The sequence below is a fragment of the Pseudomonas palmensis genome (assembly GCF_017848315.1).
Lineage (GTDB): Bacteria > Pseudomonadota > Gammaproteobacteria > Pseudomonadales > Pseudomonadaceae > Aquipseudomonas > Aquipseudomonas palmensis.
The window spans coordinates 1-55475 of sequence record NZ_JAFKEC010000018.1 but is presented as its reverse complement, the minus strand read 5'-3'; the positions used below and the strand labels follow the sequence as shown (position 1 = coordinate 55475).

Below are 55475 nucleotides of genomic sequence, written 5' to 3'. Positions count from 1 at the left end.
TACCGCCTCCTCGGTGCTCGGCACCCTGGAGCCGGAGCTCAACTTCGGCCTGCAGCACGAGAAGACCGACCGCCTGCTGGCGCTGTTCCCGGCGGCCATGTGCTACTGGTACCGCTTCAGCCACCATGGCGTGCGCATCGACTGCACCAGCGACGAAGACACCCTGGGCGGGCACTTCCTGCACCTGTTGCACGGCAAGAAGCCGAGCGAGCTGCACGTCAAGGTGATGAACGTTTCGCTGATCCTGTACGCCGAGCACGAATTCAACGCCTCGACCTTCACTGCCCGGGTGTGTGCCTCGACCCTGTCGGACCTGTACTCGTGCGTGACGGCGGCCATCGGCTCGCTGCGCGGGCCGCTGCACGGTGGTGCCAACGAGGCCGCGATGGAAATGATAGAGCGCTTCAAGACCCCGCAGGAAGCCGTTGCCGGCACCCTCGGCATGCTCGAGCGCAAGGACAAGATCATGGGCTTCGGGCATGCCATCTACAAGGAGTCCGACCCGCGCAACGAAGTGATCAAGGGCTGGGCGAAGAAGCTCGCCGACGAGGTGGGCGACACCGTGCTGTACCCGGTGTCCGAAGCCATCGACAAGACCATGTGGGAACAGAAGAAACTGTTCCCCAATGCCGACTTCTACCATGCCTCGGCCTACCACTTCATGGGTATCCCGACCAAGCTGTTCACCCCGATCTTCGTCTGCTCGCGCCTGACCGGCTGGGCGGCGCATGTGTTCGAGCAGCGTGCCAACAACCGCATCATCCGCCCGAGCGCCGAATACACCGGCGTCGAACAGCGCAAGTTCGTGCCAATCGAACAACGCTGAGACTGGCGTGCAGTACCGATGAAGGCGCTGGCCTTGCCTTTGGAGAGGCCGGCGTTGCTGTTGTAGGAGCCGGCCTTGCCGGCGAAGGAAGCACTGCGGTGTCTCTTCTACCGTTTCGCCGGCAAGGCCGGCTCCTACAGGTTTCCCATCGTTGCTGCGCACCGCCGACTTATCCGTGATTGAGTCCCGCGTCCATGAATACTGAATTTCGCAAGCACCTGCCGGGCACCACGCTCGACTACTTCGACGCCCGCGCCGCCATCGACGCCATCAGCCCCGGCGCCTACGACAAGCTGCCCTATACCTCCCGCGTACTGGCCGAAAACCTGGTGCGCCGCTGCGACCCGGCAACCCTCGATGCCTCGCTCGGCCAACTGATCGAGCGCAAGCGCGACCTCGACTTCCCCTGGTACCCGGCCCGCGTGGTGTGCCATGACATCCTTGGCCAGACCGCACTGGTTGACCTTGCCGGCCTGCGTGACGCCATCGCCGACAAGGGCGGCGACCCGGCCCAGGTCAACCCGGTGGTGCCGGTGCAACTGATCGTCGACCACTCGCTGGCCGTGGAGTGCGGCGGCTTCGACCCGCAGGCGTTCGAGAAGAACCGCGCCATCGAAGACCGTCGCAACGAAGACCGCTTCCACTTCATCAACTGGACCAAGAAGGCGTTCAAGAACGTCGATGTGATCCAGCCCGGCAACGGCATCATGCACCAGATCAACCTGGAGAAGATGTCGCCGGTGATCCACGCCGAGCAGGGCGTGGCCTATCCCGATACCTGCGTCGGTACCGACAGCCACACCCCCCACGTGGATGCCCTGGGCGTGATCGCCATCGGCGTCGGCGGCCTGGAGGCCGAGAACGTGATGCTGGGTCGTGCGTCCTGGATGCGCCTGCCGGAAATCGTCGGCGTGCAGCTCACCGGCAAGCCGCAGCCAGGCATCACCGCCACCGACGTGGTGCTGGCGCTCACCGAGTTCCTGCGCAAGGCCAAGGTGGTCGGCGCCTACCTCGAGTTCTACGGCGAGGGCGCTCGTGCGTTGACCCTGGGCGATCGCGCGACCATCTCCAACATGGCCCCCGAATACGGCGCGACGGCGGCGATGTTCTCCATCGACCAGCAGACCATCGATTACCTCAAGCTCACCGGTCGTGAAGACGCCCAGGTCAAGCTGGTGGAAACCTACGCCAAGGTCGCCGGCTTGTGGTCCGACAGCCTGGTCAATGCCGAATACGAGCGTGGCCTGCAGTTCGACCTGTCGAGCGTGGTACGCAACATGGCCGGCCCGTCCAACCCGCATGCGCGGGTGGCCACCAGCGAGCTGGCTGCCAGGGGCATTGCCGGGCAATGGGAAGAGGTGCCGGGGCAGATGCCTGACGGCGCGGTGATCATCGCTGCCATCACCAGTTGCACCAACACCAGCAACCCGCGCAACGTGATCGCTGCCGGGCTGCTGGCGCGCAATGCCAACAGGCTGGGGCTGACGCGCAAGCCGTGGGTCAAGTCGTCGCTGGCGCCAGGCTCCAAGACCGTGGCCCTGTACCTCAAAGAAGCGGGCCTGGAGGATGAGCTGGAGCAGCTGGGCTTCGGCATCGTGGCGTTTGCCTGCACCACCTGCAACGGCATGTCCGGCGCTCTGGACCCGGTGATCCAGCAGGAAATCATCGACCGCGACCTGTACGCCACCGCCGTGCTGTCGGGCAACCGCAACTTCGACGGGCGTATCCATCCGTATGCCAAGCAGGCCTTCCTGGCCTCGCCGCCGCTGGTGGTGGCCTACGCCATTGCCGGCACCATCCGTTTCGATATCGAGAAGGACGTGCTGGCCGTGGTGGACGGCAAGGAAATCCGCCTCAAGGACATCTGGCCCAGCGACGAAGAGATCGATGCAGTGGTCAAGGCTGCGGTCAAGCCGGAGCAGTTCCGCCAGGTGTACATCCCGATGTTCGCCGTGCACGAAGACACCGGACCCAAGGTCGACCCGCTGTACGACTGGCGCGCCATGAGCACCTACATCCGTCGCCCGCCGTACTGGGAAGGCGCGCTGGCAGGCGAGCGCTCGCTCAAGGGCATGCGCCCGCTGGCGGTGCTGCCGGACAACATCACCACCGACCACCTGTCGCCGTCCAACGCGATCATGCTCGACAGCGCCGCAGGCGAGTACCTGGCGAAGATGGGCCTGCCCGAAGAGGACTTCAACTCCTACGCCACCCACCGTGGCGACCACCTGACCGCGCAGCGCGCGACCTTCGCCAACCCCAAGCTGTTCAACGAGATGGTGCAGGAGAACGGCAAGGTCAAGCAGGGTTCGCTGGCGCGTATCGAGCCGGAGGGCAAGGTGACGCGCATGTGGGAGGCCATCGAGACCTACATGCAGCGCAAGCAGCCGCTGATCATCGTGGCCGGTGCCGACTATGGCCAGGGCTCGTCACGCGACTGGGCGGCCAAGGGCGTGCGCCTGGCCGGTGTCGAGGCCATCGTGGCCGAGGGCTTCGAGCGTATCCACCGTACCAACCTGGTGGGCATGGGCGTGTTGCCGCTGGAGTTCAAGCCGGGCACCGACCGCAAGACCCTGGGTATCGATGGCAGCGAGACCTATGACGTGGTGGGGCAGCGGACACCGCGGGCCACCTTGACCCTGGTGATCACGCGGCGTGACGGCGAGCGCCTGGAGGTGCCGGTGACCTGCCGTCTGGACACGGCGGAAGAGGTGTCGATCTACGAGGCGGGCGGTGTACTGCAGCGCTTTGCCCAGGACTTCCTCGAGTCGTCGGTGGCTTGACGTACACCTGACCTGTAGGAGCCGGCTTTGCCGGCGAAGGGAGCGACGCAGGGTGCATTGATGTACCAGCCCCTTCGCCGGCAAGGCCGGCTCCTACACAGGATTGTGTTGTATTCCAGAGGACACATGTTTCCATGCCACACGTACCCCAGATCAGAATCCCCGCCACCTACATCCGTGGCGGCACCAGCAAAGGCGTGTTCTTCAACCTCGAAGACCTGCCCGAAGCCGCCCAGCTCCCCGGCGCCGCGCGCGATGCGCTGCTGCTGCGGGTTATCGGCAGCCCCGACCCCTACGGCAAGCAGATCGACGGCATGGGCGGGGCCACCTCCAGCACCAGCAAGACGGTCATCCTGTCGCGCAGCATCAAGCCCGGGCACGACGTCGACTACCTGTTCGGCCAGGTCGCCATCGACAAGGCCTTCGTCGACTGGAGCGGCAACTGCGGCAACCTCTCGGCGGCAGTCGGCTCGTTCGCCATCAGCGCCGGCCTGGTCGACGCCAGTCGCATCCCGCGCAATGGTGTGGCTGTGGTGCGCATCTGGCAGGCCAACATCGGCAAGACCATCATCGCCCACGTACCGATCACCGAAGGCGAAGTGCAGGAAACCGGCGACTTCGAACTCGACGGCGTGACCTTTCCGGCCGCCGAGGTGCAGCTCGAATTCCTCGACCCGGCCGCCGACGAAGACGGCGCGGGCGGCTCGATGTTCCCCACCGGCAACCTGGTCGACGACCTGGTGGTGCCCGGTGTCGGCACCTTCAAGGCAACCCTGATCAACGCCGGCATCCCGACCATCTTCATCGACGCCCAGGCCCTGGGCTACACCGGCACCGAGCTGCAGGACGCAATCAACGGCGACCCCGAGGCCCTGGCGCGTTTCGAAACCATCCGTGCCCACGGCGCCGTGCACATGGGCCTGATCGAGCACGTCGAGCAGGCCGCGCAGCGCCAGCACACGCCCAAGGTGGCGTTCGTGGCAGCGCCGGCCGACTACCAGTCGTCCAGCGGCAAGACCGTGGCAGCGAGCGATATCGACCTGCTGGTGCGTGCGTTGTCGATGGGCAAGCTGCACCACGCCATGATGGGTACGGCAGCGGTGGCCATCGGCACCGCGGCGGCCATCCCCGGCACCCTGGTCAACCTTGCTGCCGGTGGCGGCGAGCGCAGCGCCGTGCGCTTCGGTCACCCCTCGGGCACCTTGCGCGTGGGCGCCGAGGCGCGCCAGGTGAATGGCGACTGGACCGTTACCAAAGCAATCATGAGCCGCAGCGCTCGCGTGCTGATGGAGGGTTGGGTACGCGTACCTGGCGATACCTTCTAGAGGCAGCGGTGCTCGGCTCTCCTTTCACCCCATGTGAACAGAGAGACGACAATGAGTGCCAATGTTGACCTGAACGACCGCCCCGACTACGACCGGGTCCTGCAGGACATTGCCGACTATGTCCTGCACTTCAGGGCCGAGCCGGGGGAGGCGCTGGACACGGCGCGCAACTGCCTGATGGACACCCTGGGTTGCGGCCTGCTGGCGCTGCGCTTTCCCGAGTGCACCAAGCACCTGGGGCCGCTGGTGGAGGGTACCGTGGTGCCCCATGGCGCGCGGGTGCCCGGCACCGCGTACCGCCTCGACCCGGTCAAGGCGGCCTGGGACATCGGCTGCATCGTGCGCTGGCTGGACTACAACGATACCTGGCTGGCCGCAGAATGGGGTCACCCCTCCGACAACCTCGGCGGCATCCTCGCGGTGGCCGACCACCTCTCGCAAAAGCGCGTGGCCAACGTCGACGCGCCGCTGACCCTGCACACGGTGCTCGAGGCCATGATCATGGCTCACGAGATCCAGGGCGTGCTCGCGCTGGAAAACGCTTTCAACCGGGTGGGCCTGGACCACGTGCTGCTGGTCAAGGTCGCATCCACGGCGGTGTGCGCCCGGCTCATGGGCGCCAATCGCGAGCAGTTGCTGGCGGCCCTGTCCCAGGCCTTTGTCGATGGCCAGGCGCTGCGCACCTACCGCCATGCCCCCAATGCCGGCTCGCGCAAGTCGTGGGCGGCCGGTGATGCGTCGAGTCGCGGGGTGCGCCTGGCGGACATCGCCCTGCGCGGCGAGATGGGCATCCCCGGCGTGCTCACCGCGCCGCAGTGGGGCTTCTATGACGTGCTGTTCAGCCATACCAACAAGGACCTGGCGCTCAAGCCCGAGGGCAAGCGCGAGTTCAGCCTGTCGCAGCCGTTCGGCAGCTACGTGATGGAGAACATACTGTTCAAGATCAGCTTTCCGGCCGAGTTCCATGCGCAGACCGCCTGCGAGGCGGCGGTGACCCTGCATCCGCAGGTGCGCAATCGCCTGCATGAAATCGAGCGCATCGTGATCACCACCCATGAGTCGGCGATTCGCATCATTTCCAAGGTCGGCACGCTGGCCAACGCGGCGGACCGGGACCACTGCCTGCAGTACATGACGGCGGTGCCGCTGATCTTCGGCAACCTGGTGGCCGAGCATTACGAAGATGATTTCCATGCGGCGCACCCGACCATCGACCGCTTGCGCGAGAAGATGGTGATCGTCGAAGACCCGCGTTTCAGTCGCGAGTACCTGGAGGCCGACAAGCGCTCGATCGCCAACGCGGTGCAGGTGTTCTTCACCGACGGCTCGAGCACCGAACAGGTGGTGGTGGAGTACCCCATCGGGCACCGGCGCCGGCGCGCCCAGGGCATCCCGCTGCTGGAGGACAAGTTCAAGGCCAACCTGGCGACGCGGTTTACTGCGCAGCGTTCGGCCGAGATCCTTGCGCTGTGCAAGGATCAGGCGAGGCTTGAGGCGACGGCGGTGCATCGGTTCATGGATCTGTTCGTGATCTGAGGGGCGCTTCGCCGGCAAGGCCGGCTCCTACACGCGTCGCTAACCTGCAGGAGCCGGCCTTGCCGGCGAAGCTTTTCGGAAGACAACAAAAAGCCCCGCCAATTGGCGGGGCTTCTTTTCACGCTAAGTCAGCTTACGCTTGAACGACCGGGATATTGGCGTTCGCAGCGGCTTCACGGAACTCGGCGATCTGGTCGAAGCTCAGGTAGCGGTAGATGTCGGCAGCCATGCTGTCGATATTCGCCGCGTACTCCATGTACTCCTCGACGGTTGGCAGCTTGCCCAGGATCGAGGCAACGGCAGCCAGTTCGGCGGAGGCCAGGAACACGTTGGCACCATCGCCCAGACGGTTAGGGAAGTTACGGGTCGACGTCGACACAACGGTCGAGTTCGGCTCTACGCGTGCCTGGTTACCCATGCACAGCGAGCAGCCCGGCATTTCCATGCGCGCGCCAGCCTTGCCGTAGATGCCGTAGTAGCCTTCCTCGGTCAGCTGGTGAGCGTCCATCTTGGTCGGCGGCGACAGCCACAGACGGGTTGGCAGCTGACCCTTGACCTTGTCCAGCAGCTTGCCGGCAGCGCGGAAGTGACCGATGTTGGTCATGCACGAACCGATGAACACTTCGTCGATCTTCTGGCCCTGGACGCTGGACAGCAGGCGAGCGTCGTCCGGGTCGTTAGGAGCGCAGAGAACCGGCTCCTTGATATCGGCCAGGTCGATCTCGATGACTTCGGCGTACTCGGCATCGGCGTCGGCCGACAGCAGCTCGGGCTTGGCCAGCCAGGCTTCCATCGCCTGTGCACGGCGCTCCATGGTGCGCGCATCGCCGTAGCCTTCGCTGATCATCCAGCGCAGCAGGGTGATGTTCGACTTCAGGTACTCGGCAATGGCTTTTTCAGGCAGCTTGATGGTGCAACCGGCAGCCGAACGTTCGGCCGAGGCGTCGGACAGTTCGAATGCCTGTTCCACGGTCAGGTCGTCCAGGCCTTCGATTTCCAGGATGCGGCCGGAGAAGGCGTTGATCTTGCCTTTCTTCTCGACGGTCAGCAGGCCTTTCTGGATGCCGTAGTAAGGGATGGCGTGAACCAGGTCACGCAGGGTGATGCCTGGGTTCAGCTTGCCCTTGAAGCGCACCAGTACCGACTCCGGCATGTCCAGTGGCATCACGCCAGTGGCAGCGGCGAAGGCGACCAGGCCGGAACCGGCCGGGAACGAGATGCCGATCGGGAAGCGGGTGTGCGAGTCACCACCGGTACCGACGGTGTCCGGCAGCAGCATGCGGTTCAGCCAGCTGTGGATGATGCCGTCGCCTGGACGCAGGGACACGCCGCCACGGGTGCGGATGAAATCCGGCAGGGTGTGGTGGGTGGTCACGTCGATCGGCTTCGGATAGGCCGCGGTGTGGCAGAACGACTGCATGACCAGGTCGGCCGAGAAGCCCAGGCACGCCAGGTCTTTCAGTTCGTCACGGGTCATCGGACCGGTGGTGTCCTGGGAGCCGACGGTGGTCATCTTCGGTTCGCAGTAGGTGCCAGGACGAACGCCCTTGCCCACTGGCAGGCCGCAGGCCTTGCCGACCATCTTCTGGGCCAGGGTGTAGCCCTTGCCGGTGTCGACAGGTGCTTCAGGCAGCTTGAACAGGTCGGTCGGGCCCAGGCCCAGCTCGGCGCGCGCCTTCTCGGTCAGGCCACGGCCGACGATCAGCGGGATACGACCACCGGCGCGGACTTCGTCCAGCAGCACGGGGGTTTTCATCTCGAAGGTGGTGATGACTTCGTCGGTACCGTGCTTGCACACCTTGCCGGCGTGCGGGTACAGGTCGATCACGTCGCCCATGTGGATGTTCGACACGTCGAATTCGATCGGCAGGGCGCCGGCGTCTTCCATGGTGTTGTAGAAGATCGGGGCGATCTTGGAGCCGAAGCAGAAACCGCCAGCGCGCTTGTTCGGCACGTAAGGGATGTCGTCGCCGAAGAACCACAGCACCGAGTTGGTCGCCGATTTACGCGAGGAACCGGTACCGACCACGTCACCGACGTAGGCGATCGGGAAGCCTTCGTTGCGCATCTGCTCGATCTGCTTCATCGGGCCGATGGCGCCTTGCACGTCCGGCACGATGCCGTCGCGGGCCATTTTCAGCATGGCCAGGGCGTGCAGCGGGATATCAGGGCGCGACCAGGCGTCCGGGGCAGGGGACAGGTCGTCGGTGTTGGTTTCGCCGGTGACCTTGAAGACGCGCAGGCTGATCTTGTCGGCCAGGGTCGGACGCTTCTTGAACCACTCGCCGTCAGCCCAGGACTGCAGTACCGCCTTGGCGTGAACGTTGCCGTTCTTGGCTTTTTCGGCCACGTCGTGGAAGGCGTCGAACATCAGCAGGGTGTGCTTGAGCTGTTCGGCGGCAACGGCGGCCAGTTCGGCGTCGTCCAGCAGCTCGACCAGGGTGGCGATGTTGTAGCCGCCCTGCATGGTGCCCAGCAGTTCAACGGCGCGCTGCTTGCTGATCAGCGGGGAGGTGGCTTCGCCCTTGGCGACCGCCGACAGGAAACCGGCCTTGACGTAGGCGGCTTCGTCCACTCCTGGTGGTACGCGGTTGGTGATCAGGTCGACGAGGACGGCTTCTTCGCCAGCGGGGGGATTCTTCAGCAGCTCGACCAGGCCTGCGGTTTGTTCGGCGTTAAGCGGCTGGGGCACGATACCCTGGGCGGCACGCTCTTCGATGTGTTTGCGGTAGGCTTCAAGCACAGTTATTACCCTCATCAGTGGTCCCAAATGGGTGTCCGGGACGCTCATCCAGAATGGCCGGCACCCATGCGCAATACGGCTTTTTGAGCCGCGTAGCCAGGGTTGCAGGACATCCTTACAGAAGCTGCTTTCAAAGTTTTACGCCTGTAGAACGGAGGCTGATGAGGGCTGGCGCGGTGCATTCGATGTTCGAATACCCCGAGCCAACGCCGTTCTACCGGATCAACTGTGCTCGTGACGCTTTGAAAACAGCTTCTAACGGACATTGCTGCCTTAAAAAGGCCGGATGATTCTACGGTAAAAACGCGCCAAAGGTAAGGCGATTGCAACGACTTTACGGCGTGACCCCCGTTAGACAAAGGGCTAACATGGCCGTCTGTTCCATCGCCATGCCGTTGAATCTTTCATGTCCAATCAGTCAATAAAAACGCCTTGTGTCGGCCTGTGTTCCACGGTTTACGGGGACCTGGTGTGTCGCGGGTGCAAGCGTTTTCACCATGAGGTGATCCACTGGAACGGCTACAACGACGATGAAAAGCGTGCGGTGTGGCTGCGCCTGGAACACCTGCTGGTGCAGGTGATGGCGGCCAAGCTGGAGGTGTTCGACGCCGACAAGCTGCGCGGCCAGCTGGAGCTGCGCAAGATTCGATTCGTGCCGCATCAGTCCGAGTATTGCTGGGCTTATCAGCTGATTGCGCGGGGCGCGCGGGTGATTCGCGAGCTGGAAGCGTACGGGATGGTGCTGCTGCCGGAGTTTCGCGACTGGGAGCTGCCCGAGCTGCGCGATGCCATCGATCGGGAATTCTTTCTGTTGTCCGAGGCGCATTATCAGCGCTACATCGCGCCGGGCTTTCTCAAGGATGCGCTGGGTTAAGCGGTGTTCCCATCGCGGGTCACGCCCGCGCCCACTGGATCACCGCTTACCCTGTGGGCGCGGGCTTGACCCGCGATGGGGTCTTCAGCCTCTGGCCAGCTCGTCCAGGTGCTTCACCTGGTCCTCGGTCTTGAGCACCAGCACATCGCATTCCAGCGAATCGAGCACCACCTCGGCGGTGTTGCCGATCAGCGCACCGGTAATCCCGCTACGCCCCACCGTACCCATCACCGTCACCACGGCTTCGTACTTTTTAGCCGTGTGCGGAATCAGCACGTCCGCCGGGCCTTCGGCCACATGCAGGCGATCGTCGGCGATATCGAATTCGGCCTGGAACGCAGCGCATTCGTCGCGGTACTTCTTCTCGATGGTGTCCTTGAGCTGGTACACCGGGTCCGCCGCCGAGAGCATGGGCGAGGGGTGGGCGCTGATCACGTGCAGGTTGCCCTTGGCCACGCTGGCAATGGCATAGCCGTGGTCGATGATGCTGGCGTGCAGCTTGCGATGCTCCTGATCGTCGTTGCCCACGTCCACCGCCGCCAGAATCACGCCACCGGTCCAGGGGCGCTCGGTCTTGACCATCAGCACCGCGCACGGGCACTGGCGCAGCAGTTTCCAGTCCGAAGGCGTCAGCAGGAACTTCTTCAGCGCGTTTTCCGGCCGGTGTTCCTTGATCACCAGCTCACAGCCTTCGGCTTTCTGCACGTCGATGATCGACTCGTGCAGGGTGTCGTGCCAGGCCTGCTCATAGGTGACATTGTCGTAGCCATCGTCGTGCAACTGGCTGGCGAGCAGGCTGAGCAGGGCACTGTGGTCCTGCTTCTTGTCGCACATCAGCAGGTGCAGGCGTGCCTTGGTGACGCCGGCGATCAGCTTGGCGCGGGTCAGGGCCTTGCTGTGGGCGTGGTCGGGGTCGAGCACCACCAGAATGCTGCGAACTTCTAAAAGCATGAGGGAGAACTCCTTCGACAATGGCATGCGATGCCTGACTATAGTCGGCGCCCCGGATGCGGTGGATGTTGATATGCATCAAGCATAGTCACTGGTGATCGCCACTGCCGCCGGTATAATCGCCGGTCTTGTCGACACCCCATGCCCGTTTGTGAGCCTATGTCCCTTATTCCCGAAATCGAAGCCTTCCTCGCCTGCCGCACCCCGGATGCCTGGGTCGATGCCGCCCTGGCCGACCAGGAGACGATGCTGATCGACCACAAGAACTGCGAGTTCAAGGCCGCCAGCACGGCGCTGAGCCTGATTGCCAAGTACAACACGCATGTCGACCTGATCAACATGATGTCGCGCCTGGCCCGCGAGGAGCTGGTGCATCACGAGCAGGTGCTGCGCCTGATGAAGAAGCGCAAGGTGGCCTTGCGCCCATTGTCGGCAGGGCGCTATGCCTCGGGGCTGCGAAAGGTGGTGCGCGCGCACGAGCCGGTGAAGCTGGTGGACACGCTGGTGGTCGGCGCGTTCATCGAGGCGCGCAGCTGCGAGCGCTTTGCTGCGGTGGTGCCGCACCTGGACGAGGAACTGGGCAAGTTCTACCACGGGCTGCTCAAGAGCGAGGCGCGCCATTACCAGGGGTACCTGAAGCTGGCGTATCAGTATGGCGAGGCGGCGGATGTGGAGCGCACCGTGGAGCGGGTGCGCGAGGTGGAAGCCGAACTGATCACCACGCCGGACGTGGAGTTTCGCTTCCATAGCGGCGTGCCGGCCTGAAGCATCGCGGGCCAAGCCCGCTCCCACGGCTAATGGACCCATCCTGTGGGAGCGGGCTCGACCCGCGATACGGGCGCCGCAATACCTCCTTTTGTCGACCAAATAGAAAGCAAGCTAATTAATGCTTGGCCATTCGCTGCCTGAGCAGTAATATCTGCGGCATCCACTGCCTAAGCAGGTATCTCCCTTCATGCAGCACTTCACCCCCGAAAACTTCCAGTCCTGCACCATCGGCATGCTCCTGGGGCGCGCCGCACTGGTGAAGGACCGCATTCTGGACAGCCACCTGCAGGACTTCGGCGTCACCGCCGCGCAGTTCAAGGTGCTGATCATCGTGTCCCAGTACGGGGTCGATACCCCCGCCGAACTGTGCCGTTTCCTCAGCCTGGACAGCGGGTCGATGACGCGCATGCTCGATCGCCTGGAGCAGAAGGGCCTGATCGCCCGCAGCCGCTGCCCGCAGGACCGCCGCCAGGTACGCCTGGAGCTCACCGCCGATGGCGATGTGCTGGCCGGCCAGTTGCCCCAGATCGGTGCCTCGGCGATGAACGAGCTGGTTGGCGTGCTGGCCCCGGACGAGCTCAAGACCCTGGAAAAGATCCTGACCAAGGTGCTGCTGGCGGCCGGCGATGCCGTCACCGCTCTGCGCGTGGAGGCCCAATGAAACCACGAGCCCTGCGTGCCGGTGCAAGCCTGCTGGTGCTTGCCCTGAGCCTGGCCGGTTGCGCCAACTACAGTGGCCTCGATACCCAGGGCCGGCGCCTCGGCGCCGCCGACCTGCAGGCTGGCAAGACCCTCGGCGGCGTTGCCCTGTCGCCTGCGGCCTGGCCCAAGGGCGACTGGTGGACCCGCCTTGGCGACCCGCAACTGGACAGCCTGATCGGCGAGGCCTTGCGCGACAGCCCCGACATGCAGGTTGCCAGCGCCCGTGCCCATCAGGCCAGCGCCGCAGCCTACGCTGCCGACGCCGAGCGCATGCCCACGCTGGATGCCAGCGCCGGGGTCAGCCGCTCGCGCCTGGCCCGTGACCAGGACCCGACGGGGCAGGGCGGCAGCTACTCCACCCTGCGCAGCCTGAGCGCGACCTTCAACTACACCTTCGATCTCTGGGGTGGGCAACGCGATGCCTGGGAAGCCGCCCTGGGCCAGGCCCGTGCCGCCGAGGTGGACCGCCAGGCTGCACAACTGACCCTGGCCGCCGACGTTGCCCGTGCCTACAGCCAGCTGGGCCAGGCGCACATCGTCAACGACCTGACCCAGGAAGACCTCAAGCGTACCCGCCAGATGCTCGAACTCAGCCAGCGCCGGCTGGCCTCGGGTATCGACAGCCAGTACCAGCTGCAGCAGACCGAAAGCCTGGAGGCCAGCTCCCAGGAGCAGGCCATCAATGCCCAGAAGCAGCTACGCAGCGCGCAGATCGCGCTGGCGGTGCTGCTGGGCAAGGGCCCCGACCGTGGCCAGCAGATCGCCCGCCCCAATGTGCTCAAGCCTGCTGCGGTGGCGCTGCCCTCGGTGCTGCCGGCCGAGTTGCTGGGCCGGCGTCCGGACCTGGTGGCCGCGCGCTGGCGGGTCGAGGCGGCGAGCAAGTCGATCGATGCGAGCAAGACACGCTTCTACCCCAACCTCAACCTGAGCGCCGCCGCCGGCACCCAGGCACTGCTGGGTGATGCGATTTTCGGCGCGCCGAGCCGCTTCTTCAACATCGCCCCGACCGTGTCGCTGCCGATTTTCGACGGCGGGCGCCTGCGCGCTGACCTCGATGCCCGTGATGCCGACTACGACCTGGCCGTGGCGCAATACAACAAGAGCCTGGTGCGTGCACTGGGCGAGGTCAGCGACAGCATCGACCAGCTGCATGCACTGGGCCAGCAGATTGCAGCCAAGCAACGTGCCACCGACATCGCCCAGCAGTCCTACGACACCGTGATGCAGCGCTATGGCTCCGGCATCGGCAACTACCTGGATGTGCTGAGCATCGAACAGCAGCTGCTGCAGTCGCAGCGTCAGCTGGCCGAACTGAACGCCGAACAGATCGACCTGTCGATCCAGTTGATGCAGGCGCTGGGGGGCGGCTACCAGGCCGACACCCAGGCCGCCGCATTGCCCTCGACTTCCCGCAATCAATAAAACGCCAAGGTATTTCTCATGGCCACTGCATCCTCCCCGGACACTGCCCCTACCGAGCAGGACCTCAACAATCAGCGCAAGCGCAAGACGCTGCTGCTCGGGCTGCTGGTGCTCGTACTCGTGCTTGGCGCCGGTGTGTGGGCCTGGCACGAGCTCTACGGGCGCTGGAGCGAAAACACCGACGACGCCTATGTGAACGGCAACGTGGTGGAAATCACCCCGCTGGTCACCGGCACCGTCACCAGCATCGGCGCCGACGATGGCGACCTGGTGCACGCCGGCCAGGTGCTGATCCAGTTCGACCCGAGCGACACCGAGGTCGGCCTGCAGAGCGCCGAGGCCAAGCTGGCCCGCGCCGTGCGCCAGGTGCGTGGGCTTTACAGCAACGTCGATGGGCAGAAGGCCCAGGTGGCGGCGCGCAAGGCCGAACTGCAGAAGGCCCAGGAAAACTACAACCGACGCAAGACCCTGGCCGCCGGCGGGGCGATCTCGCAGGAGGAGTTGTCCCACGCCCGTGACGACCTGGCATCGGCACAAAGCGCGCTGAGCAATGCCCAGCAGCAGCTCAACACCACCACCGCGCTGGTCGACGACACCGTGGTCTCCTCGCACCCCGAAGTGCAGGCTGCCGCCGCCGACCTGCGCCAGGCCTACCTGGACAATGCCCGCACCACCCTGGTGGCGCCGGTCACCGGCTATGTGGCCAAGCGTACGGTGCAACTGGGCCAGCGCCTGCAGCCGGGCACCGCGACCATGGCGGTGATTCCGCTGGACCAGCTGTGGATCGACGCCAACTTCAAGGAAACCCAGCTGCGCAACATGCGTATCGGTCAGCCGGTGGACATCGTTGCCGACCTGTACGGCAGCGACGTGAAGTACAGCGGCACCATCGACAGCCTGGGCGCCGGTACCGGCAGCGCCTTCGCCCTGCTGCCGGCGCAGAACGCCACCGGCAACTGGATCAAGATCGTCCAGCGCGTGCCGGTGCGGATCCACATCAACCCCGAGCAACTGGCCGAACACCCGCTGCGGATCGGCCTGTCGACCCAGGTCGACGTCGACCTGCACGACCAGAGCGGCCCGGTGCTGGCGCAACAGCCGCCGCAGAAAGCCTCGTTCGCCACCCAGGTGTACGACCGCCAGCTGGTGGAGGCCGATACCCTGATCGCGCGCCTGATCCATGACAACAGCGCCGCCAGCGGCAAGACTGCGCAGCGATGAGCGGGCAGGCTTCGTTCACCCCGCCAAGCCTGCTGCTGACCACCATCGGCCTGTCGCTGGCGACGTTCATGCAGGTGCTCGACACCACCATCGCCAACGTCGCCCTGCCTACCATCTCCGGCAACCTGGGGGTGAGTTCGGAGCAGGGCACCTGGGTCATCACCTCGTTCGCGGTGAGCAACGCGATAGCCTTGCCGCTGACCGGCTGGCTGAGCCGGCGCTTCGGCGAGGTGAAGCTGTTCATCTGGGCCACGCTGCTGTTCGTGCTGGCGTCGTTTCTGTGCGGTATCTCGCAATCGATGCCCGAGCTGGTCGGCTTTCGCGTGTTGCAGGGCGTGGTGGCCGGGCCGTTGTACCCCATGACCCAGACCCTGCTGATTGCGGTGTACCCCCCGGCCAAGCGGGGTATGGCCCTGGCGCTGCTGGCGATGGTCACGGTGGTGGCGCCGATTGCCGGGCCGATACTCGGTGGCTGGATCACCGACAGCTACAGCTGGCCGTGGATCTTCTTCATCAACGTGCCGATCGGCCTGTTCGCTGCCGCCGTGGTGCGTCAGCAGATGCGTACCCGGCCGGTGAGCACCAGCCGCCAGCCGATGGACTACATCGGGCTGTTGAGCCTGATCGTCGGGGTGGGGGCATTGCAGATCGTGCTCGACAAGGGCAATGACCTGGACTGGTTCGAGTCCAGTTTCATCGTCATCGGCAGCCTGATTTCGGTGGTGTTCCTGGCGGTGTTCATCATCTGGGAACTGACCGACAAGCACCCGGTGGTGAACCTGCGCCTGTTCGCCCACCGCAACTTTCGCATCGGCACCATCGTGCTGGTGGGCGGGTATGCGGGGTTCTTCGGCATCAACCTGATCCTGCCGCAATGGCTGCAGACCCAGATGGGCTACACCGCCACCTGGGCGGGGCTGGCGGTGGCGCCGATCGGCCTGCTGCCGGTGCTGATGTCGCCGTTCGTGGGCAAGTACGCGCACAAGTTCGACCTGCGTGTGCTGGCGGGGCTGGCGTTCGTGGCAATCGGTGCCAGCTGCTTCATGCGGGCAGGGTTCACCAACGAGGTGGACTTCCAGCACATCGCCCTGGTGCAGCTGTTCATGGGTATCGGCGTGGCGCTGTTCTTCATGCCCACCTTGAGCATCCTGCTTTCGGACCTGCCGCCGCAGCAGATCGCCGACGGCTCGGGGCTGGCGACCTTCCTGCGGACCCTGGGCGGCAGCTTTGCCGCGTCGCTGACCACCTGGATCTGGATTCGCCGGGCCGACCAGCACCATGCGTACCTGAGCGAAAGCATCAGTACCTATGAGCCGGCCACCCGTGACATGCTCGGCCACCTGGGCGGGGCGAACGGGCAGTCGTATGCGCAGCTGGAGCAGATGCTCAACAGCCAGGCGTACATGATGTCGACGGTGGATTACTTCACGTTGATGGGCTGGGTGTTCGTCGGGCTGGTGCTGCTGGTGTGGCTGGCCAAGCCGCCGTTCGCGGCCAAGGCCGGGCCGGCATCGGCGGGGCACTGAAAAAGGCTTCGCCGGCAAGGCCGGCTCCTACAGGGTTACGCAAAACCTGTAGGAGCCGGCCTTGCCGGCGAAGGGGTCAGGCAAAGTCGAAGGGGGCCAGCTGGAACCCTTGTTCATCCACCTGCAGCGCCCACCCCTGGCGATCCCAGTCGCCCAGCACGATACGCCGCGCCGGCGCATCGCCCACCATCAGCTTGTGGATCGCCGGGCGATGGGTGTGCCCATGCACCAGGGTGCGCACGCCATGCTGCCGCATCACCCGCGGTACTTCCTCGGGCGTCACATCGACAATGTCATTGGCCTTCATGCGCGTCTGCGCGCGGCTTTCGCTGCGCAGCTTGCGCGCAAGCTTGTGCCGCGTGCGCAACGGCAGGTGGCGCAGCGCCCACAGGCTCACGGGGTTGCGCAGGTAACGGCGCAGCTTCATGTAGCCTTCGTCACGGGTGCACAGGCTGTCGCCATGCATCAGCAGCACCGGCTCGCCGCCCAGCTCGACCACGCTGGGGTCGGGTAGCAGGGTGGCGCCTGCGGCCTTGCAGAACGCCTGGCCGATGAGGAAGTCGCGGTTGCCGTGCATCAGGAACACCTGGGTGCCCGTGTCGCTCAGCGCACGCAGGGCCTGGCAGATCGACGCCTGGTAGGGCGTCATGGCATCGTCGCCGATCCAGGCCTCGAAAAAGTCCCCGAGAATGTACAGCGCTTGCGCGCTGCGGGCACGGGTGGCCAGCAGATCAAGAAACGCCCGGGTAATGTCCGGGCGTTCTTCTTGCAGGTGCAGATCGGAGATCAGCAGTATCACCCAATGATCTCGGCTTTCTCGATGATCACGTCTTCGGCTGGCACGTCCTGGTGGCCGGCTTTGGAACCGGTGGCAACGGCCTTGATCTTGTCGACCACGTCGGTGCCTTCGGTGACTTTGCCGAACACTGCGTAACCCCAGCCCTGCACGTTCTTGCCGCTGTGGTTGAGGAAGCTGTTGTCGGCGACGTTGATGAAGAACTGCGCCGAGGCCGAATGCGGCTCCATGGTACGGGCCATGGCGATGGTGTACTTGTCGTTGCTCAGGCCGTTGTCGGCTTCGTTCTGGATGCTCGGGCGCTTGTCTTTCTTCTCTTTCATGCCCGGCTCGAAACCGCCGCCCTGGATCATGAAGTTGCCGATGACGCGGTGGAACACGGTGTTCTCGTAGTGACCGGCTTTGACGTACTCGATGAAGTTGGCCACGGTGATCGGGGCTTTCTCGGCGTTCAGCTCGATGACGATGTCACCGTGATTGGTGGTCAGTTTGACTTGGGTCATGCTCAAATTCTCGCTTTTCAGGCATTCAAGAAATGGGTGCGCAGGATCGCGTAGTAACCCTGACGCACAGTTTACAGGCCACGATACGCACGTCACGGCAGTTTTTTTGCCCGGCCAGCCGAATATAGCGCCAGTTTGTCGGCGCTGCCCTGTCGGCAGCTCGGGCGCTTGGGCTATGATAAGCGCTTTGATTCAGTCGGCCTACCCGGGCCGTGTACCGGTATTTCAAGGATCCTATGAGCAAGCCCACCGCTGACAACGCTCCCAACGCCGCTGCCAAAGGCGCGCCCGCCGTCCCTGTGAACTTCCTGCGTCCGATCGTGCAGGCCGACCTGGATTCGGGCAAGCACACCAGCATCGTCACCCGTTTCCCGCCGGAGCCCAACGGCTACCTGCACATTGGTCACGCCAAGTCGATCTGCGTGAACTTCGGCCTGGCCCAGGAATTCGGCGGTGCCTGTCACCTGCGCTTCGATGACACCAACCCGGCCAAAGAGGACCAGGAGTACATCGACGCCATCCAGCGTGACGTCAAGTGGCTGGGCTTCGAGTGGACCGGCCCGGTGCGCTATGCCTCCCAGTACTTCGAGCAGTTGCACGCGTGGGCGGTCGACCTGATCAAGTCGGGCAATGCCTATGTGTGCGACCTGACCCCGGAGCAGGCCCGCGAGTACCGCGGCAACCTGACCGAGCCGGGCAAGAACAGCCCGTTCCGCGAGCGCAGCGTCGAGGAAAACCTCGACCTGTTCGCGCGCATGAAGGCCGGCGAGTTCCAGGATGGCGAGCGCGTGCTGCGCGCCAAGATCGACATGGCCTCGCCGAACATGAACCTGCGCGACCCGATCCTGTACCGCATCCGCCATGCCCATCATCACCAGACCGGCGACACCTGGTGCATCTACCCGATCTACGACTTCACCCATGGCCAGTCGGACGCCATCGAGGGCATCACCCACTCGATCTGCACCCTGGAGTTCGAAAGCCATCGTCCGTTGTACGAGTGGTTCCTCGACCACCTGCCGGTGCCGTGCAAGCCGCGCCAGTACGAGTTCAGCCGCCTGAACCTGAACTACACCATCACCAGCAAGCGCAAGCTCAAGCAACTGGTGGACGAGCAGCACGTACAGGGCTGGGACGACCCGCGCATGTCCACGCTGTCGGGCTTCCGCCGTCGTGGCTACACCCCGGCGTCTATCCGCAATTTCTGCGAGATGGTCGGCACCAACCGTTCCGACGGCGTGGTCGACATGTCGATGCTCGAATTCAGCATCCGTGACGACCTGGACCGCACCGCGCCACGGGCCATGTGCGTACTGCGCCCGCTGAAGGTAGTCATCACCAACTACCCCGAAGGCCAGGTCGAGCAGCTCGAACTGCCGCGTCACCCCAAGGAAGACATGGGCGTGCGTGCACTGCCGTTCGCCCGCGAGATCTACATCGACCGCGACGACTTCATGGAAGAGCCGCCCAAGGGCTACAAGCGCCTGGAGCCGGCCGGTGAAGTGCGCCTGCGTGGCAGCTACGTGATCCGCGCCGACGAGGCGATCAAGGATGCCGAGGGCAACATCGTCGAGCTGCGCTGCTCGTACGACCCCGACACCCTGGGCAAGAACCCCGAGGGCCGCAAGGTCAAGGGTGTGATCCACTGGGTGCCGGCCGCGGCCAGCGTCGAGTGCGAAGTACGTCTGTATGACCGCCTGTTCCGTTCGGCCAACCCCGAGAAGACCGACGACGGCGGCAGCTTCCTTGACAACATCAATCCCGATTCGCTGCAGGTGCTGAGCGGTTGTCGTGCGGAACCTTCGCTGGGCCAGGCCCAGCCCGAAGACCGCTTCCAGTTCGAGCGCGAAGGCTACTTCTGCGTCGACCTGAAAGACTCCACGCCGGGTAAGCCGGTGTTCAACCGCACCGTGACCCTGCGCGATTCGTGGGGCAGCTAAGGAACTCTACGTGCTAAGCATCTACAACACCCTGAGCAAGACCAAGGAAGTTTTCGTTCCGCTCGATGGCAACAAGGTTCGCATGTACGTGTGCGGCATGACCGTGTACGACTTCTGCCACCTGGGCCATGGGCGCAGCATGGTCGCGTTCGACCTGGTCACGCGCTGGCTGCGCTACAGCGGCTACGACCTGACCTATGTGCGCAACATCACCGACATCGACGACAAGATCATCAACCGCGCCAACCAGAACGGCGAATCGTTCGAAGCGCTGACCGCGCGCATGATCGACGCGATGCACGAGGACGAGCGCCGTCTGAACATCCTGCCGCCGGACCAGGAGCCGCGTGCCACCGACCACATCGCCGGCATGCACGCGATGATCCAGACCCTGATCGACAAGGGTTACGCCTACGCGCCGGGCAATGGCGACGTGTACTACCGCGTCGGCAAGTTCGTCGGCTACGGCAAGCTGTCGCGCAAGAAGATCGAAGACCTGCGCATCGGTGCCCGCATCGAGGTCGACGAGGCCAAGCAGGACCCGCTCGACTTCGTGCTGTGGAAGGGCGTCAAGCCCGGCGAGCCGAGCTGGGAATCGCCATGGGGCCCGGGCCGTCCGGGCTGGCACATCGAGTGCTCGGTGATGTCGACCTGCTGCCTGGGCGAGAGCTTCGACATTCATGGTGGCGGCAACGACCTGGAGTTCCCGCACCACGAGAACGAGATTGCCCAGAGCGAGGCGGCCACCGGCAAGCAGTACGCCAAGGCGTGGATGCATTGCGGCATGATCCGTATCAATGGCGAGAAGATGTCCAAGTCGTTGAACAACTTCTTCACCATTCGCGACGTGCTCGACAAGTATCACCCGGAGGTGGTGCGCTACCTGCTGGTGTCGAGCCACTACCGCAGCTCGATCAACTACTCCGAGGACAGCCTGCGCGAAGCCAAGGGCGCGCTGGAGCGCTTCTACCATGCGCTGCGCGGCTTGCCGCGCGTGGCCGCGCAAGGTGGCGAGGCGTATGTCGAGCGTTTTGCCGCGGCCATGAACGACGACTTCGGCACGCCTGAAGCCTGTGCGGTGCTGTTCGACCTGGTGCGCGAGATCAACCGCGTGCGCGAGGCCGAGCCTGAGGTGGCCGCTGGCCTGGCGGGCCGCTTGCGCGAGCTGGCCGAACTGCTGGGCGTGTTGCAGCTGGAGGCCGACGACTTCCTGCAGGCGGGCGCCGAAGGCAAGGTCGATGCGGCTGAAGTGGAGGCGTTGATCCAGGCGCGTCTGCAGGCACGTACCGACAAGAACTGGGCCGAATCGGACCGCATCCGCGACCAGCTGACCGCCATGGGCGTGGTGCTGGAAGACGGCAAGGGCACGACGACCTGGCGCCTGGCTGACTGATCGCGCTGCCCTCATCGCGGGTCGAGCCCGCTCCCACAGGTTGATCACTGTGCTCTAGATCAGTGATCAACCTGTGGGAGCGGGCTCGACCCGCGATGAGGCCCTAACTGGCCACCTTCGGCCGACACTGCAACACCAGCCGCGCCCCGCCCAATTCGCTGTCTCCTACCTCCAGCTCAAACCCATGCAGGTCGACGATCGCTGCAACGATCGAAAGCCCCAGCCCGAACCCGTTGTGCCGATGACCTTCCTCGCTGCGGTAGAACCGCTTGAGCACGGCCTCGCGCTCGTCCGCCGGAATCCCCGGCCCGCTGTCCTCCACCTCGATCAGCACGCCCTGGGCGTCTTCACGGGCTCGCATCCGCACCTGACCACCGGCCGGGGTGAACTTGATGGCATTGCCCAGCAGGTTGGCCAGGGCCTCGAACAGCAGCTCGCGGTCGCCCTTGAGCGCCGGCAACTGGTCGGGCAGCACCAGGGTCAGGCGAATTTCGCCGTCCTCGGCCAGCGGCAGGTAGAAGTCATGCAGCTCTACCAGCAGGGCACGCGGGTCCAGCTCGACGAAGCCGGCACGGCGCTGGCGGTCTTCCAGTTCGCTGATGCGCAGCAACCCGCGAAAACGCGCCATCAGGGTGTCGGTTTCGCTGATGGCCTGGTCCATCTGGTCGGCCTGGATCGAGTCGTCGCCGACCTGCTGGCGGATCCGGTACAGCTGGGCCCGCAGGCGCGTCAGCGGGGTGCGCAGGTCGTGGGCAATGTTGTCGCACACGCCTTTGACCTCATGCATCAGCCGCTCGATGCGGTCGAGCATGGCGTTGACGATGGCTGCCAGCATGTCCAGTTCGTCACGGCGCGACGACAGCGGCAGACGGTGGGTGAGGTCGCCGGCCACGATCAGCTCGGCACTGGCCTGGATCGCCCTTATGCGCTTGAGCGGGCGGCGACGCAGCAGGTACCAGCCGGCGATGCCGGGAATGATGGTCAGCGACAGCCCCCACAGCAACGCATGCAGAATGATCCGCGTGACCACGAACAGCGAACCGTTGTCGCGTACCAGCACCAGCCAGCGGCCATCGCGCACCTTGAGCGCCACGGCATCACAGCTGTCTTTTGGCATGCGCGGGTCGTCGGCGTCCAGGCAGCGGCTGAGCTCGTGGATCCTTCCATCCAGGCCCAGCTCGGGCGGGATCTGGCGGATCTGCCCGCCCAGTGGGTTGAACTGCGCGTCGAACAGCCCGTAGGCATCGAAGCTGCGTTCGTCGAAGGCCTGGCTGGCGATCAGGGCGTCGTCGAGCTGCTTGCCGCTCATGTGTGCGAACAGATGCTGGCGCTGCAACAGGGAATGGCGGGTGAGCTTGTTCAGGTAGCCGGACACCTCGAAGTACAGCACCCCCATGAGGATGCTGCTCCAGGCCACGAACAGAAAGCTGTACAGCGCCAGCAGGCGGCTGGTGGACGAACTCCAGCCCTTAGACGGGTTCGGCAATGGCATAGCCGGAGCCCCGCACGGTGCGAATCAGCGGGGTTTGCCCGGCGGCGTCGATCTTCTTGCGCAGACGCCCGATGTGCACGTCGATCAGGTTGGTGCCGGGGTCGAAGTGGTACCCCCAGACTTCCTCGAAGATCATCATGCGGGTGATGACCTGGCCGGCGTGGCGCATCAGGAATTCCAGCAGCTTGTACTCGGTGGGCAGCAGGTTGAGGGTCTGCTCGCCGCGCCGGGCCTCGTGGCTTATCAGGTCCAGCTCCAGGTCGGCGACCTGCAGGCGGGTCTGGGCCATCGGCACGCTGTTGCGGCGCAGCAGCACTTCCACGCGCGCCGCCATCTCGTCGGAGGCAAACGGCTTGGTCAGGTAGTCGTCACCACCGGCGCGCAGGCCGCGCACGCGTTCGTCGACATCGGAGAGGGCGCTGATCATCAGGATCGGCGTGGCGATCTTGAGGTTGCGCAGGGTGGTGACGATGGTCAGGCCGTCGACTTCGGGCAGCATGCGGTCGAGGGTGATCAGGTCGTAGCCGCCGGCGATTGCCTTGGCCAGGCCTTCACGACCGTTGTCGGCCCAGTCGACCTCAAGGCCGTGGCTGGAGAGTTCGGCGACGATTTCCTGGCCGGTGACGGCATCGTCTTCGATAGTCAGTACGCGGGGCATGCTCTTACCTGGGCGGCGTGTGGAGACTCGATTGTGCCAAAGAATAGGCGGTGCCCGGGTTAAAGAAAAATTCATCTTGAAAAAGGGCTGCTGCGCAGCCAGTCACGGGTCGAGCCCGCTCCCACAAGGTTGCGATGAACCTGTGGGAGCGGGCTTGACCCGCGATGCATTCAGGCGACCTTGACGATCCAGCCCGCCGGCGCTTCGACATCACCGCTCTGGATACCGGTCAGCTCGGCGTAGAGCTTCTGGGTCACCGGACCGACTTCGGTCTCGCTGTGGAACACGTGCAGCTTGCCGTTGTACTGGATGCCGCCGATCGGGGTGATCACCGCAGCGGTGCCGCAGGCACCGGCTTCGATGAAGCGGTCCAGCTGGTTGATCAGCACGTCGCCCTCGATCACCTTCAGGCCCAGGCGCGATTCGGCCAGTTGCATCAGCGACAGGCGGGTGATGCCCGGCAGCACCGAGGCGGATTTCGGGGTCACGAACTCGTTGTTGGCGGTGATGCCGAAGAAGTTGGCCGAACCCACTTCCTCGATCTTGCTGTGGGTCAGCGGGTCGAGGTAGATGCAGTCGGCAAAGCCGGCCTTCTTGGCCTCATAGCCTGGTTGCAGGCTGGCTGCGTAGTTGCCACCGACCTTGGCGGCGCCGGTGCCCTGGGGCGCGGCACGGTCGAAATCGGAGATCAGGAACTTGTGCGGGGTCATGCCGCCCTTGAAGTACGAGCCAACCGGGATGGCGAAGATCGAGAAGATGAACTCCGGCGCGGTGCGTACGCCGATGTTGTCACCCACGCCGATCACGAACGGACGCAGGTACAGGGCACCCTTGCCGTGCGGCGGTACGAAGCGTTCGTTGGCCTGGACCACCTGCTTGCAGGCCTCGATGAACTGTTCGGTCGGCACCCGCGGCATCAGCAGGCGATCGCAGCTGCGCTGCATGCGCAGGGCGTTCTGGTCGGGGCGGAACAGGTTGATCGAGCCATCCTTGCAGCGGTAGGCCTTCATGCCTTCGAAGCATTGCTGGCCGTAGTGCAGCGCGGTGGAGCCTTCGCTGATGTGCAGTACGTTGTCTTCGGTCAGGGTGCCCTTGTCCCACTCGCCATCACGGAAGTAGGAAAGGTAGCGCTTGTCGGTCTTGATGTAGTCAAAGCCCAGCTTGTCCCAGTTAATGCTCTCGTTACTCATGGCACCCTCGATCGGTTGGCAAATGCCTGTATGGTCAGGCCACGCATATTGCGCAAGCAGCCACGATAATACATCCCGTGCAGATCGGAAACGGGCAGATGCCGATTGCGCCGGTGCCCGGCCGCCAGCGCTTCAGGTCCGGCGTGACGAGCGTGAGTGGTCGCGCCGCCATGGGCTTGACCGACGCAGGGCTCGTGGAGCATTGTGCGTGACATGAATATCGACCTGTTGACCTCGACCCGCACCACCACGACCGCCATCGGCGGGCGATGGGTGGCTGTGTAAAGCGAACGCAGCAGGTCACCCAAGGCCCCGCCAGTAATGGACGGGGCCTTTTGGTTGGCGCGTCCGGCTGGCATCTTAAGGAGAGACACCATGCCCGTACGGCGCGCGTTACTGATTCTGGATATGCAGGTCGGCCTGTTCCATGGCCCCGAACAGCCCTGGCAGGGCGATCGGATACTGGCCAACATCAACCGCCTGATCGGCACCGCACGGGCGGCCCGGGCGCCGATATTCGTCGCGCGCCACACCGGCCCGCAGGGTTCGCCGATCGAGGCCGGCAGCACACCCTGGCAACTGCTCCCGGCGCTGGAGGTAGACGAGCAATACGACCGTGTGTTCGACAAGTTCCGGCCCAGTGCCTTCTGGAACACGCCGCTGCGTGAGTGGCTGCAGCAGGCGGGCGTTGAAGAGCTGGTGGTGGTCGGCATGAAAACCCAGTACTGCGTCGATACCAATTGCCGCGTTGCTGCCGAGCTGGGCGTGCGCCCGGTACTGGTCAGCGACGCGCACACCTGCATGGATACCCCCGGCCTAGGCGCCGAGGCCATCGTCGCCCATCACAACCTCACCCTGGGCAGTGGTTTTGCCACCTTGTGCGTCACCGAAGCCGTGCAGTTCTGATTGCGGCATGAACAGCTGCCCCTGCAACTGCAGGTGTTGCAGGAACACCAGGTCATGGGACGCCACCAGCAGGGTCCCCTGATACTGGCAGAGCATCTGTTCCAGGGCCTGCAACGATGGCAGGTCGAGGTGGTTGCTGGGTTCGTCGAGCAACAGCAATTGCGCTGGCTGGTCGCTGTAGAGTACCGCGGCCAGCGCTGCCTTGAGCCGTTCGCCGCCACTGAGCAGGCCGCTGGGCAGGGTGATGCGGTCTGCATCCAGGCCCAGTTGCGCCAATCGGGTGCGCACGCTGCTCTGGTCGAGTTCACGGCACGCCTCGCGCACATGCTCCAGCACGCATACGCTCGGGTCGAGCAGGCTGCACTGCTGGTCCAGGTACGCCACGCTGGCGCGGGTCTCGCATTCACCCTTTCTAGGCGGCAGTTGCCCGGCCAGCACCTTGAGCAACGTGGATTTGCCGCTGCCGTTGGCGCCGGTGAGGGCAAGGCGCTGGCCGACGTACAGCACCAGGTCGAGCGCGTGCGGATGCTCGATGTGGGGTAGCTCAAGGTCACGCAGCCAGGCGATCTGGCTGCCTGGCGGCAACTGACGTGCCGGCGCGTGCAGTACCACCGGCTGCTGTGGGTCCAGGCGTTGAGCGGCTTCACGCACCTGGGCGTCCATGGCCTGGCGCGTGGCCAGGTGGTTGCGCTGCTGCCTGCCTGCGGTGGCCTCGCTGCGTTGCTGTTGACGGTCGAGCAGGATCTTCGCCTGGTTGCTGTGCCTGGCCTCGTGGCCGGCCCTGGCCTGGTGGCGTTCGAGGCGCTCGTGTTGACGCTGCAGGTCGCGGGCCTGGCGCTGGCGTTCGAGCTTCAGACGCTCGAGATTGCGCTCGGCCAGTTCGGTGTCGCGGGCCTTGCAAGCGGTGAATGCGCTGTAGTCGCCCCCGTAGCTGTGCAGGCCCGAGGGCGACAGCTCGACGATGCGCTGCATGCTGGCGAGCAGCATGCGGTCGTGGCTGATGACCAGCAGCCCCTTGTTCCAGCGTTCGAGCATGATCATCAGGGCGGCGCGGCTGGGGGCGTCCAGGTGGTTGGTGGGCTCGTCGAGAATCAGGTAGTCGGCGTCGCCGAGAAACGCACCCAGCAGTGCCACGCGCATGGCCTGGCCGCCGCTCAGCGTTTCGGCGGGGCGATCCCAGCGCAGCATGCCGAGCTGCTCGCGGGCCAGGTGGCTGTGCAGTTGCTCGCGTATGTTCCAGCGTTCGCCGACAGTCTCGAAGTCGCTCGCGGCGGTACTGCCAGCCTCGATGCGTTGGAGCGCTTCTATCACCTGGCGTACCTGGGCCAGGTCGGCGACCGTGGTGCGGGAGGTGATCGGCTGTTGAGCGAGGTAGTGCACGCGCCCCTGGCGCAGGCAGCGGCCATCGCTGGGCTCGAGCTGACCGGCCATCAGGCGTGCGAGTATGGATTTGCCCACGCCGTTGCGCCCCACCAGGCCGGTGCGGCGCTGGTCGAAACGTTCGGTGAGGTTGGAAAACAGCAGCCTGCCGTCTGGCAGTGCATAGGTGACGCTGTCCAGCGTCAGGGATGACGTGTTCGTCATGCGAACCTCCAAGGATGCCTGGTGCTTCCCCCGGTGAAGGGGCTGAAGACGGGCCGTCTGAAACGACGGTGGCATCAATGGCGCATTGGACGAATACCTCGGGATGCGGGAAAAGGCCTGTAGTCTAAGGGGGGATCTGGCGCAGGTAAAGAGGGCCATCTTTTCAGCACCGCTCGCGGCTGCGCAATTCGCGATGAGCATGGACACTGCCGATGACCGTTTGTCTGGCTGCTGCAGGTTTAACGCGGCTTGCCATACGCCTGGGTGATGCGGTCGATCACGATCGCCAGTGCAACGATGGCCAGCCCTGCTTCGACCCCCTTGCCCACGTTCAGTGTCTGGATGCCGGCCAGCACGTCCTCACCCAGGCCGCGCGCACCGATCATCGAGGCCACCACCACCATCGACAGCGCCATCATCACCGACTGGTTCAGGCCGGCCAGGATGCTCGGCAGCGCCAACGGCAACGCCACCCGGCGCAAGCGCTGCCAGCGGTTGGCGCCCAGCCCCTGGGCGGCCTGGGTCAGTGACGGGTCCACCTGCGACAGGCCCAGTTCGGTGAGGCGTACCAGCGGCGGCAGGGCATACACCAGGGTGGCGAAGATCGCCGGCACCTTGCCCAGCCCGAACAGCATCAGCACCGGGATCAGGTACACGAAACTGGGCAGGGTCTGCATCACGTCCAGCACCGGCATCAGCAACCGGCGTGCCAGTGGCCGGCTGGCCAGCAAGATGCCGAACGGAATGCCGATCAGGAGGCACAGGCCGGTACTCACCAGCACCAGCGCGCAGGTCTGCAGCAGCTTGTCCCACAGGCCGACCACCCCGATCAGAAACAGCAGGCCGCTCAGCAGCAGCGCCCGCCGCACACTGCGTGTGGCGTGCCAGGTCAGCAGTGCCACCAGCGCCAGCAGCAACCACCACGGCGTGGCGCGCAGCAGGTTTTCCAACCCTACCAGCAGTTGCAGCAGCCCGTCCGAGACCGCCCGAAGCTGGTCGCCGTAGGCCAGCACCAGCCAGTCGACGAAGCGATTGACGCTGTCTGCGAACGAAACGTGCAGCGCCTCGGGAAAGCCCGTACTCACAGGGCCGACTCGACCCTGGTCGCCACCTCGGCGGGCAGCCAGGCCTTCCAGATGCTCGGGTTCGCCTTCAGAAAGGCCTGCGCTGCAGCGTCCGGCGCCTGGCGCTGTTCGCTCATCGTTGCCAGGGCGCTGTTGAGGGTGGCGATCGGCAGATCGACCTTGGCGAAGAATGCCACCAGCTCCGGGTATTGCTCGCGAAACGGCGCCGATACGCCGATCGACAGCCTGGCCGGCAGCGAGCGGGTGCCTTTGGGCTCGGGGTTGCTGGGGTCGGTGAGGGTGGCCCAGGCCTGGGCGTCGAATGGCGGCTCTTCAAGGCGCACCAGCTCGTAGCGGCCCATCAGCGGGGTGGGCGACCAGTAGTAGAACAGCACCGGCTTGCCACGGCGGATGGCGGAGGTGATTTCGGCGTCCAGCGCCGCGCCCGAGCCGCTGCGAAAGTTCACGTACTGCCCGTCCAGCCCGTAGGCCTTGAGCTTCTGGCTGTTGACGGTCTCGGAGGTCCAGCCGCTGGGGCTGTTGAGAAAGCGGCCCTTGTCGGGTGACTCGGGGTCCTTGAACAGTGGGGCATGGCGCTTGAGGTCCTGGACGGAACGCAAGTCCGGGGCCAGTGCCTTGAGGCCGCGCTGTTCATCGCCCTTGATCACGTAGGCGGGCACGTACCAGCCTTCGTCGGCGCCCTTGACCGTGTCCCCGATGCTGAACACCTGGCCGGCCTGCTCGGCCCTGGTCCAGGCCGGGCTGCGGCCAGCCCACTCCTCGGCGATCACCTGGATGTCGTTGCGCGCCAGCGCCACCTCCATGCTCACGGTGCTGCCGGGCAGGGTGTCGGTGGGGTAGCCGTAGCCTTTCTCGACGATAAAGCGCAGCAGTTGCGTGGTCAGGCTGCCGCTTTCCCAGGTGATGTCGCCAAAGTGGATGGGGGCCGCAGCGGGCGCCGCCAGGCTCTGGGAGGCTAGGCCCAGTGCCAGCAGGGCGCCGCCGATCAATTGTGTCAGTCGCTTCATGTCGTCTCACTTGCCGCGCCGCTTCAAGGTCAGGCAAGTGTAGTAGACCCGCGCCAGGGGTTTAGCGCAGTACCGCCAACTTGATGCTGAAGCCCACCAGGCACATGCCGGCCAGGCGTTCGAGCAGGTTCGAGACCTTGGGGTTGGCGCGCAGGCGGGCGGCCAGGTTGTGGGTCAGCAGCACGGCCACCAGGCCATACAGGAAGGTCAGCACGGCAATGGTCACCGCCATGAAGCCGAACGTCACGAAGCCCTGATGCCGGACCGGGTCGACGAACAGCGGAAAGAACGCCATGTAGAACATGATCGCCTTGGGGTTGAGCAGGGTGATCATCATGGTCTGGCGCAGGTAGTGCTTGGACTTCATCGGCCGTACCGGCGTGCTGCCGGGTTTGGCCAGGGCCATGCGCAGGCCCAGGTAGGCCAGGTACGCTGCACCCAGCCATTGCACGGTATGGAACGCTGCCGGGTAGGTGGTGAGCAGCGCTGCCACACCGGCCACGGCCAGCCACAACAGCACCTGGTCACCCAGGATGATGCCGAAGGTGGCGCCCAGGCCGCCTTTGATGCCGCCCTTGCCGGTGGCAGTGATCAGCGCGAAATTGCCCGGCCCCGGGATCGCCAGCAGCACCAGGAAGGCAATCACGAAGGCACCGTAGTCCGTTACGCCAAGCATGGGGAAACTCCGTGTTACCTATCAGGATTCGAGTGCATACGATACGCCTGCGCTGCGCCGGTGCGAACCCCGTGTTGTGCATCTGGCCCGAACAATCGCACAGCGATGTGCGCCTGCTGCCAGCCCGGCAGGTCACGCCCGGGCCCGTGCAACTTCCGGTTTCTCACGTACACGCTGGGCTTTGCCCGGCTGATCCGGCCGGGCTGCGCTGTTCTACTGGGGGCTCTTTGTACCTCTGGAGCAGGCGATGCAACTTTGTTACGCAGCCAACATGCACGGCATCTTCAACCGTGCTTTCCCTACCGAGTCGCAGCCTGTGGCTGGCGGTTGCCGGGTAGTCGTACACCGGGGCGTGCTCTATTGCGCCTACAACGCCGACGGCAACGTGGCCGAATTCGTCGCGAAAGTGAGTGGCATCGACGTATGGACGACGCCGGCGGTGCTGCCACTGATGGTGACCCCGAGCAGGTCACTGGCGCTGTTTGTGTTCAAGGACAAGGTCCATGCGTTTCGAAGCGATGACCAGGGTGAATACACCCTGGCCTCCTACAACGACACGCTCATGGGGTTCGAGCCCATGACGTTGAGTCAGCCCATGCACGGCTCGCCGTCGCTGGTGGAGTTTCAAGGGCGGTTGCACGCCTTCTATCGGCACGGCCACACGAGGCAGATCGAGTGCCTGAGCAGCGAAGACCTGGAAAACTGGGGCAATGGCCCGGTGCTCAGGGCCAGGGGGGTAGCGGTGACCACCCCCGACGACCCGATCGCCATTGTCTACCAGGGCCTGATCCACCTGCTCTACAAGGATGGCGATGGTCGGACCCTGTTGGTGAAGTACGACGGCAAGCAGGCCTGGACCGAGCCACGGGTGTTCATCGAGCAGGCCTACCCGTTCATGCCGGGTGTGACGGTTCACGCGGGGCTGCTCAAACTCGCCTTCACCCGCAGCATTGCCAATGCCGACGGTCGCGCGCTCTATCAATACGCCTATGATGGCAATGCCCTCAGCCCGGCAACGGTCAGCAGCAACCTGGCCGCTACCGAGCGGGTGGGGCTGGGCGTGCTCGATGGCGAGCTGTTTGCGCTGTTCCAGAAGGCCTGACCCGGTGGAGGTGTTCCCATGCCCGTTGACCGTGTCATTGGCCTGTACATCGACAACAACCTGGTGCCCGACATGCCGGCCGTTGCGTTCGAAGAGCAGGTCGACGTGGTGTTCATGGACGCGGTGGCGCTGCTCGCCGCCGCCAGGCCCCGGGACTGCGTGCATACCCTGGTCTACCTGAACTACATCGTTTCGGCACGCCTGATACGCAGCAGCAACCATGAGGCACAGGCCGGCTATGGGGCATGCATGACCACCCTGTTGCGCCGCTGGTACAGCGACACCACGGTGCTGCAGCATCTTCAGGCCTCGCCAGGGCTGTATCGTCATGGCGTGATGATCGGGCTCTACCGTGTGCACCATGCCCTGGTCATGAATGGCCTAAGGAGCGTACAGGGGCCACACCTGCTGGATCCTGGCGACCCCTTGCGCATGCTCCAGCACGGGGTCATGGCCATCTTCGGCCCGTGGCATGCGCACATTCGCCTGCATGGGCGCATTCGTGATTACTACCACAGCCGATTGAACACTGCAGGGCCCTCGGCACAGATCGAAATAGGTCGCAGCGCGCGCACTGAGGTGCCGATACGGGTGGCCACCTGGAACCTGCAGGGCGCATCGGTCAGCACCGAGAGCAAATGGTTGACCGGGGTCCTGCCGCTGCTGCGCAGCAACGATGTGGTGGTTCTGCAGGAGGTCGGCGTTGCCCCGCATTCTGCGGTGTTCAGCCGCACCGAACGGGTGGCCGACCAGTTCGGCAGTCACCACGACATCCATGTCTACAGCTGGCAGGCCGGCACCCGCAGCCGGCCCGAGCGCTACCTGATCTACTTCCTCGATGTGCAGCGGTTGCGGGTGAACCTGGCGATCGTGATGCCTGACCCCGGCGAGTTCATGGTCAGCCAACTGGCCATCATCTCGGACGGGCAATTGCCGGTGGCGGGCCCGCCCCTTTACCGCCCGGCCATGGGGGTGCGTGTGAGGCGACGAGCGCTGGCGGGCAACACGCCGGAGCTGGCGATCTTCAACCTGCATGCCATTTCCGGCGGGGGCGTCAACGCCGCGCGCATGTTGAGGGAGATCAGCTGGCACACCGATACGCCGTTCGCGCTGCTGGGGGATTTCAACCGCGATCCGCGACCGACCACTCCCCCGGTGCCGACGCGTGGCAACTGGGTGTCGCCCGAAGACATCGCCCGTATCGAGCTGGCGGGCGGCAGCACCCACCCCAGCGTGGCGCCGAGCAACATGCTGGACTATGCGGTGACCAATGGCACCTCGCAGGTGCCGGCGCCGGGGAATGTCTCTGCGGCGGGGGCATCGGACCACCGCTCGGTGCATTACAACCTGACCTTCAACTGCTAGCGCCGGCACGTGCCGCGGGATTTTCCCAGCGTCGCTAATTTATCCGCACGCCGCTTCGTCTCCTCCAGTAGCGCCCGTACGCCTCCCGCGCCACGAGCCTCATTCAACCAAGGAGACAGGCAATGACTTCCGTATTCGATCGCGACGATATCGTGTTCCAGGTTGTGGTCAACCACGAGGAACAGTACTCCATCTGGCCGGACTACAAGGCTATCCCCAACGGCTGGCGCACCGTCGGCAAGAGCGGTTTGAAGGCTGAGTGCCTGGCGTACATCGATGAGGTATGGACTGACATGCGCCCGCTGAGCCTGCGCCAGAAGATGGCCGAAACCGCTGCGGCGCAGTGAGGGGCGGCACGTGTCGTCACTGACCCTGTTGTGCCTGCCGTACTCGGGTGCCAGCGCCATGGTCTTCAGCCGCTGGCGGCGCAAGGTGCCCGCCTGGTTGAACGTGCGCCCGGTGGAGCTGCCAGGGCGGGGTGCACGCCTTGGCGAGCCGTTGTACACCGACATGCAGGCCCTGGCCCGGCAACTGGCCGCCGAACAGAGCCTTGTCGCCCACCAGCCCTACGCGGTGCTGGGGCACAGCCTGGGGGCGCTGCTGGCGTTCGAGCTGGTGCACGAGCTGCAGGCGCTGGGCTGCCCGCCACCGGTGGCGTTGTTTGCCAGCGGTACGGCGGCGCCGACCCGTCGTGAAGGCTACGACGACGAAAGCTGGCGCGAACCCAAGAGCGACCCGCAACTGATCGAAGAGTTGCGCACCCTGGGCGGTACTTCGGAGGAAGTGCTGGGCAACGAGGAACTGATGAGCCTGACCCTGCCGGTGTTGCGCGCAGACTTTCTGTTGTGCGGACGCTACGCCTATCGGCAGCGCCCGGCACTGCGTTGCCCGCTGCATGTGCTCGGGGGCGAGGAGGATCGCGCGACCCAGGAACAGTTGCTGGCCTGGCGTCAGGAGAGCCAGGGTGATTTCTCGCTGGCGCTCTTTCCCGGCGGGCACTTCTTCATCCATGAGCATGAAGAGCAGGTGCTGGGCGTGCTCAGCCAGGCCCTGGAGCCGCACCGCCTGACCGCATGAGCCTCGCGTGGTAGCATCCGACCGGGCCCGGGCAGCCATCGCGCTGCCCGGGTTTCTGTCCGCAAGCCGCCTGGCGGTGACACCCATCGCCCCGGCGCCCGCCATGGAGCGCACGCAATGCTGATCGACCCTACCCAGGCCACGCTGCTGGTCATCGACGTTCAGGAAAAACTCATCGGCGCGGTCAGCGACCCTGCCGGCACGCTGGCCCGCACCCGCTGGTTGCTGGCGGCGACGGCCGAACTGGGGTTGCCCACGGTGATTTCCGAACAATATCCCAAGGGCCTCGGGCACACCGTCGGGGCACTGCTCGAGGCGGCGCCCGCTGCCGAGGTGGTGGAAAAGGTGCACTTTTCCTGCGTGGCTGCCGACTGCCTGCCCGCCAGCCTGCTGGCCCGCCACCAGGTGATTGTGTGCGGCATGGAAACCCACGTGTGCGTGCTGCAGACAGTGCTCGGCCTGCTGGCGCTGGGCAGGCAGGTGTTCGTGGTGGAGGACGCCTGCGACAGCCGCAGCCTGCTCAGCAAGAGCGCCGGCCTGCAGCGCATGCGTGATGCCGGCGCGCAGATCGTGACTCGCGAGATGGTGCTGTTCGAGCTGCTGGGCAGCGCCGGCCACGAGAAATTTCGCCACATCAGCAAGACCTTCCTGGTCGGCGAGCAACCTTGAGGGTGGGCGGATCATGTTGTTCGTGGTGATGCTGGGGGGCAAACACCCCCGGGCCCGCATCGAAGTGCACGATGTGGTGTTCGTGGTGGCCCCGACCCTCGAAGCGGCCTACCCGCAATTGCGCGAGCAATGGTTCGGCAGCGCCAGGGGCGTGCACGTCGATTCCTGGCTGGAGGTCGACGGGGTCGACGGCTACAAGCTGCACTGGTCGGACATGCAGCCGGCTGCCGGCGAGCCACGCCTGTATTTCATCAACCTGGGCGGCTACGAGCCCGGTGCGTTCGGCGAGGCGCACCAGTACCTGTTGGTGGTGGCCACCAGCAAGGCCCAGGCCAAGGCCATCGGCAAGCAACGCATGGCACGTCACTGGAGCCAGGCGCACACCGATGCAGTGATGGACGTGGATGACTGCATCGCCATCGACCAGCTCGGTGGCCGATACGTGCGCCTGATTGCAGGCGAGCATGCCCCGCTGGTGCAGCGCAGCGACTACATCGTGCTGGGCTGATGGGCGAGCTTGATGGCTATTTGCCGTTAGCCTGGATTACAGTACGCGCTTCATTTTCTGCCCTTACAGGATGTTCCGATGCGTTCACGTGCACTGTCTGGCTTCTGCTGCGCACTCACCCTCAGCGCTCTGCCGAATCTGGCCCTGGCCCAGGCCACGGTGGCCCAGGTGTTCAATGGCGAGATGCTGGGCACCAACCTGCGTTTCTTCGAGTCGGTAGCCGGTGTTGCGCGTACCTCGTTCGGCGACACCCATACTTACAAGGTGCAAGGCTGCGAAATCACCGCCACGGCCGGCGGCGGCACGGTCAGCGAGCTGCGCATGGAGCTCTCGCCCACCTGCAAGGCAGACCTGAGCACGTTCATCGGCGACTTTGCGCCGCCGGCCGCGCAGCCCCTGACGTTCGGTGCAATGGCCGGGTCTTCGGGAGGCGGGCTGGAGTTCTACGCCAGTTGCCTGAGCATGTGCGGCAATGCCGCCGACCCGTCGGTGTACGCGCTCTGGCAAGGACCGCGGGCAGTGGGGTTTACCGAAGTGCTGCTGGAGGTGGTGCTGGTGGATGATGAGGCCAGCGCGGCGGCCGGTCACTGGAGCGAGGCCATGCAGAAGGCCAAGGGTGACGACTTTGTGGTGGACACCCGCTTCAACTGCGAGCGCACCTTCGATGAAGTGGCGCAGGCCAGCTTCGACAAGGTCAAGGTCAATGCGGTCACCATCGGCACCGAGTTGACCAAGCCGGGCTGCTGACGGTTTGCACGGGCCGGCCCCGGCTGTGTACTGTGGGGCCCTCGACCGATAGCCGGGGGCTGTATGCCTTTACGCGGATGGATGGTGCTGGCCACGCTGGCGCTGCTGTTGCAGGGGTGCGCCGGCCAGCGTGGGGCGCAACAGACCACGCCGGCCCAGGTGCGCGCCACGGTGGTTGCACTGATGCCAGCCGCCACTGGTGACCGTGAAGGGTGGGCGGCGGACATTCAGACGGCGTTTGCCGCACAGAAGCTCGACCCCAGCCGCAGCAACCTGTGCGCGGTGCTGGCGGTGACCGAGCAGGAGTCGACCTACCAGGCCGACCCGCAGGTGCCCGGCCTGGGGCGCATTGCCCGCGCCGAGATCGACCGGCGTGCGGCGCGTCTGCATGTTCCGCAGCGGCTGGTGGAGGCCGCGCTGCAAACCCACTCGCCCGATGGCAGAACCTACAGCCAGCGACTGGCGGCGGTGCGCAGCGAGAAGCAACTGAGTGCACTGTTCGACGACCTGATCGGTTCGCTGCCGCTTGGGCGTACCTTGCTCGGCGACCTGAACCCGGTGCGCACCGGGGGGCCGATGCAGGTCAGCATCGCGTTCGCCGAACGCCACGCCCAGGACTACCCCTATGCCTACAGCGGCACCCTGCGCCAGGAAGTGTTCACTCGGCGCGGCGGGCTGTACTTCGGCATCGCCCATCTGCTGGGTTACCCAGCCAGCTACGAGCAGCCGCTGTATCGGTTTGCCGACTTCAATGCAGGCTGGTACGCAAGCCGCAACGCGGCGTTCCAGCATGCGGTCAGCCAGGCGTCGGGCGTGGAACTGGCGCTGGACGGCGACCTGATCGCGCCAGGGGCGATTTTTCCGGGGGCCACCGAACAGGCGGTACGGCGCCTGGGTGACAGGCTCGGCCTGCGCAACCCGACCATTCGCAGTCAGCTGGAGGAGGGGGACAGCCTGGCATTCGAGCGCACGCGGCTGTATCAGCAAGTGTATGCACTGGCCGAGGCGGCTGCGGGCAAGCCGTTGCCGCGGGCGCAGTTGCCAGGCATCGAACTCAAGAGCCCCAAGATCACCCGAAAGCTGACCACGGCATGGTTTGCCAAACGGGTGGATGAGCGCTATCGGCGCTGCATGCAGCGCTGATAGCACGGGGCAGGTTCAGGCGCTGGCCAGGGTCGCGCTGGCGCGGGCGTTGCTGGCGCGCTGGCCCAGGCTCTGGTACAGCGACTGGCCGATCTCGGCTGCGCGCACCGGCAGTACCGACAGCAGGGTATCGCTCAGGCCGTGTGACGCTTCGCAGAAGCCCTGCAGGTAGACCGCCGCGTTGAGCTCCGGGCTGGCCAGCACGCGATAGTCGCGGTCCACTTCGAAGTCCTTGAGGTGCTGTTGCAGCGGCGCCAGCAGCTCGCGATGGGAGCGGCGCTCATAGCCGGTGGCAAGAATCACCGCGTCGTACACGTGGGTCTGCTGGATGCCGGTGGCCAGGTCGCGCAGGGTCAGCTCGATGCCCTTGTCGGTGCTGACGGCGGCCTCGATGTTGCGTCGGCACAGAACGGCGTGACGGTACTGATGGGCGACTTTCTGACGGTAGAGCATGCCGTAGATGCGTTCGATCAGGTCGATGTCCACTACCGAGTAGTTGGTGTTGTGGTACTCGGAGATCAGCTTGGCACGCTCGGCCTGGGGCTGGTTGAACACCAGGTCGGTGTAGTCGGGGGTGAAGACCTCGTTGACGAACGGGCTGTCATCGGCCGGCTTGAGTGCCGAGCCGCGCAGGATCATGTCGGCCTTGACCGACGGGTAGCTGTCGTTCAGGTCGATCAGGGCCTCGGCGGCGCTTTGCCCCGAGCCGATGATCGCGATGCGCATGGGCTTGCCCTGGGTGCACGGCAGTTGTTCCAGGCTGTTCAGGTACTGGGAGTGGTGGAACACGCGCGGATCGTCCTTGAAGGGCGCGAATACCGGCGGGATCTTCGGCGTGCCGCCGCTGCCCACCACCACCGAGCGTGCCCGGCGCAGGCGTTCATGGCCCTGGGCGCTGCGGGAGATCACGCGCAGGTGGTCGATACGCCCGTCCAGCAGTTCAGGTTCCACGCGCAGGATCTCCTCGCCATACACCGCCTGGGTGGCGAAGTGCTCGGCGGCCCAGCGCAGGTAGTCGTTGTACTCCAGGCGGCAGGGGTAGAAGGTGCCAAGGTTGATGAAGTCGGCCAGGCGCTTCTTCTGGTGCAGGTAGTTGACGAAGCTGTAGGGGCTGGTGGGGTTGCGCAGGGACACCAGGTCCTTGAGGAAGGAAATCTGCAGTTCACTCTGGGTGGCCAGGGTGTTGCCGTGCCAGCGGTAGTCGCTCTGCTTGTCGATGAACAGCGCATCGAGGGCATGGCCGTTGGTCTGGGCGAGTTCTTCCAGGGCGATGGCCAGGGCCAGGTTGGAGGGGCCGAAGCCGACGCCGATCAGGTCGTGGATTGTTTCGGATGATGCAGTCTGGCTCATGGGTGCGATTCCTTGGAGGGTCGAGTGGGGGGCGTGTGTGGCGCGCGCCCCGAATCCTGCGCAAATACACCGATAGAACGAGCTGTCAGAGCCAGAATTTACTCGACCTCTTCGGCATGCACAGGCGGTCGGCCAGTTGAAGTTCTCGCACATTGAAGCGCAGCAGGGGAGTGGGGCTTGGCAGTAAAGCCCGAAGGCTGCCGCGCAAGGCGCGGCAGCCTCGGCGGGTCAGTCGACCGCAGGGCGGTTCTGGCTGCGTTCGGCCTTGTAGCGGATCGCGACGGCCGGGGCGGGTTTGGCGTCGCCGGTTTCCAGCCATTGGCGCATGCGGCTGGCATCGGCGAAATGGGTGTACTTGCCGAAGGCATCGAGTATCACCATGGCCACCGGGCGATTGTCCATCCGCGTCAGCAGCACCAGGCAATGGCCGGCCTCGTTGGTGAAGCCGGTCTTGGTCAGCTTGATGTCCCAGTTGCTCTTGTTGACCAGGTGGTCGGTGTTGCGAAAGCCCAGGGTGTAGTTGGGTTTCTTGAAGGCCACGGTCTTTTCGCGGGTGGTGCTCAGCTCGCTCAGCAGCGGGTAGCTGCGCGCGGCCAGCAGCAGCTTGCTCAGGTCGCGAGCGGTGGACACGTTGCTGGTCGACAGGCCGGTGGGTTCCACATAGCGGGTATGACTCATGCCCAGGGCCTTGGCCTTGGCGTTCATGGCCTTGATGAAGGCGGTGTAGCCACCGGGGTAGTGGTGCGCAAGGGTCGCGGCGGCCCGGTTTTCCGAGGACATCAGGGTAATCAGCAGGGTGTCGCGACGGTTCAGCTCGCTACCCAGACGAACCCGCGAGTACACGCCCTTCATTTCCTTGGTCTGGGCGATGGTGATGGTCAGGGGTTCGTCCATGGCCTGCTTGGCATCGAGCACCACCATCGCGGTCATCAGTTTGGTGACCGAGGCGATCGGCACCACACGGTCCGGGTTGCTCGCATAGAGCACCTTGTTGGTCTGCAGGTCGATCAGCAGTGCACTGCCCGAGGCCAGGTGCAGCTTGGCAGGGTCGCGCTGGACCTGGGGGGCCGGTTGGGCAACAGCGTTCGACGTGACGCTGGCAGTGCCAGTGAGCATCAGCAGCAGGCTGAGAATAGACAGGGAGGTTTTCACGTTGGTGCTCACTAAATGTAGGTATGTCGTTGGCTGTGCACGGGTTTTTTATTACAAGCCGTTACATTCTAGGAGTATGGTCGAGTCTGTGTCGATTGCCCCGTAAACATTGGGCGAACTATGAAATTTATTTAACCCTGGGCTTCGTTTGCAGCGGCTGGATCGGCGTGCCGAACCAGCCGAGCGGGACCTTAGCGGGACTTGAGGTAGCCGGCGGTGACGGCCTTGAGCAGCTCGTGACCTGCCTCGGCCGCCTTGGCGGGCGTCTGTGGCAGCTTGTACTGGCCGCTGAGGATGATCGCCAGGGTCATCTGCTGCGCGGCGGCAAGGGGGTGTTGGGCTGGGTCGAGCGGGGCTGGAAATCCTTTTTCAGCGGTCATGCGAACTCCTGGGTTCAGGCTGTGAGGGTATGCCAGCCTAGGCCTGAACGGCGATCAAGCCAATGCGGGCGGTTTCCCCGACAGCCAGCGCCCTGCCCGCAGGCAGGGCGCAGGGCCGGTGCTACCAGCGGGGCGGTCCGTAGTACACCGGTGGCGGGCCGTAGTAGCGCTCGCGGTAATACGGCGGCGGCACCGGTACGTAGCGCTCCACAACCGGATACGGCGGGTACGGCTGGTAGTACACCGGCGGCGGCGGGGCCTGGACATACACCGGCGGGGGGCCGTAGTAGGCCGGCTGGCGCTCGACGTAGACGGTACGGTCGTGGTTGCCGGACACCACCGCACCCACCACGGCACCGACGACGGCCGCGCCAAGCACCGGGCCGGCACCCCCGTGCCAGCCGCCGCCACCACCGTGGGCGGCCGCTTGCCCGCAGACGGCCAGGGCGCCAACCAGCAGGGCGATTCTCGGGATGTGACGGTTCATGAAGACTCCTCGGTTTGCAGCCCCGGCGCTGGTGCTGTCGAGACACCCAAGACGTGGCGCGGGGATACCCATAAGACCGCAGCCCCCGGAAAAATGGCACGGGCGTTGAGTAAAGGTTGTGTAAGCCCCGATCAACGGTTCGGTGGGCAGTGAGTGCATACTGGTGCCCCTGCCGTTTTCAGGAGCCAATCGATGACCCCCAGCAAAGACACCGTTTTGTGCATGTCCCTGGCCGGGCGCCCCGGTACCTTCGGCGTGCGCTTTCATAACCATCTGTACCAGCAGCTGGGGCTGGATTACTACTACAAGGCCATGACCACCACCGACCTGCCGGCCGCCGTGGCCGGCATTCGCGCGCTGGGTGTGCGTGGGTGCGGTGTGTCGATGCCGTTCAAGGAGGCCTGCATCGCGTTGCTCGATGAACTGGACCCCTCGGCGGCGGCCATCGATTCGGTGAACACGCTGGTCAACACCCAGGGGCATCTCAAGGGCTTCAACACCGATTACCTGGCGGTGCGTCAACTGATTCACCAGCATCGCCTGGACCCTGCATGGAGCGTGGCGCTGCGCGGCAGCGGCGGCATGGCCAAGGCGGTGGCGTGCGCGCTGCGCGATGCCGGTTTCAGCGACGGCACGATCGTTGCGCGCAATCGCGAGGCCGGCGAGCGGCTGGCCCGCACCTGTGGCTATCGCTGGCAGGCCGAGCCACACGGTGTGCGGGCCCGGTTGCTGGTGAACGTGACACCGATCGGCATGGCGGGCGGGGCCGAGGCGCAGCAACTGGCCTTCGAGCACGAGCAGATCGAGGCGGCGCAGGCGGTGTTCGACGTGGTGGCGATGCCGGCGCAGACGCCCTTGATCGTGGCCGCCCAGGCTGCTGGCAAACCAGTGGTTACCGGGCTGGAGGTGATTGCGTTGCAGGCGCTGGAGCAGTTCGTGCTGTATACCGGGGTGCGCCCCGATTCACGGCAGATCGCCGAAGCGGTGGCGTTTGCGCGGGGCGATTGAGCCCTGCAGGCAGGTTCGCGCCAGGCAGTGAGCGGGAGCGGCTGAACGTGCTCCCGCAAAGCATTGCTCGACCCTGTGCCGAGCTGGCTACTCCAGCTGCGCCAGGCGTTCTTCCAGCGCCGCGATACGCGCCTCCAGTGCCTCGATGCGCTCGGCCGACACGCCGCCGACAGGGCGTTCCGCGCCTTGCTGGCGTGCCGCCAGAATCGCTTCGATGTCGGCCGGGTCGCCGAAGGCATGGGTGTAGCGGTCTTCGCGCTGGCCGGGCTGGCGCGGCAGGTGCAGGGCAAAGCCCCGGGCTACCAGGCGCTCCAGCTGATGCAGCACCTGTTCGGCATCCTCGAATTCATGCATGCGGTTGCTGCGCGTCAGCAGCTCGCTGACCGTCTGCGGCCCGCGCAGGAACATCAGCCCCAGCAGTACCTGTTGCGCTGGTACCAGCTCCAGCGCCTTGTCGACGCGGTGCTCCCAGCGGTCGGCCCGGCTGCCCATCTGCAGGCGCGCCAGGCCCTGGCTTTCGAGGGCACGCAGGCTTTGGCCGACCTGGCCCTGGGTCAGGTTCATCACCGGCTCGCGGCTGGTCTTCTGGTTGCAGGCCAGCACCACGGCGTTGAGGGTGAGGGGGTAGGTTTCGGGGCTGGTGGCCTGCTTTTCGATCAAGGCGCCGAGGATACGGATTTGCGTGCTGTCGAGGCGTTGCTCGTCAACGGGGGTGTCCAACTCAGTGCTCATCGCGCGTTCCCTATGCTGTGGAAGGCAACTAGCCTAATCCTTGCAGAATAAAAGACAAGCCGCCGGGCGGCGCCAAGCGTGTCTATAATCGGCCACGCTCAATCCATCACCCAGCGAGACTGTCATGACCATTTCCCTGTACGCCGCCTCTGTTCCCGTTTTCAAGCAGATGCTCAATGCCCTGAGCGATGTGCTGGGCAAGGCCCAGGCGCACGCCGAGGCGAAGAATATCGACGCCAATGTCTTCCTGCAGGCGCGCCTGTACCCCGACATGTTCCCGCTGGTTCGCCAGGTGCAGATTGCGGTGGACTTCGCCAAGGGGGTTTCGGCCCGCCTGGCCGAGGTCGAACTGCCCAAGTACGACGACACTGAAACCACATTTGCCGATTTGCAGGCGCTGATCGCCAAGGTGCTGGCCTTTGTCGAGCAGATCGAGGCGAAGCAGATCGACGGCAAGGAAGGTATCGAGATCATCACCCGTCCGGGTACGCCGAAAGAAAAACGCTTTACCGGCCAGAGCTACCTGCTGACCTACGGCCTGCCGCAGTTCTTCTTCCACGTGACCACGGCCTACGCCATCCTGCGCCACAATGGCGTGGAAATCGGCAAGCGCGACTACATGGGCGCGTTCTGATTACCCAGGCATGAAAAAAGCCCGGCAAGGTCAACGCCTTGCCGGGCTTTTTCATGCCTGCCAGGATCAGCTCGCCTGGCGTTCCTCGGCCTCGCACGCGGCGGCCGTGAACAGCACGTCGGTGGACGAATTGAGCGCCGTTTCGGCCGAGTCCTGCAGGATGCCGATGATGAAGCCTACCGCCACCACCTGCATGGCCACCTCGCTGGGAATGCCGAACAGGCCGCACGCCAGCGGAATCAGCAGCAGCGAGCCGCCCGCCACCCCCGAGGCGCCGCATGCGCACACGGCGGCGACCACGCTGAGCAGGATGGCCGTGGGCAGGTCGACGCTGATGCCCAGGGTATGCACCGCCGCCAGGGTCAGCACGGTGATGGTGATGGCCGCGCCGGCCATGTTGATGGTCGCACCCAGCGGGATCGACACCGAGTAGGTGTCTTCATGCAGCCCGAGCTTTTCGCTCAGGGCCAGGTTGACCGGAATGTTGGCGGCCGAGCTGCGGGTGAAGAACGCGGTGATGCCGCTTTCGCGCAGGCACAGCAGCGTCAGCGGGAATGGGTTGCGACGGATTTTCCAGTACACGATCAGCGGGTTCATCACCAGCGCCACGAACAGCATGCAGCCGATCAGCACCGCCAGCAGGTGCAGGTAGCCCAGCAGGGCCCCCAGGCCGGATTCGGCCAGGGTCGCCGCCACCAGGCCGAAGATTCCCAGAGGCGCGAAACGGATGACCATGCGCACGATCAGCGTTACGCCCTTGGACAGGTCGTCGACCACGGTGCGGGTGGTTTCACCGGCATGTCGGATAGCCACGCCCAGGGCGATCGCCCAGGCCAGGATGCCGATGAAGTTGGCCTCCATCAGCGCAGTCACCGGGTTGGCCACCACGCTCAGCAGCAGGCCTTGCAGCACTTCGCTGATGCCACCAGGCGGGCTCATCGCCACATCATGAGTGGCCAGCACCAACTGGGAGGGGAACAGCATGCTGGCGACCACCGCCACTACCGCTGCGGAAAAGGTGCCGAAAAGATAGAGCACCAGAATAGGGCGGATATGGGTTTCCTGGCCGTGCCTGTGGTTGGCGATGGAAGCCATCACCAGGATGAACACCAGAATGGGTGCCACCGCCTTGAGTGCACTGACAAATACCTTGCCGATAAATGCCAGGTTCAGCGCGGCGGCTGGCCAGAGCAGCGCCACGGCAATGCCGGCCACCAGGCCGATCACGATCTGCAGTACCAGACTGGTACGGTTCAACAGGTTCAGAAGTGGGGTCATGACAGGTGTTTCTCGTTCTTGTGCAAGGTCCGGGAGGCCCGGATAGCGTAGCAAAGGCATGCCGCGGGCTAGCCCTGCGGCGAAAGGGGCGGGACTTTAGCACAGCACGCGGGCCCTGACCGCAGCACACTGCCTGGCGGTAGGTGGGGCGTGTTGTCGCGATGCGTCGGCGCGTCCTTCTATCGACGGTTCGGGCCGTGGAATGTTTAGGCCCGGGATGTGATGTCGGTGCCGTGTGTCTCTCAGGGCGCAGGCCAGTTGAACAGCTCGCGGCGGGCACCTTCGGTGATCGCGACGATACCCGGGTGCTTGACCTTGCGCTCTACCGAAATGGCATAGAACGACTCGGTGACGGCATCGGTCTGGCCGATCAACTCCACCCCGTACTGGCGGCAGACCTCGTCGGCGATCACGCTGGGGGCGATGAAGATGCCGCTGCCCGACTGCCCGAATGCCTGCATCAGCGCACTGTCATCGAATTCGCCGACGATGCGCGGCTGCAACTGTTGCTCGGCGAACCAGCGCAGCAGCCGGCTGCGCACCACCGTCTCCTGGCCGGGAATGAGCATCGGTGCATGCTGCAGACCGACAGGAAAGGGCGCCGGATGCAGGGCAGCCAGTGCCGGGGTGGCGAAGAAACTGATGCCGCACTCCCCGAGCTTCTGGCTGTAGCCCTTGATGTCGAGATGGCTGGGCATCGGGCTGTCGGAGATCACCATGTCCAGGCGCTGTACTGCCAAATCTGCCAGCAGGCGTTCGAGCTTGTCCTCGCGGCAGGTCAGGCGCAGCGGGTCGGGCAGCTCCATGGTCGGCGCCAGCAGCCGGTACACGATCGACTTGGGCACCACGTCGGCCACCCCCACGCGAAACAGAATCTGCTGCTCATCGGGCTGGGCGCGCAGCACTGCTTCCAGTTCGCCGCCAATCTGGAACATCTGCTCGGCGTAGGACAGGGCCTGGCGCCCGGTCTCGGTCAGTTCGAGCTGGCGTCCCACACGGCGAAACAATTCGATACCGTAGCTATGCTCAAGCAGGCTGATCTGCCCGCTGATGGTCTGCGGGGTGAGATTGAGCTGCTCGCCGGCACGCACGATGCTGCCGGTCTTGGCCACGACCCAGAAGTAATGCAGTTGTCGGTAGTTGAGCATGTGCATCTCCGATTCGTAAAAACCGAAGTATAACTGCTGAAAATACGAATTTTCCGGATGTTTCAGTCTCTTTAGAATGCGTCGCTATCAAGGCAAGACCTTCAGAGAGGAACCCATGCTGTATTTCAAATCGATTGGCACACCCCTGGTGATGGCGCTGGCGCTGCTGGCCATGAGCGGTTGCGAGCAGGCGGAAAAATCTGCCCAGCAGATGCTCAACCAGGCTGCCCAGTCGGCCAAGGAAGCGATCGACAAGACCAACGATGCCGCCCAGCAGGCGCTCAGCGACGCGACCGGTTCGCCCCTGGCGAAAAAGCCCGATGAGTCCCAGGACAAACCCGAGCGCGACGACAGCGCCCGGGAAATCTGATTTTTTACCCACACTGATTCAGGATTGATTCATGGAATACCTGTTGGAACTTGCTGCAAGCCCGACCGCCTGGGTGGCCCTGGCTACCCTGGTGGCCATGGAGATCGTGCTGGGCATCGACAACCTGATCTTCATCTCGATTCTCACCAACAAGCTGCCTGAGCAGTTCCGCTCCAAGGCACGGCGCATCGGTATCAGCATGGCGCTGGTGATGCGCCTGGGCCTGCTCAGCACCGTGGCGTGGATCGTGCAGCTTACCGAGCCGGTGGTGGACGTGTTCGGCCATGCCTTCTCGTGGAAGGACATGATCCTGATCGCCGGTGGCCTGTTCCTGCTGTGGAAGGCGACGTCCGAGATTCACCACAGCGTCGACCCGCGTGCCAAGGAAGAGACCAAGGCGTCGTCTACCGTGACCCTGGGCTTTGCCGCGGCGATCGGGCAGATCCTGGTACTGGACATCGTGTTCTCGATCGACAGCATCATCACGGCCGTGGGCATGACCGAGCACTTGCCGATCATGATCATCGCGGTGATCAGTGCGGTGATCGTGATGCTGGTGGCCGCCGACCCGCTGGCCCGGTTCATCAACGACAACCCTACCGTGGTGATGCTGGCCCTGGGCTTCCTGATCATGATCGGCATGACCCTGATCGCCGAAGGCTTCGGTGCCCATGTGCCCAAGGGTTATGTGTATGCGGCGATGGCGTTCTCCACCGCGATCGAGGTGCTCAACATCATGTCGCGCCGGGCTCGCGAGCGGCGCGAGGCGCTGCAAGCGAAACCTGACTGACCGCTTCGCCAGCGACGTCGGCTCTGCAGGACGCACCTGCAGATGCCGGCGTTGTCGGCGAAGGTTGTTATGCAGTGTCGCGTCAGTGCGCGTTGGCGTGGCGGCGAGCGTGCCGCTGTGCCTCGGATGCAGCCCTGGTCGGCTGCGGATGGTGCAGATGGTGGCGGCGCGCGATGCGCAACACCCCCCAGAGCATGGCTGCGGCTACCACCAGCCACGTGCCTATCAACAGAAAGATTCCCATCGTCAGACTCATTGCGTGCCTCCTTCGACTGGGCAAGCTGCACTCGCCATTCGGACACAAGCTCAGTCTAGCCCATCGTCTGTGACAGACGGTTGACCAGTGGTCCAGCGCCTTGGTTCAGTTCGCTCTAAGCGTGCCGCGGGCTATACCGCAGGCCTGCGCCAGCCTATGATCGCAAGCCAGGGCCGGGCGTCGTCTGCCCGGCATCAGCACAAGCGAGTGTCCATGTTGCCCACCGCCCCCAAACGTCGCGTGTCCCATCGTCTGCTGCTGGCTTGCCTGCTGGCCGCCAGCCTGGCCGGTTGCGCCAGCCAGCCTTCATCCCAGCTCAACAGCCTGCCCCAGCGCGTGGAACTGGGCGCGGTGCCGTTCTACCGTGGTAACGCCAACCAGAGCGCGCCGATGGCGCTGGCCGCGATCCTCTCGCAGCAGGGGGTGCGCATCACCCCCGGCCTGCTCGAAGGGCCCTTGCAACTGCCACAAGGTGTCGACAGGCTGCAGGCCTCGGTAGCGACTGTGGCACGCCAGTACGGCATGGTGGTGTACCCGCTCGAAGGCACCCTGCCGGCGTTGCTGACCCAGGTGGCCGCGGGCAATCCGGTGCTGTTGCGCTATCAGGAAGGTTCGGCGTTCTGGAGCGAGCCGCGCTATGCCCTGCTGGTGGGTTATGACCGCTACAAGTCGCGGGTGCTGCTGCGTGCGGGCAACAATCGGCGCTTGCTGATGGACTTCGACGATTTCGCCGCAGCCTGGAAGAAGGAGGGGAGCTGGGCGGTGCTGGTGCAGCCGCCCGGCCAACTGCCGGCCCAGGTGGACCGCCAGCGCTGGCTCAAGGCCGCCAATGAACTGGCCCAGGCAGGCCAGGAGCAGGCGGCCCGCCAGGCCGTCAATGCCGTGGGGCAGTGACGGCCCGGGGTTGCCGGCTTACACGCCCAGGCGGTCGCGCAGGCTGTAGTACCACGCGCCCAGGGCACTGAACGGTACGCGCAGCATCTGGCCACCCGGGAACGGGTAGTGCGGCAGTTCGGCGAAGGCGTCGAAACGCTCGGCCTGGCCGCGCAGGGCCTCGGCCAGCACCTTGCCGGCCAGGTGGGTGTAGGTGACGCCGTGGCCGCTGCAGCCCTGGGAGTAGTAGATGTTGTCGCCCAGACGACCTACCTGCGGCAGGCGCGACAGGGTCAGCAGGAAGTTGCCGGTCCAGGCGTAGTCGATCTTCACGTCCTTGAGCTGCGGGAAGGCCTTGAGCATTTTCGGGCGGATGATCGCCTCGATGTTGGCCGGGTCACGCGCGCCGTATACCACGCCACCGCCGAAGATCAGGCGGTTGTCGCCGGTCAGGCGGTAGTAGTCGAGCAGGTAGTTGCAGTCTTCCACGCAGTAGTTCTGCGGCAGCAGGGTACGTGCCAGCTCTTCGCTCAGCGGCTCGGTGGTGATCACCTGAGTGCCGCATGGCATCGACTTGGCGGCCAGTTCCGGTACCAGGTTGCCCAGGTAGGCGTTGCCCGCCACGATGATGAACTTGGCGCGCACCTTGCCCTGCGGGGTATGCACGACCGGGTTGGCACCGCGCTCGATGCGGATGGCCGGGGACTGTTCGTAAATCTTGCCACCCAGCGATTCCACTGCGGCGGCTTCGCCCAGGGCCAGGTTGAGCGGGTGGATATGGCCGCCGCTCATGTCCAGCATGCCGCCGATGTAGCTGTCGCAGGCGACCACTTCACGGATGCGGCGCTGGTCCATCAGTTCCAGCTGGGTGTGGCCGTAGCGTTCCCACAGGCGTTGCTGGGATTCCAGGTGGCCCATCTGCTTTTTGGTCAGGGCGGCGAACACGCCACCGTCCTTCAGGTCGCACTGGATGTTGTACTTGGCCACGCGCTCGCGGATGATGCGCCCGCCCTCGAAGGCCATCTGGCCGAGCAGCTGTGCCTGTTTGGGGCCGACGGTACGTTCGATCACGTCGATGTCGCGGCTGTAGCTGTTGACGATCTGACCGCCGTTGCGGCCAGAGGCACCGAAGCCGACCTTGGCGGCTTCAAGCACGGTGACGCTGAAACCGTTCTCGAGCAGGAACAGGGCACTGGACAGGCCGGTGTAACCCGCACCGATCACGCAGACGTCGGTCTGTACTTCTTCCTGCAGGCTCGGGCGCTGCGGGACGGGGTTGGCCGATGCGGCGTAATACGACTGGGGGTAGGGGGTGTTGGCCATGTGCGGGCACCTCAGGGTTTGTAGTTGTATGTTCTATATTTTTTACGATTGTGCAGATCGTATCAACAATAATAAACACCCGCCAGCCAGACGGTAAAAATCGCGCAAACCCGGGCTGGGGTAAAAAATATTAGTATTCAGTGGCTTAGCGTGAAAAAAAGTATTGACACGCTGCGTCGATTGCGTAGAATGCCGCCTCACAGCAGGCACATAGCTCAGTTGGTTAGAGCACCACCTTGACATGGTGGGGGTCGTTGGTTCGAATCCAATTGTGCCTACCAAACATCACCGCCCCTGCTGGCGGTACACGAAAAAGGCGATCCGAGAGGGTCGCCTTTTTCGTTTGGGCCGTTTTCATGGGCGCGGCAAAGCTGCTGATTTTTTTGTACATTTCGCTTTACGAGGGGGCTTGAACCTGAGTAGAATGCGCCCCGCAGCAGGCACATAGCTCAGTTGGTTAGAGCACCACCTTGACATGGTGGGGGTCGTTGGTTCGAATCCAATTGTGCCTACCAAACATCACCGCCCCTGCTGGCGGTAACACAAAAAGGGCGACCCGCAAGGGTCGCCCTTTTTGTTTGCCTGAAGCAAAGGGCGCAGCCGGATTGCTCGGGCCGCGCGGTGCATCAGGGGATACGGGTGATCTCCACGCCGCTCTGTACCAGCTCGAAGCGATCCTCGCCCAGGTGGTTGACCCGATCGCCGATGGCCAGGCGATAGCTGGTGATCGGCAAGGAGTCGGCACTTCCATCGGCCTGCAGGGTGGCTTCCTGAAATTCATGAACGGGGTAGATGCGTCCTTCAGCATCCCGAGCATGAAATTGTCCGACCAGTACTGCTGTCATTTGGCGTGTGCCCTCTGAAATGTTCTCTATGGGCCATAGACCACTGTTTTGCCTGGGAAGTTTAGTCCCCCTGGAAAAAAACCTGTGGGCCGCGCCGTAGCGTCTATAACTACCACTTCTCTATGTCGATCAGGTTGGAGCGTGGTCATGAGCCAGGTCTATTCGGTTTCGGTGTTGGTAGGCAGCTTGCGCAAGGAGTCGATCAACCGCAAGGTCGCCAGGGCGCTTGCAGAGCTGGCACCGGCCAGCCTCAAGCTGGGTATCGTCGAAATTGGCGAGCTGGCGTTGTACAACGAGGATATCGACACCGACCCACCGGCAGCCTACAAGGCCTTTCGCGACAAGGTGCGTGCCAGCGACGCGGTGCTGTTCGTGACCCCCGAGTACAACCGCTCGGTGCCCGGGGTGCTCAAGAACGCCATCGACGTCGGCTCGCGCCCGTATGGGCAGAGCGTGTTCAGCAAGAAGCCGGGGGCGGTGATCAGTGTGTCGCCGGGGGCGGTGGGGGGCTTTGGTGCCAACCACCACCTGCGCCAGTCCCTGGTGTTTCTCGATGTGCCCTGCATGCAGCAGCCAGAGGCCTATGTGGGTGGGGCGGCGACGCTGTTCGACGAACATGGCAAGCTTTCGGAGAAGACCCGGCCGTTTCTGCAGAGCTTCATCGACAGTTATGCGGCGTGGGTGGCGCGGCACCTGGCATAGGGCTCAGGCGCGCCCTTGGCTGGCGAGGGCGGCTCCTGGCCTGCAGAAGCCGCCTTGCCGATTGCAGGAGCCGGCCTTGCCGGCGAAAGCCCAACGCGGTCTATACCCCCTGCGGCATCTCACCCTGCGCCAAACGCCGATTGATATCCTCCACCACCTGCGGCAGGTCATTGATGGTGTCGATCAGGTAGTGTGGGCGTGACCCTTCGAACAGCGCATGAATGCGCGCACGCTCGCTGGCCAGTTGCTCGGCATCCAGTGCCAGGTAACCTTCATGGGTCAGCCCCAGCGCGTTGCCCGAGCACACCAGCGCCACGGTCCACATGCCGGCACGACGCCCTTCCAGAATGCCCGGTACGGTGTCGTCCACCTTCACGCACGCCGCCACATCGTCGATACCCAGCGCAATCACGTTGGCCAGCGCCTGGGCCGGCCACGGGCGACCGTTGGGGGTCTGGTCGGTGGCCACCACATGGTCGGCCACATAGCCATTGTGCCCAGCCAGTTCCACTACCTTGTCCATCACCACCTTCGGATAGCCGGAGCACGAACCGATCTTCAGGCCCTGCCGGCGCAGGGCGCTGATGGTCTGCAGTGCGCCGGGGATCAGCGCCGAATGGGTGGCGATCTTTTCGATCTGCAGCGGCATGAAGCGGTTGTAGAGCGCCGTCACGTCATCATCGCTCGGCACGCGGCCGAACACCGCGCGATAGCGCTCGGCAATCTGCGGCTGGTCGCACAGCGTGCGGATATGGTCCCACTTGCCCATGCCCATGGGGCCGCGGGCCTCCTCGATGGACACCTGTACATCGAATTCGGCAAAGGCCTCGACGAAGATCTGCGTGGGGGCGAACGAGCCAAAGTCGACCACGGTTCCGGCCCAGTCGAGAATGGCCGCTTGCAGCTTTGTGGGGTTGCTGTAGTTCATCATTGCGTTCCTTGTTCGGTATACCGCAGAAAAGGGGGATAAAACGGAATCAGATGTGCAGCACTTCCATTTCCCGCAGCGCATCGGCCACGGCCCGGACCGCGGCGCGCATCTCGTGGGGGCCGACGCAGCCGATGCAGCCCACGCGGAATGTCTCGACCTGGGTCAGCTTGCCGGGATAGAGGATGAACCCCTTGGCCTTGACCCGTTCGTAGAAGTCCGCGAACTGGTAGCGCGGGTCACGCGGGGCGTGGAAGGTGACGATGATCGGGGCCTGGATGGCGGCGGGCAGAAAGCTGCGCAAGCCGATGGCCGCCATGCCGTCGAGCAGGGTCTTGCAGTTGCTTGCATAGCGCTGGTGGCGCGCCGCCAGGCCGCCTTGCTCGTGGTACTGCAGCAGCGCCTCGTGCAGCGCCGCCACCACGTGGGTGGGCGGGGTGAAGCGCCACTGGCCGGTGCGGGCCATGTAGGCATGCTGGTCATGCAGGTCCAAGGCCAGCGACGGCGAGTTGCCCTCGGCGCCAGCCAGTGCGGTCTTGTCGGTGAACACGAAGCCCATGCCCGGTACGCCTTCGAGGCACTTGCCGGACGCCGCGATCAGGGCATCGAAAGGCACTTGGGCCGCGTCGATCGGCAGGGCGCCGAACGAGCTCATGGCGTCGATGATCAGGCGCTTGCCGTGATCGGCGACGACCTGGGCGATCTGCGCCAGCGGGTTGAGGATGCCGGTACTGGTTTCGCAGTGAATCAGCGCCACGTGGGTAATGCTGGCATCGGCGCGGATCAGGCGTTGGACATCGGCGGCGGTGGTGGGCTGGTCTTCGGCGGTCTCGAAGGTGGTGAATGCGCGGCCCAGCACCTGGCAGATCCTGGCCAGGCGTTGGCCATAGGCGCCGTTGACCAGTACCAGCACCTTGCCGTCACGGGGCACCAGCGTGCCGATGGCCGCCTCCACGGCGAAGGTGCCGCTGCCTTGCAGGGGCACGCAGTGGTGGCTGGCGTGGCCATTGACGATGCTCAGCAACTGCTGGCACAGGTTGGCGGTCAAGGTGTTGAATTCGCGGTCCCATGAGCCCCAGTCGAGCATCATCGCCTGCCGCGTGCGTGCCGAGGTGGTCAGGGGGCCCGGCGTCAGCAGGACGGGGGTGTGGGTCATGGCGATGCTCCTCGCAAGCGGTGGGCTGAAACTACGGTGCCTACGTTGCAATTGCGCGCTTCATCAATCAAATTGTTTGTTGTTATGCCAACCATAAGTCAGGCCGATAGATATGAACCTGTTCCAGCTTCGCGCTTTCGATGCGGTGGCCCGCGAGGGCAGCTTTACTCGCGCTGCCGCGCGCCTGTTCATCAGCCAGCCAGCGGTCACCGGGCACATCAAGGCACTCGAGGAGCATTACCAGATCACCCTGCTGCGGCGCACTGCGCGGCGTGTGGAGCTGACCGAGGAGGGCACCCGCCTGGCCGCCATCACCCGCGCGATGTTCGGCCTGGCCGAGGAGGCGCAGGTGATGCTCGAAGCCAACCGCCAGTTGCTTACCGGGCGCCTGGAAGTTGCCGCCGACGGGCCACACCAGGTCATGCCGATGCTGGCCCAACTGCGCGTGCGCTACCCCGGCATCACGGTCAACCTGCGCCTGGGCAATGCCCAGGAAACCCTGGCGGCGCTGCTGTCCGAGCATGCCGACGTGGCCGTGCTGACCGAGGTCGAACCGCGCAAGGGCCTGCACCTGCAGGCCCTGGGGTCGTCGCGTATCTGTGCCTTGCTGCCGGCCGGCCATCGCTGGGCCAGCCGCCCCGAGTTGCCCCTTGCCGAACTGGACCAGCAGATCATGGTGCTGCGCGAACCCGGCTCGATCACCCGGCGCACCTTCGACCAGGCCTGTGCCCGGGCCGGGGTGCAGCCACGGGTGCTGCTGGAGCTCGACAGCCGCGAAGCGGTGACCGAGGCGGTGGCCGCGCAGCTGGGGCTGGGTATCGTCTCGTCGATGGAGACCAGCCACGATCCGCGGGTGGTGGCCCGGCCCATAGAGGGGCCAGGGCTGGTCAACCAGCACATGCTCGGTTGCCTGGAGCGGCGCCGCGAGTTGCGCCTGATCCAGGCCTTTCTCGGCCTGGCGTCACCGGCATGACACGGCGTTGGCGTTTTGCCGTCGGCCCCCTAAGATGGCCGGCACACACCACCTGCAACACGAGTGAGGGTCGATGAAGGAGAAAGACACCATCTCCATGCAACTGGTGCGCGAGGCCCTGTTGCAAAGCAGCGCACCCGGCGCGGCGGCTGCGGCGTTGCTGCAGCGGGTGGGGATCGACCCGCAGCAACTGGAGCAGCCCCAGGCCCGCGTGCCGGCCAGTGCCTATGCCCGGCTGTGGCGGCTGCTGGCGCGGCGCTGCAACGACGAGTTCTTCTGCATGGACCCGCGTGGGCTGCGCAGCGGCAGCCTGGCGTTCATCTGCCGCTCGTCCATGGCCCAGCCGACCCTGGGCGCGGGCCTGGAGTGCGCGCTGGGGTTTTTGTCGCTGATGCTCGAGCACCTGCACCCGGTGCTGGTGCGCCAGCAAAGCCTGGCTGAAATCGTGATCGGCGAACCCGCCGAGGCGCCGCGCCGACCCTTCACCTATTTCACCTTCTGGATGATCGTGCATGGTGTGGCCTGCTGGCTGGCGGGTCGGCGCATTCCGATTCTGGCCATCGAATTGCGCTGCGCCGAGCCGGACTACTGCGATGACTACCGCGTGATGTTTTCACAGAACCTGCAGTTCGAGCGCCCACGCACGCGGCTGATTTTCGCTGCCGATTGCCTGGACCTGCCGCTCAGGCGCACACCCGAAGAGCTGCAGCGTTTTCTGGCCGAGGCGCCGGCCAACATTCTGGTGAAGTACCGCGACCCCACCAGCCTGGCGCGGCGGATCCGCGACGACCTGCGCCAGTTGCCCGCCAGCCAGTGGCCGGATGCCGAGGCACTGGCCCAGCAGCTGTGCCTGTCGGCCTCCACCCTGCGTCGACGCCTGGCCGAGCAGGGCCAGACCTACCAGGCCCTCAAGGACAGCGTGCGCCGCGAGCTGGCCATCGGCTGGCTGGCCGATGCGCAGGTCAGCTACGTGGAGATCGCCGAACGCCTGGGGTTTGCCGACACCAGTTCGTTCTACAAGGCCTTTCGCAAGTGGTCGGGGTGCAACCCCGGGCATTACCGCAGCCTCGTGCTGGGTTCGGGCTGAGGCCGCGAGGCAAGCCTTCCCGCTCCCTTGCCGGCGGGGCTGTTCCTAGTCTGGGTGCCCACCCCTTGATGGAGCAGGCGCCATGAGCCCGACCTCGAGCACCCGCAAAACCACCGGCACCACAGACGATCCCACCATCCTCGATCAATTCATCGCCGAACGCCTGCCGGGTTGGCTGCGCACGGCATCCAGGGACCAGGCGCGCGCAGTGAGCGCTGCACTGATCCGGCATCAGGCGTCGCTTGAAGCGTTGACCGAGTTGTTCCAGCTCCTGCAGTCGCCCGACGTGTTCGCTGCGCCCCTGCTGGACAAGGCCTTGCGCGACACCCTGGGGCTGCAACTGGACACGCGTGCGGCGCACTGGAAGGAAGTGCGCCTGCGTCAGTACCGCCCGGGGCTTTCGGCCACGCCCATGCCTTATCTGGAGGCGATCGAGATCCAGAGCCCGCTGTTGCAGCGTGCCCTGCAGAACTTCAGCGAGACTGCCGGCGGCTACTGGGGATTCTTTCGCGGCACGGCGATCGTGTCTGCGGGTCAGGCACTGGGCGTCGCGCCCGAGCGGTTTGCCGGCCTGTGCCGCACGCTGGACCTGGGCCAGAAGTATCAGGCTCATCTGGACAGTGTGCTCGACCCGCCGGATGACGCACTCAAGCGCCAGCGCCATGCGCTGCTGGCCCGCGAACAGCGCGATCAGCTGGATGTGGCCGCCCAGGTCGGCTACCTGAAAAAGGACATCGACGAGGTGGCCTACCGCATGCTGCGCCAGGTGGTCGACGGGGCGAGCCAGGTGACTTACGCCGAGCACCCGGTAAGGGTGCGCAGCATCGAGGTGCTGGGGCAGCAGGTACAGGGCGCGGTCGCCTTTCTGGCCCGTGGCGAACCCCTGGAGGGGGCGATACGCTGGACCGAGGCCGGCCTGGTGCGCCAGGTGGTGGTGTTTCTGCCTGGCGATCCGCAGCGCCCGCTGCGTCAGTATCCGACCTGGTATGCCTGTGCAACCGATCTGGGCCTGGCCTTGAAATCGGCTGATTACCTGAGCTACTTCCAGAGCCTGATCAGCCTGCAGGAGCGTGCAGCTTTCGGCGCGGCGTGGCAGGCGCAGCGAGACGCGGCGCGCCCGGACCTGGAACTGCTCGATTACCCGCTGGCCGGAGAGTTGTTCGCCAGCCTTGCGCAATGGCGTATCGCCCGGCTCAAGGCCGACGCAGCGGTGCTTGCCGTGCCTACGGCCAGGGTTGACGATGCGCTGGCCGAAGCACGTCGCGAGGCCTACCTGGCCGCAGGTGAAACCCTGCTCGGCATAGCGGCCTCGTTCGTCCCCGGGGTTGGCCAGATCATGCTGCTCAGTAGCGTCGGGCAGTTGCTGGGCGAGGTCTATGAGGGCGCCGTCGACTGGAGCAAGGGCCAGCGCAAGGAGGCCCTGGCGCATCTGACCGGCGTGGCCGAAAACGTGCTGGCCAGCGTTGCAACAGGGGCGGGTGTGGC

Annotated in this window: 53 protein-coding genes and 2 tRNA genes (1 of these 55 running past the window's edge); 32 read left to right on the top strand and 23 right to left on the bottom strand. The window is 64.9% G+C overall.

The window, feature by feature from the left end:
* The 4 genes from prpC to prpD all read left to right on the top strand — a co-directional run.
* On the top strand, positions 1–826 hold the 3' portion of the coding sequence (gene prpC / locus JZZ72_RS12445) for a bifunctional 2-methylcitrate synthase/citrate synthase (RefSeq protein WP_043863074.1). It extends 302 nt beyond the left edge of the window; 826 of the gene's 1128 nt are visible here — the last part of the coding sequence; its start codon lies off the left edge, out of view; its stop codon occupies positions 824–826.
* Positions 827–1020: 194 nt separating this feature from the next.
* On the top strand, positions 1021–3609 hold the full coding sequence (gene acnD, locus JZZ72_RS12440; RefSeq protein ID WP_100634720.1) for a Fe/S-dependent 2-methylisocitrate dehydratase AcnD: 2589 nt from the start codon (positions 1021–1023) through the stop codon (positions 3607–3609).
* 134 nt (positions 3610–3743) lie between these two features.
* The gene (prpF, locus tag JZZ72_RS12435; RefSeq protein WP_054915693.1) at positions 3744–4934 is read left to right on the top strand and encodes a 2-methylaconitate cis-trans isomerase PrpF; all 1191 of its coding nucleotides are present in this window, start codon (positions 3744–3746) and stop codon (positions 4932–4934) included.
* Positions 4935–4985: 51 nt separating this feature from the next.
* Positions 4986–6470, top strand: a complete 1485-nt coding sequence (prpD, locus tag JZZ72_RS12430) for a 2-methylcitrate dehydratase (protein ID WP_210014518.1) — start codon at positions 4986–4988, stop codon at positions 6468–6470.
* Positions 6471–6603: 133 nt separating this feature from the next.
* On the opposite strand, the gene acnB is transcribed toward prpD, so the two are convergent.
* On the bottom strand, positions 6604–9213 hold the full coding sequence (acnB, locus tag JZZ72_RS12425; protein WP_054915695.1) for a bifunctional aconitate hydratase 2/2-methylisocitrate dehydratase: 2610 nt from the start codon (positions 9211–9213) through the stop codon (positions 6604–6606).
* Between the two features lie 406 nt (positions 9214–9619).
* Here acnB and JZZ72_RS12420 point away from each other — a divergent pair, with 406 nt between their 5' ends.
* Complete coding sequence (locus JZZ72_RS12420; protein ID WP_043863069.1) at positions 9620–10087, top strand: DUF1289 domain-containing protein; 468 nt, start codon at positions 9620–9622, stop codon at positions 10085–10087.
* A gap of 84 nt (positions 10088–10171) precedes the next feature.
* Here the strand turns inward: JZZ72_RS12420 and JZZ72_RS12415 are convergent, their stop codons facing one another.
* Complete coding sequence (locus tag JZZ72_RS12415; RefSeq protein ID WP_043863068.1) at positions 10172–11038, bottom strand: universal stress protein; 867 nt, start codon at positions 11036–11038, stop codon at positions 10172–10174.
* Between the two features lie 159 nt (positions 11039–11197).
* Here JZZ72_RS12415 and miaE point away from each other — a divergent pair, with 159 nt between their 5' ends.
* The 5 genes from miaE (at position 11198) to JZZ72_RS12390 (ending at position 16677) form a co-directional block, all read left to right on the top strand.
* Positions 11198–11803: a tRNA-(ms[2]io[6]A)-hydroxylase gene (gene miaE, locus JZZ72_RS12410; RefSeq protein WP_043863067.1), complete on the top strand. Its 606-nt coding sequence runs from the start codon at positions 11198–11200 to the stop codon at positions 11801–11803.
* Positions 11804–11993: 190 nt separating this feature from the next.
* Positions 11994–12467, top strand: coding sequence for a MarR family winged helix-turn-helix transcriptional regulator (locus tag JZZ72_RS12405; protein WP_043863066.1), 474 nt, complete (start codon positions 11994–11996; stop codon positions 12465–12467).
* The gene (locus JZZ72_RS12400) at positions 12464–13930 is read left to right on the top strand and encodes an efflux transporter outer membrane subunit (RefSeq protein ID WP_088515681.1); all 1467 of its coding nucleotides are present in this window, start codon (positions 12464–12466) and stop codon (positions 13928–13930) included. The genes JZZ72_RS12405 and JZZ72_RS12400 overlap by 4 nt, the downstream gene beginning before the upstream one ends.
* Before the next feature lie 18 nt (positions 13931–13948).
* Positions 13949–15151, top strand: a complete 1203-nt coding sequence (locus tag JZZ72_RS12395) for an HlyD family secretion protein (RefSeq protein WP_043863064.1) — start codon at positions 13949–13951, stop codon at positions 15149–15151.
* Positions 15148–16677 (top strand): DHA2 family efflux MFS transporter permease subunit, encoded by a 1530-nt coding sequence (locus tag JZZ72_RS12390; RefSeq protein ID WP_043863063.1) that lies wholly within the window; start codon positions 15148–15150, stop codon positions 16675–16677. The genes JZZ72_RS12395 and JZZ72_RS12390 overlap by 4 nt, the downstream gene beginning before the upstream one ends.
* A gap of 76 nt (positions 16678–16753) precedes the next feature.
* On the opposite strand, the gene lpxH is transcribed toward JZZ72_RS12390, so the two are convergent.
* Together lpxH and JZZ72_RS12380 are read right to left on the bottom strand one after the other, a co-directional pair.
* Positions 16754–17476, bottom strand: a complete 723-nt coding sequence (gene lpxH / locus JZZ72_RS12385) for a UDP-2,3-diacylglucosamine diphosphatase (RefSeq protein WP_210014517.1) — start codon at positions 17474–17476, stop codon at positions 16754–16756.
* The gene (locus JZZ72_RS12380; protein ID WP_043863061.1) at positions 17473–17976 is read right to left on the bottom strand and encodes a peptidylprolyl isomerase; all 504 of its coding nucleotides are present in this window, start codon (positions 17974–17976) and stop codon (positions 17473–17475) included. The genes lpxH and JZZ72_RS12380 overlap by 4 nt, the downstream gene beginning before the upstream one ends.
* A gap of 236 nt (positions 17977–18212) precedes the next feature.
* Here JZZ72_RS12380 and JZZ72_RS12375 point away from each other — a divergent pair, with 236 nt between their 5' ends.
* Together JZZ72_RS12375 and cysS are read left to right on the top strand one after the other, a co-directional pair.
* Complete coding sequence (locus JZZ72_RS12375; RefSeq protein ID WP_043863060.1) at positions 18213–19916, top strand: glutamine--tRNA ligase/YqeY domain fusion protein; 1704 nt, start codon at positions 18213–18215, stop codon at positions 19914–19916.
* 10 nt (positions 19917–19926) lie between these two features.
* Positions 19927–21309 carry a cysteine--tRNA ligase gene (cysS, locus tag JZZ72_RS12370; protein WP_043863059.1) on the top strand — a complete coding sequence of 461 codons (1383 nt, stop codon included), beginning with the start codon at positions 19927–19929 and terminating at the stop codon, positions 21307–21309.
* Positions 21310–21412: 103 nt separating this feature from the next.
* On the opposite strand, the gene JZZ72_RS12365 is transcribed toward cysS, so the two are convergent.
* The 3 genes from JZZ72_RS12365 to JZZ72_RS12355 all read right to left on the bottom strand — a co-directional run bounded on the left by JZZ72_RS12365 (position 21413) and on the right by JZZ72_RS12355 (position 24649).
* Complete coding sequence (locus JZZ72_RS12365) at positions 21413–22801, bottom strand: sensor histidine kinase (protein ID WP_054915700.1); 1389 nt, start codon at positions 22799–22801, stop codon at positions 21413–21415.
* Positions 22779–23459: a response regulator transcription factor gene (locus JZZ72_RS12360; protein ID WP_043863057.1), complete on the bottom strand. Its 681-nt coding sequence runs from the start codon at positions 23457–23459 to the stop codon at positions 22779–22781. Before JZZ72_RS12360 ends, JZZ72_RS12365 begins: the two co-directional genes overlap by 23 nt.
* A gap of 170 nt (positions 23460–23629) precedes the next feature.
* Positions 23630–24649, bottom strand: a complete 1020-nt coding sequence (locus JZZ72_RS12355; protein ID WP_043863056.1) for a branched-chain amino acid aminotransferase — start codon at positions 24647–24649, stop codon at positions 23630–23632.
* A gap of 375 nt (positions 24650–25024) precedes the next feature.
* Here JZZ72_RS12355 and JZZ72_RS12350 point away from each other — a divergent pair, with 375 nt between their 5' ends.
* On the top strand, positions 25025–25555 hold the full coding sequence (locus JZZ72_RS12350; protein ID WP_058541887.1) for a cysteine hydrolase family protein: 531 nt from the start codon (positions 25025–25027) through the stop codon (positions 25553–25555).
* Here JZZ72_RS12350 and JZZ72_RS12345 read toward each other — a convergent pair.
* The 4 genes from JZZ72_RS12345 to JZZ72_RS12330 form a co-directional block, all read right to left on the bottom strand.
* Entirely contained in the window at positions 25466–27139 is a 1674-nt protein-coding gene (locus JZZ72_RS12345; RefSeq protein ID WP_210014516.1) for an ABC-F family ATP-binding cassette domain-containing protein, read from the bottom strand. The genes JZZ72_RS12350 and JZZ72_RS12345 overlap by 90 nt on opposite strands.
* Before the next feature lie 239 nt (positions 27140–27378).
* Positions 27379–28224 carry an ABC transporter permease gene (locus JZZ72_RS12340; RefSeq protein WP_043863053.1) on the bottom strand — a complete coding sequence of 282 codons (846 nt, stop codon included), beginning with the start codon at positions 28222–28224 and terminating at the stop codon, positions 27379–27381.
* A complete protein-coding gene (locus JZZ72_RS12335) occupies positions 28221–29231 on the bottom strand; it encodes an ABC transporter substrate-binding protein (protein WP_210014515.1) in 1011 nt (336 codons plus the stop codon). The genes JZZ72_RS12340 and JZZ72_RS12335 overlap by 4 nt, the downstream gene beginning before the upstream one ends.
* Positions 29232–29292: 61 nt before the next feature.
* Entirely contained in the window at positions 29293–29907 is a 615-nt protein-coding gene (locus tag JZZ72_RS12330) for a LysE family translocator (RefSeq protein WP_210014514.1), read from the bottom strand.
* A gap of 247 nt (positions 29908–30154) precedes the next feature.
* Between JZZ72_RS12330 and JZZ72_RS12325 the strand changes: the two genes are divergently transcribed.
* From JZZ72_RS12325 to JZZ72_RS12290, 8 genes are all read left to right on the top strand, one after another.
* Positions 30155–31009, top strand: a complete 855-nt coding sequence (locus tag JZZ72_RS12325; protein ID WP_100634735.1) for a glycoside hydrolase family protein — start codon at positions 30155–30157, stop codon at positions 31007–31009.
* A gap of 18 nt (positions 31010–31027) precedes the next feature.
* Positions 31028–32374 (top strand): endonuclease/exonuclease/phosphatase family protein, encoded by a 1347-nt coding sequence (locus tag JZZ72_RS12320; protein ID WP_210014513.1) that lies wholly within the window; start codon positions 31028–31030, stop codon positions 32372–32374.
* A 122-nt stretch (positions 32375–32496) separates the two neighbouring features.
* Positions 32497–32721: an MbtH family protein gene (locus JZZ72_RS12315; RefSeq protein WP_043863048.1), complete on the top strand. Its 225-nt coding sequence runs from the start codon at positions 32497–32499 to the stop codon at positions 32719–32721.
* 10 nt (positions 32722–32731) lie between these two features.
* Entirely contained in the window at positions 32732–33451 is a 720-nt protein-coding gene (locus tag JZZ72_RS12310; protein WP_043863047.1) for a thioesterase II family protein, read from the top strand.
* 117 nt (positions 33452–33568) lie between these two features.
* On the top strand, positions 33569–34120 hold the full coding sequence (locus JZZ72_RS12305; RefSeq protein WP_043863046.1) for a hydrolase: 552 nt from the start codon (positions 33569–33571) through the stop codon (positions 34118–34120).
* A gap of 13 nt (positions 34121–34133) precedes the next feature.
* The gene (locus tag JZZ72_RS12300) at positions 34134–34628 is read left to right on the top strand and encodes a DUF1543 domain-containing protein (protein WP_054915705.1); all 495 of its coding nucleotides are present in this window, start codon (positions 34134–34136) and stop codon (positions 34626–34628) included.
* 78 nt (positions 34629–34706) lie between these two features.
* The gene (locus tag JZZ72_RS12295) at positions 34707–35375 is read left to right on the top strand and encodes a hypothetical protein (RefSeq protein WP_058541891.1); all 669 of its coding nucleotides are present in this window, start codon (positions 34707–34709) and stop codon (positions 35373–35375) included.
* Positions 35376–35438: 63 nt separating this feature from the next.
* On the top strand, positions 35439–36518 hold the full coding sequence (locus JZZ72_RS12290) for a DUF1615 domain-containing protein (protein ID WP_210014512.1): 1080 nt from the start codon (positions 35439–35441) through the stop codon (positions 36516–36518).
* A gap of 15 nt (positions 36519–36533) precedes the next feature.
* On the opposite strand, the gene JZZ72_RS12285 is transcribed toward JZZ72_RS12290, so the two are convergent.
* The 4 genes from JZZ72_RS12285 to JZZ72_RS12270 form a co-directional block, all read right to left on the bottom strand.
* The gene (locus tag JZZ72_RS12285) at positions 36534–37868 is read right to left on the bottom strand and encodes a lysine N(6)-hydroxylase/L-ornithine N(5)-oxygenase family protein (protein WP_043863042.1); all 1335 of its coding nucleotides are present in this window, start codon (positions 37866–37868) and stop codon (positions 36534–36536) included.
* A gap of 228 nt (positions 37869–38096) precedes the next feature.
* The gene (pbpG, locus tag JZZ72_RS12280; protein WP_058541931.1) at positions 38097–39020 is read right to left on the bottom strand and encodes a D-alanyl-D-alanine endopeptidase; all 924 of its coding nucleotides are present in this window, start codon (positions 39018–39020) and stop codon (positions 38097–38099) included.
* A 191-nt stretch (positions 39021–39211) separates the two neighbouring features.
* Positions 39212–39400 (bottom strand): hypothetical protein, encoded by a 189-nt coding sequence (locus JZZ72_RS12275; RefSeq protein ID WP_043863041.1) that lies wholly within the window; start codon positions 39398–39400, stop codon positions 39212–39214.
* Positions 39401–39521: 121 nt separating this feature from the next.
* The gene (locus tag JZZ72_RS12270; RefSeq protein ID WP_054915708.1) at positions 39522–39887 is read right to left on the bottom strand and encodes a hypothetical protein; all 366 of its coding nucleotides are present in this window, start codon (positions 39885–39887) and stop codon (positions 39522–39524) included.
* Between the two features lie 192 nt (positions 39888–40079).
* On the opposite strand from JZZ72_RS12270, the gene JZZ72_RS12265 reads away from it, so the two are divergent.
* Positions 40080–40895: a shikimate 5-dehydrogenase gene (locus JZZ72_RS12265; RefSeq protein ID WP_043863039.1), complete on the top strand. Its 816-nt coding sequence runs from the start codon at positions 40080–40082 to the stop codon at positions 40893–40895.
* An 87-nt stretch (positions 40896–40982) separates the two neighbouring features.
* On the opposite strand, the gene JZZ72_RS12260 is transcribed toward JZZ72_RS12265, so the two are convergent.
* Complete coding sequence (locus JZZ72_RS12260; RefSeq protein WP_043863038.1) at positions 40983–41627, bottom strand: YceH family protein; 645 nt, start codon at positions 41625–41627, stop codon at positions 40983–40985.
* Positions 41628–41751: 124 nt separating this feature from the next.
* Here JZZ72_RS12260 and JZZ72_RS12255 point away from each other — a divergent pair, with 124 nt between their 5' ends.
* Positions 41752–42261: a DUF1993 domain-containing protein gene (locus tag JZZ72_RS12255; protein ID WP_054915710.1), complete on the top strand. Its 510-nt coding sequence runs from the start codon at positions 41752–41754 to the stop codon at positions 42259–42261.
* A 66-nt stretch (positions 42262–42327) separates the two neighbouring features.
* Here JZZ72_RS12255 and sstT read toward each other — a convergent pair whose 3' ends face one another.
* On the bottom strand, positions 42328–43539 hold the full coding sequence (gene sstT / locus JZZ72_RS12250) for a serine/threonine transporter SstT (RefSeq protein WP_043863036.1): 1212 nt from the start codon (positions 43537–43539) through the stop codon (positions 42328–42330).
* 242 nt (positions 43540–43781) lie between these two features.
* Positions 43782–44687, bottom strand: coding sequence for a transcriptional activator NhaR (gene nhaR, locus JZZ72_RS12245; protein ID WP_043863167.1), 906 nt, complete (start codon positions 44685–44687; stop codon positions 43782–43784).
* Positions 44688–44802: 115 nt separating this feature from the next.
* Here nhaR and JZZ72_RS12240 point away from each other — a divergent pair, with 115 nt between their 5' ends.
* Positions 44803–45057: a hypothetical protein gene (locus JZZ72_RS12240; RefSeq protein WP_078480500.1), complete on the top strand. Its 255-nt coding sequence runs from the start codon at positions 44803–44805 to the stop codon at positions 45055–45057.
* 31 nt (positions 45058–45088) lie between these two features.
* Complete coding sequence (locus tag JZZ72_RS12235) at positions 45089–45847, top strand: TerC family protein (RefSeq protein WP_043863034.1); 759 nt, start codon at positions 45089–45091, stop codon at positions 45845–45847.
* 82 nt (positions 45848–45929) lie between these two features.
* Here JZZ72_RS12235 and JZZ72_RS12230 read toward each other — a convergent pair whose 3' ends face one another.
* On the bottom strand, positions 45930–46103 hold the full coding sequence (locus tag JZZ72_RS12230; protein ID WP_167400240.1) for a hypothetical protein: 174 nt from the start codon (positions 46101–46103) through the stop codon (positions 45930–45932).
* A 156-nt stretch (positions 46104–46259) separates the two neighbouring features.
* Between JZZ72_RS12230 and JZZ72_RS12225 the strand changes: the two genes are divergently transcribed.
* Positions 46260–46997 carry a peptidase C39 family protein gene (locus tag JZZ72_RS12225; protein WP_210014511.1) on the top strand — a complete coding sequence of 246 codons (738 nt, stop codon included), beginning with the start codon at positions 46260–46262 and terminating at the stop codon, positions 46995–46997.
* Positions 46998–47015: 18 nt separating this feature from the next.
* On the opposite strand, the gene JZZ72_RS12220 is transcribed toward JZZ72_RS12225, so the two are convergent.
* Positions 47016–48299 (bottom strand): NAD(P)/FAD-dependent oxidoreductase, encoded by a 1284-nt coding sequence (locus JZZ72_RS12220; protein WP_078480501.1) that lies wholly within the window; start codon positions 48297–48299, stop codon positions 47016–47018.
* Between the two features lie 204 nt (positions 48300–48503).
* Here JZZ72_RS12220 and JZZ72_RS12215 point away from each other — a divergent pair.
* Together JZZ72_RS12215 and JZZ72_RS12210 are read left to right on the top strand one after the other, a co-directional pair.
* Positions 48504–48580: transfer RNA gene (locus tag JZZ72_RS12215), tRNA-Val, on the top strand.
* 157 nt (positions 48581–48737) lie between these two features.
* A tRNA-Val gene (locus tag JZZ72_RS12210) sits at positions 48738–48814 on the top strand.
* Positions 48815–48925: 111 nt separating this feature from the next.
* On the opposite strand, the gene JZZ72_RS12205 is transcribed toward JZZ72_RS12210, so the two are convergent.
* Positions 48926–49144, bottom strand: a complete 219-nt coding sequence (locus JZZ72_RS12205) for a hypothetical protein (RefSeq protein WP_043859680.1) — start codon at positions 49142–49144, stop codon at positions 48926–48928.
* Positions 49145–49291: 147 nt separating this feature from the next.
* On the opposite strand from JZZ72_RS12205, the gene JZZ72_RS12200 reads away from it, so the two are divergent.
* Complete coding sequence (locus tag JZZ72_RS12200; RefSeq protein WP_100634741.1) at positions 49292–49846, top strand: NADPH-dependent FMN reductase; 555 nt, start codon at positions 49292–49294, stop codon at positions 49844–49846.
* A gap of 100 nt (positions 49847–49946) precedes the next feature.
* On the opposite strand, the gene phnX is transcribed toward JZZ72_RS12200, so the two are convergent.
* Together phnX and JZZ72_RS12190 are read right to left on the bottom strand one after the other, a co-directional pair.
* Positions 49947–50774 (bottom strand): phosphonoacetaldehyde hydrolase, encoded by an 828-nt coding sequence (phnX, locus tag JZZ72_RS12195; RefSeq protein ID WP_100634742.1) that lies wholly within the window; start codon positions 50772–50774, stop codon positions 49947–49949.
* 49 nt (positions 50775–50823) lie between these two features.
* The gene (locus JZZ72_RS12190) at positions 50824–51930 is read right to left on the bottom strand and encodes a 2-aminoethylphosphonate--pyruvate transaminase (RefSeq protein ID WP_210014510.1); all 1107 of its coding nucleotides are present in this window, start codon (positions 51928–51930) and stop codon (positions 50824–50826) included.
* Between the two features lie 112 nt (positions 51931–52042).
* On the opposite strand from JZZ72_RS12190, the gene JZZ72_RS12185 reads away from it, so the two are divergent.
* From JZZ72_RS12185 to JZZ72_RS12175, 3 genes are all read left to right on the top strand, one after another.
* Positions 52043–52903, top strand: a complete 861-nt coding sequence (locus tag JZZ72_RS12185) for a LysR substrate-binding domain-containing protein (protein ID WP_058541894.1) — start codon at positions 52043–52045, stop codon at positions 52901–52903.
* A gap of 73 nt (positions 52904–52976) precedes the next feature.
* Positions 52977–53990 carry an AraC family transcriptional regulator gene (locus JZZ72_RS12180; protein ID WP_043859675.1) on the top strand — a complete coding sequence of 338 codons (1014 nt, stop codon included), beginning with the start codon at positions 52977–52979 and terminating at the stop codon, positions 53988–53990.
* An 82-nt stretch (positions 53991–54072) separates the two neighbouring features.
* The coding region (locus JZZ72_RS12175) for a dermonecrotic toxin domain-containing protein (protein WP_328825144.1) at positions 54073–55475 on the top strand (1403 nt) is incomplete at its 3' end.

What these genes read in the sequence shown, in the direction of transcription:
- acnD (WP_100634720.1), top strand. Translation starts at nt 1,021, where the DNA reads ATGAATACTGAATTTCGCAAGCACCTGCCGGGCACCACGCTCGACTAC.
- prpF (WP_054915693.1), top strand. Translation starts at nt 3,744, where the DNA reads ATGCCACACGTACCCCAGATCAGAATCCCCGCCACCTACATCCGTGGC.
- prpD (WP_210014518.1), top strand. Translation starts at nt 4,986, where the DNA reads ATGAGTGCCAATGTTGACCTGAACGACCGCCCCGACTACGACCGGGTC.
- JZZ72_RS12420 (WP_043863069.1), top strand. Translation starts at nt 9,620, where the DNA reads ATGTCCAATCAGTCAATAAAAACGCCTTGTGTCGGCCTGTGTTCCACG.
- JZZ72_RS12415 (WP_043863068.1), bottom strand. Translation starts at nt 11,038, where the DNA reads ATGCTTTTAGAAGTTCGCAGCATTCTGGTGGTGCTCGACCCCGACCAC.
- miaE (WP_043863067.1), top strand. Translation starts at nt 11,198, where the DNA reads ATGTCCCTTATTCCCGAAATCGAAGCCTTCCTCGCCTGCCGCACCCCG.
- JZZ72_RS12405 (WP_043863066.1), top strand. Translation starts at nt 11,994, where the DNA reads ATGCAGCACTTCACCCCCGAAAACTTCCAGTCCTGCACCATCGGCATG.
- JZZ72_RS12400 (WP_088515681.1), top strand. Translation starts at nt 12,464, where the DNA reads ATGAAACCACGAGCCCTGCGTGCCGGTGCAAGCCTGCTGGTGCTTGCC.
- JZZ72_RS12395 (WP_043863064.1), top strand. Translation starts at nt 13,949, where the DNA reads ATGGCCACTGCATCCTCCCCGGACACTGCCCCTACCGAGCAGGACCTC.
- JZZ72_RS12390 (WP_043863063.1), top strand. Translation starts at nt 15,148, where the DNA reads ATGAGCGGGCAGGCTTCGTTCACCCCGCCAAGCCTGCTGCTGACCACC.
- JZZ72_RS12380 (WP_043863061.1), bottom strand. Translation starts at nt 17,976, where the DNA reads ATGACCCAAGTCAAACTGACCACCAATCACGGTGACATCGTCATCGAG.
- JZZ72_RS12375 (WP_043863060.1), top strand. Translation starts at nt 18,213, where the DNA reads ATGAGCAAGCCCACCGCTGACAACGCTCCCAACGCCGCTGCCAAAGGC.
- JZZ72_RS12365 (WP_054915700.1), bottom strand. Translation starts at nt 22,801, where the DNA reads ATGCCATTGCCGAACCCGTCTAAGGGCTGGAGTTCGTCCACCAGCCGC.
- JZZ72_RS12360 (WP_043863057.1), bottom strand. Translation starts at nt 23,459, where the DNA reads ATGCCCCGCGTACTGACTATCGAAGACGATGCCGTCACCGGCCAGGAA.
- JZZ72_RS12355 (WP_043863056.1), bottom strand. Translation starts at nt 24,649, where the DNA reads ATGAGTAACGAGAGCATTAACTGGGACAAGCTGGGCTTTGACTACATC.
- JZZ72_RS12350 (WP_058541887.1), top strand. Translation starts at nt 25,025, where the DNA reads ATGCCCGTACGGCGCGCGTTACTGATTCTGGATATGCAGGTCGGCCTG.
- JZZ72_RS12345 (WP_210014516.1), bottom strand. Translation starts at nt 27,139, where the DNA reads ATGACGAACACGTCATCCCTGACGCTGGACAGCGTCACCTATGCACTG.
- JZZ72_RS12335 (WP_210014515.1), bottom strand. Translation starts at nt 29,231, where the DNA reads ATGAAGCGACTGACACAATTGATCGGCGGCGCCCTGCTGGCACTGGGC.
- JZZ72_RS12330 (WP_210014514.1), bottom strand. Translation starts at nt 29,907, where the DNA reads ATGCTTGGCGTAACGGACTACGGTGCCTTCGTGATTGCCTTCCTGGTG.
- JZZ72_RS12325 (WP_100634735.1), top strand. Translation starts at nt 30,155, where the DNA reads ATGCAACTTTGTTACGCAGCCAACATGCACGGCATCTTCAACCGTGCT.
- JZZ72_RS12320 (WP_210014513.1), top strand. Translation starts at nt 31,028, where the DNA reads ATGCCCGTTGACCGTGTCATTGGCCTGTACATCGACAACAACCTGGTG.
- JZZ72_RS12315 (WP_043863048.1), top strand. Translation starts at nt 32,497, where the DNA reads ATGACTTCCGTATTCGATCGCGACGATATCGTGTTCCAGGTTGTGGTC.
- JZZ72_RS12305 (WP_043863046.1), top strand. Translation starts at nt 33,569, where the DNA reads ATGCTGATCGACCCTACCCAGGCCACGCTGCTGGTCATCGACGTTCAG.
- JZZ72_RS12300 (WP_054915705.1), top strand. Translation starts at nt 34,134, where the DNA reads ATGTTGTTCGTGGTGATGCTGGGGGGCAAACACCCCCGGGCCCGCATC.
- JZZ72_RS12295 (WP_058541891.1), top strand. Translation starts at nt 34,707, where the DNA reads ATGCGTTCACGTGCACTGTCTGGCTTCTGCTGCGCACTCACCCTCAGC.
- JZZ72_RS12290 (WP_210014512.1), top strand. Translation starts at nt 35,439, where the DNA reads ATGCCTTTACGCGGATGGATGGTGCTGGCCACGCTGGCGCTGCTGTTG.
- JZZ72_RS12285 (WP_043863042.1), bottom strand. Translation starts at nt 37,868, where the DNA reads ATGAGCCAGACTGCATCATCCGAAACAATCCACGACCTGATCGGCGTC.
- JZZ72_RS12275 (WP_043863041.1), bottom strand. Translation starts at nt 39,400, where the DNA reads ATGACCGCTGAAAAAGGATTTCCAGCCCCGCTCGACCCAGCCCAACAC.
- JZZ72_RS12270 (WP_054915708.1), bottom strand. Translation starts at nt 39,887, where the DNA reads ATGAACCGTCACATCCCGAGAATCGCCCTGCTGGTTGGCGCCCTGGCC.
- JZZ72_RS12265 (WP_043863039.1), top strand. Translation starts at nt 40,080, where the DNA reads ATGACCCCCAGCAAAGACACCGTTTTGTGCATGTCCCTGGCCGGGCGC.
- JZZ72_RS12260 (WP_043863038.1), bottom strand. Translation starts at nt 41,627, where the DNA reads ATGAGCACTGAGTTGGACACCCCCGTTGACGAGCAACGCCTCGACAGC.
- JZZ72_RS12255 (WP_054915710.1), top strand. Translation starts at nt 41,752, where the DNA reads ATGACCATTTCCCTGTACGCCGCCTCTGTTCCCGTTTTCAAGCAGATG.
- sstT (WP_043863036.1), bottom strand. Translation starts at nt 43,539, where the DNA reads ATGACCCCACTTCTGAACCTGTTGAACCGTACCAGTCTGGTACTGCAG.
- nhaR (WP_043863167.1), bottom strand. Translation starts at nt 44,687, where the DNA reads ATGCTCAACTACCGACAACTGCATTACTTCTGGGTCGTGGCCAAGACC.
- JZZ72_RS12240 (WP_078480500.1), top strand. Translation starts at nt 44,803, where the DNA reads ATGCTGTATTTCAAATCGATTGGCACACCCCTGGTGATGGCGCTGGCG.
- JZZ72_RS12235 (WP_043863034.1), top strand. Translation starts at nt 45,089, where the DNA reads ATGGAATACCTGTTGGAACTTGCTGCAAGCCCGACCGCCTGGGTGGCC.
- JZZ72_RS12230 (WP_167400240.1), bottom strand. Translation starts at nt 46,103, where the DNA reads ATGAGTCTGACGATGGGAATCTTTCTGTTGATAGGCACGTGGCTGGTG.
- JZZ72_RS12225 (WP_210014511.1), top strand. Translation starts at nt 46,260, where the DNA reads ATGATCGCAAGCCAGGGCCGGGCGTCGTCTGCCCGGCATCAGCACAAG.
- JZZ72_RS12220 (WP_078480501.1), bottom strand. Translation starts at nt 48,299, where the DNA reads ATGGCCAACACCCCCTACCCCCAGTCGTATTACGCCGCATCGGCCAAC.
- JZZ72_RS12205 (WP_043859680.1), bottom strand. Translation starts at nt 49,144, where the DNA reads ATGACAGCAGTACTGGTCGGACAATTTCATGCTCGGGATGCTGAAGGA.
- JZZ72_RS12200 (WP_100634741.1), top strand. Translation starts at nt 49,292, where the DNA reads ATGAGCCAGGTCTATTCGGTTTCGGTGTTGGTAGGCAGCTTGCGCAAG.
- phnX (WP_100634742.1), bottom strand. Translation starts at nt 50,774, where the DNA reads ATGAACTACAGCAACCCCACAAAGCTGCAAGCGGCCATTCTCGACTGG.
- JZZ72_RS12190 (WP_210014510.1), bottom strand. Translation starts at nt 51,930, where the DNA reads ATGACCCACACCCCCGTCCTGCTGACGCCGGGCCCCCTGACCACCTCG.
- JZZ72_RS12185 (WP_058541894.1), top strand. Translation starts at nt 52,043, where the DNA reads ATGAACCTGTTCCAGCTTCGCGCTTTCGATGCGGTGGCCCGCGAGGGC.
- JZZ72_RS12180 (WP_043859675.1), top strand. Translation starts at nt 52,977, where the DNA reads ATGAAGGAGAAAGACACCATCTCCATGCAACTGGTGCGCGAGGCCCTG.